The sequence below is a fragment of the Pelomonas sp. V22 genome (assembly GCF_030014915.1).
Classification (GTDB): domain Bacteria; phylum Pseudomonadota; class Gammaproteobacteria; order Burkholderiales; family Burkholderiaceae_C; genus JAUASW01.
Genome location: NZ_JAGIXS010000001.1, coordinates 841,983 through 896,818, shown reverse-complemented (window position 1 = coordinate 896,818; position 54,836 = coordinate 841,983). Strand labels below are relative to the sequence as shown.

The following is a 54,836-nucleotide window of genomic DNA, read 5'->3' as shown; positions in this document are numbered from 1 at the left end:
CCCAAGTCGCGCAAGCTGACCGAGGCCGGCGGTGACCCGGCGCGTGAGCCGCAGTGCGACAAGGCCGGCCGCCAGGTCGCCTTCGTCAAGGGCGGCGATCTGTACGTGCAATCGCTGAGCGAAGGCGGCGCCAAGCGTCTGACGACGACCGGCAGCAAGACCGTCAGCACCGGTCTCGCCGAGTTCATCGCCGAGGAAGAGCTGGACCGCCACAAGGGCTTCTGGTGGTCGCCGGATGGCAAGGCCGTGCTGGCGATTGAAGTCGACGAGAGCCCCGTGCCGATCAAGGTGCGGGCACAGATCTTTGCCGACCGCACGGCCATGACCGAGCAGCGCTACCCCGGCGCCGGCCAGCCCAACGCCAAGCTGCGCGCGCTGAACATCGACGTGGCCAGCGGCGCCAGCACGGTGCTGCCGCTGCCGACCGAGGCCGAGTACATCGCCCGTGCCGGCTGGTTTGCCGATGGCAAGCCCTGGCTGCAATGGCTGACCCGCGACCAGACCCGCCTGGACCTGGTCGAGTACAGCGGCGCCACGGCACGCACTGTGCTGAGCGAGCGTGACCCGGCCTGGGTCGAGTTGCACAACGACCTGCGCGAACTGCCAGCCCTGAAGCTCTCCGGCCAGCCGGCCCTGCTGTGGTCCAGCGAGCGCAGCGGCCGCCGCCAGCTGTGGCTGCTGGACCGGGTGAACGGTGACGTCAAGCAACTGACCCACCAGAGCGAAATGGTGGCCGGCGTGGTCTGCGCCGCCGACCAGCGCATCGTCTTCAGCGGCGTGACCGAGCGCGGCCGTGGCAAGGAGCTGTTCGAGACCGATCTGAACGGCAAGACCCGCATGATCGACCCCGGCCAGCCGCGCCGTACGCGCGGTGCCTCGGGCGATGCGAGCTGCACGCGCCTGCTGATGAGCGAATCGAGCTGGGGCAAGCCGCCCGAGACCCGCGTGATCGCGCTGGACGGCAAGGCTGTGCCCATCGAGGTCAAGGGCAGCCCGGCCGACCCGCTGCTGGCGCGCATCGTGCCGGAGCAGCAGGTGCTGGAGATCCTCTCGGCCGATGGCAAGACCCAGCTCAACGCCACCTATTCGCCGCCGCTCAAGGCCTCGGCCTCGGGCAAGAACCCGGTGATCGTGCAGGCCTATGGCGGCCCGCACGGCTCGTCGGTGGGTTGGCGCTACAGCGGCGGCATGGCACTCGAAGCCTATTGGCAGCGCCTCGGCTTTGGCGTGATGACGGTGGACACGCGCGGCATGGCCAACCGTGACCGCGACTTCACGCATGCCCATTACCGCGCCATCGGCAAGATCGAGGTGGCCGACCTGTTCGCCGCCGTGCGCCAACTGCCCAAGCTGGTGCCGAGCGTGGACCCGGCCCGCATCGGCTTCACCGGCTGGTCTTACGGCGGCTTCCTGGCTGCGCGTTCGATGCTGGATGCCGACACGCCGTTCGCCGCCGCCTTCGCCGGCGCGCCGCCGACCGACTGGACGCTTTACGACACGGCCTACACCGAGCGCTACCTGGGCATCGCTCCGGATGGCGGCAAGGCCCCGGCCTACGCCGAAGCCAACCTGATCCCGCGCGCCAAGCTGCTGGAGAAGCCGCTGATGCTGGTGCACGGCACGGCCGACGACAACGTGCTGTTCGAGAACTCGCTCAAGCTGATCGAGGCCCTGCAGAACGAAGGCAAGGTCTTCGAGACCACGATCTACCCGGGCAAGGCCCACGGCATTGCTGGCCGCAAGTCGCGCCTGCATCTGGCGAAGACGCAGACGGATTTCTTCGTGCGACATCTGAAGCCGTAAAGGGTTGCGGATGGTTTTGGAAACGGCGCCTTGGGGCGCCGTTTCTCTTTGCGGAGGCTGTGCCGGCTCAGCCGTGGCTGGGGCCTCTGCCGGGCCCGGAGGCGGCGGTCGGCCCTGTGGGCCGACTCCCCTGCGATGCTCGAAGCCTGGGACGGGCGCGAAACTCCCGCCGCTCCCTTCGGTTCGCTTTGGTCAGACAGTCGCGCCCAAGCTAGAAGTTGAAGCGCGCAAGCGCGCGTCCCAGGCTCCTGTGCTTCTCGGCACCGCCAAAGGGCCCGGCAGAGGCCCCAGCCACGGCCGAGCGAACCGCAGTGCACGGTCGCGATTCCTTCGCCTGCCACGATGGTGCTGAAGGCCCGGCGCCGCTCGATCTGGGGCGCATCATACGTACAGCCGAGAGCGCAGCAGCCAGGGTCGGCGCGCGAATGCGCGCTTCAACATCTGACTCGGCGCGTCTGTTTGAACGGAGCGCACCGAAGGGAGCGTAGAGAGTTACGCGCCGCGACCCGGGCTGCGAGCACCGAGGGCAGTTGGCCCACCGGGCCAACCTGTACGCCTGCGCCTCAGAGCGGGCGGGGCCGGGCCTGATCTGAGCTGCCTAGGCACACAAAAGAAAACGGCGCCCGCAGGCGCCGTCACCACTACATCGAGAAGTGCTATCGCAACTTACTTCGAGAAGTTATCCCTCAACCCCGTGATCTTGTTGAACACCGGCTTGTCCGCCTTGTGATCCACACGGTCGGCCACGAAGTAGCCATGTCGCTCGAACTGGAACTTGGTATCCGCCAACACAGCAGCCAGCGAGGGCTCCAGGTAGGCCGTCACGACCTTCTTGCTCCCCGGGTTCAGCACCTCGAGGAAATCGCGGCCACCGGCATCGGGCTGCTCTTCGGTGAACAAGCGGTCATACAGGCGCACCTCGGCGGCAATCGCCTCATGCGCGCCCACCCAGGTGATCACGCCCTTGACCTTCACCGCGTCGGCGCCCGGCGTGCCGCTCTTGGTGTCGGGCACGATCGTGGCGAGCACGGCGGTGATGTTGCCGGCTTCATCCTTCTCGCAGCCGGTGCATTCGATGATGTAGCCGTACTTCAAGCGCGCCTTGTTGCCGGGGAACAGGCGGTGGTAGCCCTTGGGCGCCACTTCCTGGAAATCCTCGCGCTCGATCCAAACCTCGGGGCCCAGCGTGAAATGGCGCGTGCCGAGCTCGGGCACATGCGGATGGGCCGGCGCGTGGCAGGCTTCCTTGTGCTCGAGGCTGCCGAACAGCTCGGCCCAGTTGGTGAGCTTGAGCTTGACCGGGTCCAGCACGGCGCTGGCGCGGGCGGCCTTGCCTTCCAGGTCGGCGCGCAGGTAGCCATCGAGCACCGAGTAGTCCAGCCAGGAGTTGGTCTTGGTCACGCCGGTGGACTCGACCATGTGGCGCACCGATTCCGGCGTGTAGCCTCGGCGGCGCATGCCGACGAGCGTGGGCATGCGCGGGTCATCCCAGCCGGTCACGTGCTGCTCGTCCACCAGTTGCTTCAGCTTGCGCTTGCTGGTGACGACGTAGGTCAGGTTCATACGGCCAAACTCGTACTGGTGCGGCAGCGGGCGGGCCAAGAGGCCGCCGTCGGCCAGCGCGTTCAAGAGCCAGTCGTAGAACGGACGCTGGTCTTCGAACTCCAGCGTGCAGATCGAGTGCGTGATGCGCTCCAGCGCGTCCTCAATCGGGTGGGCGAAGGTGTACATCGGGTAGATGCACCACTGGTCGCCGGTGTTGTGGTGGGTGGCGCGGCGGATGCGGTACAGGGCCGGGTCGCGCATATTGATGTTGGGCGAGGCCATGTCGATCTTGGCGCGCAGCACCATCGCGCCATCGGCATGCTGGCCATCGCGCATCTCGCGGAAGCGGGCCAGGTTCTCTTCGGGCGTGCGGCTGCGGAAGGGACTGTCCTTGCCCGGCGTGGTGAAGTCGCCGCGGTTGGCGCGCATCTCGTCCGGCGTCTGCTCGTCCACATAGGCCAGGCCCTGCGAAATCAGGTGCTCGGCCGCGCGGTACATGAAGTCGAAGTAGTTGCTGGCGTAGAACAGGTGCGAGGTACCGCCCACGTCCCAGTCCCAGCCCAGCCAGGCCACCATCTCCTTGATGGCGTCGACGTATTCCTGCTCTTCCTTCTCCGGGTTGGTGTCGTCGAAGCGCAGGTGGCAAATGCCGCCGTAGTCGCGCGCCAGGCCGAAGTTCAGGCAGATGCTCTTGGCATGGCCGATGTGCAGGTAGCCGTTCGGCTCGGGCGGGAAGCGGGTGCGGATCTTGGCCGGGTCCGGTTGGCCGGCCTCGTGATGGGCCGCGTCGCCGGGCGTGCCGGCGAACTTGCGGCCGTCCGTCAGATGGGCGTCGAGGTCGCGCTCGATGATGGCGCGCAAGAAGTTGTTGCTGACAGGCTTGGCGTCGTCGCTGGTATGGGACATAGAAGCGCCCCGGCGCCGGTCCGGGGCTGTGCAATTTGCTTGGGCGCGAATTATCGCTGCTGGCGGCGGCGCAGGGTTTCGAGCTCCTTGTCCATCATGTGCTGGCGCAGGTCGCCGCCCTGCAGCGAGAAGAAAGTGACCACGCCGTGGATGGCGAGGCCAATGCCCCAGGGAATCATCGGGATGAAATGCCAGCGGTGGTGCTCGAACATGCCGTTGTTCCAGTCGCCCATGTTGTTCAGCAGGAAGAGCCCCAGGTTGACCAGCACATAGACCAGGGCATGGGTGTAGAAGCCCATCTTCTGCTCGACGCGGCGCTTGGCGGCCTTGTGCAGGGCTTGCTCGGTGCTCAGCGGGGTGGTGCTGTGGTTGCCGTAGTCGTTGCTGTCGTTCATGGCGCTCTCCGTGGGTGTCGGTTGGGATGGAGCGGATTCTGTGGAGCGGGCCGCACCCGGTCCAAGCCCATGTGACGAATGGCCAGGGCAGGGCGCCGGTGGCGACTGGAGGGCGCCAATCGCTGCGCGGGTGCTCGGCCTGCCGGGGCGATCAAGGCCGGCAAGACCCGGCTTATCCGGCGCTGGCCCCGCTGGCCGGGGTTTACCCTCGTCGGCCTGGCAATGAATCAACGAAGACCATGGACCTGCAAAGCATCCTCAGCACGAGCAGCCGCAGCGACAGCCTGCTGTCGCAGACCAGCACCAGCAAGAGCTCGCAGGGCCAGCAGACGGCCGACAGCCTGGTCAATATCTCGCCGGCCCTGGCCAAGGCGCGCGAGCGTGTGGTGGCGCAGGAACAATCGACCGCGACCTCGCTGTCGATGCTGGGCAAGCACAAGGCGGCGCTGGCCTCGCTGGGCAGCACCGCCGGCGCCCTGGGCAAGCTGAACGCGAACAGCACGCCGGCCAGCGTGCAGGCCAGCCTCGAAGCCTTCGTGGCCGACTACAACGCGGCCGTCACCACGGCGCGTCAGTCGTTCACGCAAGGCGGATCAAACCTCGGCACCAGCACCCTGCTGGGCGACCTGCGGCGGGTGCTGGCGCAGCGCACGGCCTCGCCGAGCCTGAACTCGCTCGGCCTCACGGCACAGGCGGATGGCACGCTGAAGCTCGACGCTACCGCGCTCAAGACCGCGCTGGCCAAGACCGGCAACAACGTCGCAGGCGCGCTCTCGCAATTGGGCACGGCCACAGGCAAGCTGGCCGAGGCCGGGCTTGGCAGCTCCAGCCGGCTCAGCTCGACGCTGACCAGCCTCGCCAGCCGCCTGACGGCGCTGAAGAAGCAGGAAGACGCACTGCTGAGCGCCGCCACCAAGCTGGCCAACGGCAAGCAGACGAACAACACCAGCACCGACCCGATCTCCAAGGCCCAGCAGCAACTGCAGCAGGCCTACCTGGGGCAGTCCTCGGGCTCTACAGGGCTTTGAACAGATGGGCGTACATCCGGCTCACGCCCAGCCGCTCCTTGCTGCCATGCAGATGCAGACTGAGCTTGCCGGCTTCGTCGCGCACGGCGCGCTGGATGGCGTCGCTGCGCACCACGATGCTGCGGTGAATCTGCCAGAAGCGTGACTGATCCAGCTGCGGCAGCAGCTCGCGCAGCGAGATGCGGACCAGGTGCTCCTTGCCGTTTTCGACGATGACGCGCACGTACTTGTCGGCCGCCTCGAAAAAGACCACCTCGTCCACCGGCACCATCAGGATGCTGGCGCCCACACTGACCTGCAGCAGGCGCAGCGGCTGTGCTGCGGCGGCCACGGGCGTGGCACCGAGCAGGCCGCGCAGCTGCTGCACGGCGGCCTGCAGCGCATCGTCACCCTGCTGAGGCGCCAGCGAGGCCTTCAGCCGTGCCACGGTCTGCGCGAGGCGCTCAGGCTGGACCGGCTTCAGCACATAGTCCACCGCCGCATGTTCGAAGGCCTGCAGCGCGTACTGGTCATAGGCGGTGACGAAGACCAGCTTGGGGAAGGGTGCGCCCTCGGGCCAGTCCTCGGCCATCGCGGCTGCGGCTTCCAGGCCGGTCATGCCGGGCATGCGGATGTCGAGAAAGCAGATCGTCGGCTTGTGGGCCAGCGCGGCCTCGACGGCGGCCAGGCCATGAGCAGCCTGGGCCACGATTTGCAGCTCGGGCCAGAGCTTGGCCAGCTCCTGGCGCAGGTTCTCGGCCAGCAGGGCTTCGTCTTCGGCAATCAGGGCGGTGGGGAGGGATGCGGTCATGGCAGCGGGATGCGGATCGAACAAAGGGTGCCGCCTCCGGCGGCCGGGGCAATGTCCAGGCGGGCGCCTGGGCCGTAGCGGGTAGCCAGGCGCTCGCGCACCTGCTGCAGGCCGAAGCCAGTGCCGGCGGTGTCGGGCGTGTCAGACAGGCCGGCGCCGCTGTCGCGCACCTGCAGGAGCAAGACCTGACCCTTGCCCTCGGCCTCGCGCGCAGCGCTGACGACCAGCTCACCACCTTCCACATGCGGCTCCAGCCCATGCTTGATCGCGTTCTCGACCAAGGGCTGCAGCAGCAGCGGCGGGATCTCGACGCCGGTCAGCTCGGCCGGCAGCTCGAAACGTGGCTGCAGCCTGGCGCCCATGCGCACCTGCATCAGGGCAAGGTAGTCGGTCAGCCGGGCGAACTCGGCCGACAGCGGATGGCTGATGCTGCGCGAGGCCTGCAAGGTGGCGCGCAGGAAGGCGATCAGCTGGTCCAGCATGGCCTGGGCGCGGGCCGGGTCCATGCCTATCAGCACACGCAGATTGGCCAGCGTGTTGAACAGCATGTGCGGCTCGAGCTGCGATTCGAGCAGGCGCAGCTGGGTCTCGGCGGCGATGCGGGCGGCCTGCTGGGCCTGGGTCTCGGCCTTCTGGAGGCGGCTCATGCCGACGAAGAACACGGTGATGGCGATGCCGGGCACCAGGGCGATGAAGAGCATGGTCAACGCGCGCCGCGGGCTCACGTCGAAGATGCCGGCGCTGGCAATGCCGGTCAGCAGGGAGCCGAGCTGGTTGCCCAGGTGGTAGCCCAGCGCCGTGCCAAAGACCAGGCTGACAGGCTCGCGCAACCAGGCCGGCGTGGGGCGGCGCAGCAGGCGCGGCAGCAAAAGGTCGGCACCGGTGCGCAGCGCCTGCACCAGGATCGAGCAGCCGGCGGCAATGCAGAGGCAGAACACCAGGGTCGTGCTGAAGGGCTGGCGTAGCAGCAGCACGAGGCCGATGGTGACTGCGAGGCCGGCCGCCGCGACCGTGCCGACCTGCCAGGCGGCCCAATGCAGCCAGTCCCGCCGGCTGCGTTCACTCCAGGGGATGGTGTGGCTCATGCAAAGGCCGGGCTGGTTGCGTGGCGGCCGGCGCTGAGGATGTTCAGCGAGCGGCCCAGGAAGGCGCCGCTGAGCAGGCCGAACAGGGCGCTGAAGCCGAGGGCCACGCCGGTCTGATGGGCCAGGGCCGGGTTCATGGCCAGGCCCATGCCAAGGGCGAACTTGGCGCAGAAGATGGTCAGCATCAGGCCCATGGGGATCCAGCTGCCGGGCACGACGTAGAGGCCGGCCTCCTTGCGGACCAGGCTGGCCCAGCCGCTGCTGCGGACCAGCTTGACGCTGACTGCCAGCCCGGCAGCCCAGGCCAGCAGCGGTGCGGCGTTGAGGCCGAAGGTGGCTTCAACGCCCCAGGCGCCATACGCCAGCCAGATCGCCGGTACCAGCAGCAGGCGGCTGCGCGACATGCGCTGCTCGCGGCTCAGGCGCAGGCCCATGGCGATGATGAAGGCCAGCAAGGCCCAGACCCAGACGGGGACGTTGGCAAGAATCATGGTGAGCGTTTGCATGGCGGATCCTGTGTTCGGTGAAGTTGATGGGCCGGATGCTGAACCTCGGGCCACCGCCCCGCCATGCGGCTGCGACCAGGGGTTTCAGGCCGGCGCGAAATGCGGCCGGCCGGCGCCAGCGGTGGGTGCTGGTCGGCGTCAGCGGCGGCGGCTGTTGCTGCCGCCGAGGATGCTGCCCAGCACCCCCCGGATGATTTCTCGCCCCACCGAGGAGCCGATCGAGCGCATCGCCGACTTGGCTGCTGCTTCGGCCAGACCTTCATGGCGGCCGCCGCGCGGGCCGGTGGTGCCGAAGAGCACGTCCTTGAGGCCACCGAGCAGGCCGCCGCCGTCATCGGCGGGAGCTGGCGGCTGGGCCGTCGTGGGCGTGGGCATCGATGCGGAACCGCCGGTGCTTTGGGCCGGTGGCGTGGTGGCCGCCGGCTTGCCCTTCAGCTTCTCGTAGGCCGATTCACGGTCCACCGCCTTTTCGTAGACGCCGGCTACCAGCGAGTTCTGGATCAGTGCCTGGCGCTGCTCGGCCGAGATCGGGCCGATCTGGCTGCCGGGCGGCAGCACGAAGACCCGCTCGGTGATGCTGGGCCGGCCCTTCTCGTCCAGCAGGCTGACGAGGGCCTCGCCCACGGCCAGCTCGGTGATCGCGGTCTCGATGTCGAGGCCGGGCTTGGCGCGCATGGTCTCGGCCGCGGCCTTGACCGCTTTCTGGTCGCGTGGTGTGAACGCGCGCAGCGCATGCTGGACGCGGTTGCCGAGCTGGCCGAGCACGGTGTCGGGAATGTCCAGCGGGTTCTGCGTCACGAAGTAGACGCCCACGCCCTTGGAGCGCACCAGGCGCACCACGAGCTCGATGCGCTCCACCAGGGCCGGCGCGGCGTCCTTGAAGAGCAGGTGGGCCTCGTCGAAGAAGAAGACGAGCTTGGGCCTTTCCAGGTCGCCGACCTCGGGCAGGGTCTCGAACAGCTCGCTCAGCATCCACAAGAGGAAGCTGGCATAGAGGCGGGGCGCGGCCAGCAGCTTGTCGGCGGCCAGGATGTTGATGACCCCATTGCCTGACTCGGTTTGCATCAGGTCGGCGATGTTGAGCATGGGCTCGCCGAAGAACTTGTCGCCACCCTGGGCTTCGATCTGCAGGAGGCCGCGCTGGATGGCGCCGATGGAGGCGGCCGAGACATTGCCGTACTCGGTGGTGAATTGCGCGCTGTTGTCGCCCACGTACTGCAGCATGGCGCGCAGGTCTTTCAGGTCCAGCAACAAGAGGCCGTTGTCGTCGGCGATCTTGAAGACGAGCTGCAGCACGCCGCCCTGGGTCTCGTTCAGCGCCAGCATGCGCGAGAGCAAGAGCGGGCCCATGTCGGAGACGGTGGCGCGCACCGGATGGCCTTGCTCGCCGAACACGTCCCACAGCGTGGTGGGGCAGGCGGCGCTGGCTGGCGGCTCGATGCCGCGCTCTTTCAGGATGGCCAGCAGCTTCTCCGAGGGTTTGCCCTGCTGCGAGATGCCGGTGAGGTCACCCTTCACGTCGGCCATGAAGACCGGCACGCCGAGGCTGCTGAAGGACTCGGCCAGCTTCTGCAGGCTGATGGTCTTGCCGGTGCCGGTGGCGCCGGTGATCAGGCCGTGCCGGTTGGCGAGCTGGGGCAGCAGTTGGCACTCGGTGGCGGCGTTGCGCGCCAGCAGGATTGGGTCGGCCATCGGGCGGGCTCCGGGTCGGAACTAAAATCGCAGTCTATCCAACCAATATGCAGGCCAGGAGCAAGCCAAGATGGCAGGTCATTCGAAGTGGGCCAATATCCAGCACCGCAAGGGGCGCCAAGACGAAAAGCGCGGCAAAGTCTGGACCCGCATCATCCGTGAAATCACCGTCGCGGCCCGCCAGGGCGGCGCCGATCTCAGCGCCAATCCGCGCCTGCGTCTGGCCATCGACAAGGCCAAGGCCGCCAACATGCCGGCCGACCGCATCAAGTACAACGTCGACAAGGCCTCCGGCAACCTCGAGGGCGTCAGCTACGAGGAAATCCGCTACGAGGGCTACGGCATCGGCGGCGCGGCCATCATCATCGACACGATGACCGACAACCGCGTCCGCACCGTGGCCGAGGTGCGCCACATGTTCAGCAAGTACGGCGGCAACATGGGCACGGAAGGCGCGGTGGCCTTCCAGTTCAAGCATTGCGGCCAGCTGATCTACGCGCCGGGTGCCTCGGAAGACAAGATCATGGAGGTGGCGCTGGAAGCTGGCGCCGACGACGTGATCACCGACGACGACGGCGCCATCGAGGTGCTGACCCCGCCCACCGCCTTCGAAGCCGTCAAGAACGCCCTGGAAGCCGCTGGCTTCACGGCCGACGTGGCCGAGGTGACGATGCGCCCCGAGAACACCATTGAGCTGGCCGGCGAAGACGCCGAACGCATGCAGAAGCTGCTGGACATGCTCGAAGACCTGGACGACACCCAGGCCCTGTATCACAACGCGAGTCTTCCCGCATGAAAGTATTGGTGATCGGTAATGGCGGGCGCGAGCACGCCTTGGCCTGGAAACTCTCGCAAAGCGAGCGGGTTTCGCAAATCTTCGTGGCGCCGGGCAATGGCGGCACGGCGCACGACCAGCGCTTCAAGAACGTGGCGCTGACGGACGTGAAGGCGCTGGCCGACTTCGCCGTCGAGCAGAAGATCGCGGTGACCGTGGTCGGCCCCGAGGCCTATCTGGCGGCCGGCGTGGTGGACGAGTTCCGTGCCCGTGGTCTGCGCATCTTCGGCCCTACCAAGGCGGCGGCCCAGCTCGAATCGAGCAAGGCCTTCGCCAAGGACTTCATGAAGCGCCATGGCATTCCCACGGCAGCCTACGAGACCTTCTCCGACCCGGTCGCTGCCCACGCCTACGTGGAAAAGAACGGCGCGCCCATCGTCATCAAGGCCGACGGCTTGGCGGCGGGCAAGGGCGTGGTCGTGGCCATGACGCTGGCCGAGGCCCATGAGGCCATCGACTGGATCCTCGCGGACAACAAGCTCGGCGTGGTTCACAACGAGGGCGGCGCCCGCGTGGTGATCGAGCAGTTCCTCGAGGGCGAGGAAGCCAGCTTCATCGTGCTGTGCGATGGCAAGAACGTCATCTCCCTGGCCACCAGCCAGGACCACAAGCGCCTGCTCGATGGCGATGCCGGCCCGAACACCGGTGGCATGGGCGCCTACTCGCCCGCGCCGGTGGTGACGCCCAATGTGCATGCCAAGGTGATGCACGAGATCATCATGCCGACCATCCAGGGCATGGCCCGTGACGGCATTCCCTTCACCGGCTTCCTCTACGCCGGCCTGATGATCGACAGCCACGGCCAGCCGCGCACGGTCGAGTTCAACACCCGCATGGGCGACCCCGAGACCCAGCCCATCATGATGCGGCTGAAGAGCGATCTGCTCGAGGTCATGCTGCATGCGACCGACGGCACGCTGGACCAGGTCGAGCTGCAGTGGGACCGCCGCGTCGCGCTAGGCGTGGTGCTGGCGGCCGAGGGCTATCCGCTGAACCCGCGCAAGGGCGATGCGATCACCGGCCTGCCGGCGGAGAGCGAGAACGCGATGGTCTTCCACGCCGGCACGGCCGACAAGGACGGCACGCTCGTCACCAGTGGTGGCCGCGTGCTCTGCGTCACCGCGCTGGGCGAGTCGGTCAAGACCGCGCAGCAGCATGCCTATGAGGCGCTTTCGAGCATCCAGTTCGCCGGCAAGCAATACCGGCAGGACATCGGCCACCGGGCGGTCAAGCGTTGAGCGCGAGCCCCAACGAATTGCCGCGCCTGATACCGGGCCGGGCCGAGTTCAAGGCGCCAGGCAGCGCGCTGGCGCGCGGCGTCCTGCGCCTGGCCGGCTGGACCCTGCGCTATGACGGCCTCCCAGCCGGGCAGGGCGTGATCATGGTCTACCCCCACACGTCCAACTGGGACTTCGTTCTCGGCGTGCTGGTCAAGTGGTCGTTCGGCATCCAGGCGCGCTGGTGGGGCAAGGACAGCCTGTTCCGGATTCCGCTGCTGGGCCCCTTTGCCCGCCGCATCGGCGGCATCCCGGTGGACCGGGCCAACGCGAGCGGCCTGGTCGGCAATACTGCCGACCAGATGAAAGCGGCGCGTGCGGCCGGCGAGCTGTTCTGGCTGGCCGTCGCACCGGAGGGCACGCGCTCGCTGGTCTCGGGCTGGCGCTCGGGCTCCTACCATGTGGCCGTCCAGGCGCAAGCGCCGGTGGGCCTGGCCTATTTCGACTTCGCGACCAAGACCGTGGGCCTGACCGATTTCGTCGAGTTGAGCGGTGACGCCGAGCGCGATTTCGCGCTGTTTGCCAAGGTGCTGGCGCCCTACCGAGGCAAGCGGCCCGAACTGGCCGCGCCGGTCAAGCTGAGAACCTGAGGATCATGAGCATGGACACGCAAGCGGTACGCAGCTATCTGCTCGACCTGCAAGAGCGCATCGTGGCAGGCCTGCAGGCGGCCGATGGCGGTGAATTCATCAGCGACGGCTGGCAGCGCGAACCGGGCGGGCGCCTGGAAGGCGATGGCCTGTCGCGCCTGATAGAGGGCGGCGCCGTGTTCGAGCGGGGCGGCTGCAATTTCTCGCATGTGCAGGGCCGGGTCCTGCCGCCTTCGGCCACCCAGCACCGGCCCGAACTGGCGGGTGCGCCGTTCGAGGCCATGGGCGTCTCGCTGGTGATCCACCCGCAGAACCCCTTCGTGCCGACGGTGCACATGAACGTGCGCATGTTCGCCGCCATGCCGGCGGACCGCGAGCCGGTGGTCTGGTTCGGTGGCGGCATGGACCTGACGCCGTACTACGGTTTCGAGCGCGATGCCCAGCATTTCCATCGGGTGTGCAGGGACGCGCTGGCGCCGCATGGCGCCGACCTCCATCCGCGCTTCAAGACCTGGTGCGACGAGTACTTCTTCCTGAAGCACCGCAACGAACCGCGTGGCGTGGGCGGCATCTTCTTTGACGACTATGCGGAAGGTGGCTTCGACGCGGCCTTCGCCACGCTGCGTTCGGTCGGCGATGCCTTCCTGCCGGCCTATCTGCCCATCGTCGAGCGCCGCCAGGGCTATGCCTATGGCGAGCGCGAGCGCGACTTCCAGGCCTACCGGCGCGGCCGCTATGTCGAGTTCAACCTGGTGTTCGACCGCGGCACGCTGTTCGGCCTGCAATCGGGCGGCCGCACCGAAGCCATCCTGATGTCGATGCCGCCCCTCGTGAAGTGGCGCTACGACTGGCAACCCGAAGAGGGCACGCCCGAAGCGAAGCTCTACAGCGACTTCCTGCGCCCGCGTGACTGGGCCGACGAGCCGGCCACGCATCTATGGCTTTGATGCAAGGCCCGCGCGTGGGCCTGTTCGGCGGCAGCTTCGATCCGCCGCACCTGGCTCACCGGGCGCTGGCAGATTGCGCGCTGGCCGAGCTGAAGCTCGACAAGCTGCTCTGGATACCCGCCGGGCAGCCCTGGCAGAAAGCTGGGCGACAATTGGCCCCGGCCGAGCAGCGGTGCGCCATGGTCCAGCTGATGATGGACGGCGAGCCGCGCTTCGAACTGGATGACTGCGAGTTGCGTCGCAGTGGCGCCAGCTACACGGTGGAGACGCTGCGCGAGAGAGCGGTGAACCATCCTGGCGAGCAGCTGTTCCTGATCATCGGCCAGGACCAGTACGCAAGGTTGAACACCTGGCGTGACTGGCCCGAGATCCTGCAGCGCGCCACCCTTGCCGTGGCGGCGCGCGCTGGCGAGGCCATGAAGGCTGCGCCAGAGCTGCAGGCCACCCCCCATCGAATGCTGCCACTGGCCCTGCCGGCCATGGCGCATTCGGCCACCGCCGTGCGTCAACAAGTGATGCGCGGCGAGGACATCCGCCCCATGGTGGGCAACGCGGTCGCGGGTTATATTGCCCAGCACCGCCTCTACGAGAAGAGTGAGTACTGAATGGACATTCGTAAGCTGCAGCGCGCCATCGTCGATGGTCTGGAAGACGTGAAGGCCCAGAACATCCAGGTCTTCAACACCGAGCATCTGTCGCCGCTGTTCGAGCGCGTGATCATCGCCTCGGGCACCAGCAACCGGCAGACCAAGGCGCTGGCCTCCAGCGTGCGAGAAACGGTCAAGGGGCGCGGCCTGCAGGTCATGCGCACCGAGGGCGAAGACAACGGCGAATGGATCATCGTCGACTGCGGTGCCGCCGTCGTCCACGTGATGCAGCCGGCCATCCGCGACTACTACCACCTCGAGGAAATCTGGGGCGGCAAGCCGGTCAAGCTGAAGCTGGGTGATGGCGAGGTCCGCCTGGTCAAGGCTTCGGAGCCGGAAGAAGAAGCCCCGGCCAAGAAGAAGCCCGCCAAGGCCGCTGCCAAGAAGACGGCGCCTTCGGCACCGCCCACCAAGGTCACCGGAGGCAAGACGCCTGCGGCCAAGAAGGCCGCACCCGCTGCCAAGAAGGCAGCCCCGGCCGCCAAGAAGTCTGCCGCAGCAGCCAAGCCGCCGCTGCGCAAGCCGGCCACTCGCGTGGGTGGTGTCAAGAAGGCGGCCGAAGCGCCGGTGAAGACCATCAAGGTCGGTGCAGCCAAGCCGGCAGCGAAGAAGGCTGCGCCGGCGAGGAAGGTCGCCACCAAGACGGTCGGACGCAAGACCGCCGTGGCAGCCAAGCCCGCCGCCAAACCCGTCGCCCGCAAAGCCGCGCCCGCCAAGAAGACGGCGCGCTGATCGGCGATGCGCCTGTGGTTGGTTGCCGTCGGCCAGCGCCAGCCGGCCTGGGCTGACACGGCCTACGAAGACTTCGCCAAGCGATTCCCGCCCGAGCTGAAGCTGGAGCTCAAGGCCGTCAAGGCCGAACCACGCGGCGCCGGCAAATCGGTCGAGCAGATGATGGCGGCCGAGGCGCAGCGCATCGAAGCGGCTTTGCCAAAAGGTGTGCGCCGCATCATCCTCGACGAGCGCGGCCACCAGCGCACGACCATGCAACTGGCCGAGCGGCTCAAGCTCTGGATGGGCGAGGGCCGCGACGTCGCGCTGATCATCGGCGGGCCCGACGGCCTGCATCCAGAACTCAAGGCCACGGCCGACGAGACGCTGCGCCTCTCCGACCTGACCCTGCCCCATGCCTTCGCCCGCGTGCTGCTGGCCGAAGGCCTCTACCGGGCCTGGACGGTAATGGTCAACCATCCCTACCACCGAGAGTGAGCGCCATTTTGCCGTTCGATTTCATCTACCTGGCCTCGCAGAGCCCGCGCCGCCGCCAGCTGCTGGACCAGATCGGCGTGAAGACCGAGCTCCTGCTCGCCGATGCGGACGAGGATGCCGAGGCGTTGGAAGTGGTGCTGCCGGGCGAGAAGCCCGAGGCCTATGTAGAGCGCGTGACCCAGCTGAAGCTCGATGCGGCGCTGCGGCGCCTGCAAGCTCGTGGCCTTCCGCCGGCGCCGGTGCTGTGTTCCGACACGACCGTGGCCATCGACGACGACATCCTCGGCAAGCCGCTCGATGCCGCCGACGCGCTGGCCACGCTGACCCGCCTGGCCGGCCGCCGGCACCGCGTCATTACCGGCGTGGCCGTGGGCCTCGGCGATCGCCGCGATGCACGGCTCAGCGTTTCCGAAGTCGAGTTCGCGCCGGTGTCGCAAGCGCTGCTGCAGCGCTATGTGGACGGCGGCCAGCCTTTCGGCAAGGCCGGGTCCTATGCGATCCAGAGCGAGGCGGCGGTCTGGATCTCGCACATCGCCGGCAGCTACTCAGGCATCATGGGCCTGCCGCTCTACGAGACGGCGCAACTGCTCGAACCCTGGGGCTTGTGAAGGCTATGGAAGACATTCTGATCAACTGGTCGCCGCAGGAGACGCGGGTGGCCGTCGTCGAGAACGGCGCGGTGCAGGAGTTGCACATCGAGCGCACGCTGGAGCGCGGCCTGGTTGGCAACATCTATTCGGGCAAGGTCGCCCGCGTGCTGCCGGGCATGCAATCGGCCTTCATCGACATCGGACTGGAGCGCGCGGCCTTCCTGCACGTGGCCGACCTGCATGTGAACGGCACGAGCCATGGCCGCGCCCATCACAACGAGGCCGGCGTGGCCACGCCGATCGAGCGCCTGGTGTTCGAGGGCCAGGCCCTCACGGTGCAGGTGATCAAGGACCCCATCGGCACCAAGGGCGCGCGGCTGTCCAGCCAGATCAGCATCGCGGGCCGCATGCTGGTCTTCCTGCCGCAGGACGACCACATCGGCATCTCGCAGAAGATCGGTTCGCCCGAGACCCGCGAGCAGCTGCGCACGCGCATGCAGGCCTTGGTCGGCAAGCCGGAGGAGGGCGGTGGTGGCGGCTTCATCCTGCGCACCAATGCCGAGGACGCGAGCGACGAGGAACTGGCGGCCGACATCGCCTACCTGCGCAAGACCTGGGCGACCATCCGCGAGCGCTCGTTCCGCTCGCCGCCCGGCACGCTCTTGCACCAGGACCTGAGCCTCGTCGAGCGCGTGCTGCGCGACCTGACGACCGAGCGCACCGGCTCCATCCGCATCGACTCACGCATGCAGTTCGAGGTGCTGCAGGCCTTTGGCGAGCACTTCATGCCGGCGGCCACGGCCAAGCTGGAGCATTACCGGGGCGAGCGGCCGATCTTCGACCTGAACAACATCGACGCCGAGCTGGACAAGGCGCTGGCGCGGCGCGTGGACCTGAAGTCGGGTGGCTACCTGATCGTCGATCAGACCGAGGCGATGACGACCATCGACGTCAACACCGGCGGCTTCGTCGGCGCCCGCAACTTCGACGACACCATCTTCAAGACCAACCTCGAGGCGGCCGGCGCCATCGCGCGCCAGCTGCGCCTGCGCAACCTGGGCGGCATCATCATCGTCGACTTCATCGACATGACGCGCGAGGAGCACAAGAGCGCGGTGCTGAGCGAGTTCAAGAAGCAGCTGAGCCGCGATCGCACCAAGGTGACAGTGGGGGGCTTCACGCAGCTGGGCCTTGTCGAGATGACGCGCAAGCGCACCCGCGAATCGCTGGCTCGCATGCTCTGCGAGCCTTGCCCCACGTGCGAGGGCCGCGGCCAGGTCAAGACGGCGCGCTCGGTCTGCTACGACATCATGCGCGAGATCCTGCGCGAGGCCCGCCAGTTCTCGCCCAAGGAGTTCCGCGTCGTGGCCGCCGCCAACGTGGTGGAGATGCTGCTCGACGAGGAAAGCCAGCACCTGGCCGGCCTGTCGGATTTCATCGGAAAGCCGATCTCGCTGTCGGCCGAGCCGACCAACCAGACCGAGCATTACGACATCGTGCTGCTCTGAGATCCTCGCCTGGGGCTATTACCTATAGCCCGGCGGCGGCTGCTCGACAGAATCCGCGCTCCAACGAGGAGGTCGGGATGGAAGACTGGGCGATCGAGGCACAAGGCCTGCACAAGCGTTTCCGCGACGTGCATGCGGTGCGTGGGTTGGATCTTCAGGTGCGCCGTGGTGAGGTATTCGGGCTGTTAGGGCCCAATGGTGCCGGCAAGACCACCAGCATGGAGATGCTGGAAGGTCTGACTCGGCCCGACAGTGGCGAGATTCGCGTGCTGGGCCTCGACTACAAGACGCAGGAGCGCGCCATCCGCGAGCGCATCGGCGTGCAGTTCCAGAGCACCCAGCTGGACGACAAGATCAAGGTTGGCGAGGCGCTGGCGCTGTTCGCCAACTACTACGCCAAGCCGCGCCCGGTGGCGGAGCTGCTGGCCCTGCTGCAGCTGCAGGACAAGGCCGGCGCCTACCAGAGCAAGCTCAGCGGCGGCCAGCGCCAGCGCCTGGCGCTCGGGCTGGCCCTCGTGGGCGACCCCGAGCTGGTGTTCCTCGACGAGCCGACCACCGGCCTGGATCCGCAGGCTCGCCAGGGTTTGTGGGACATCGTGCGGCGGCTGAAGGCCGAGGGCCGCACGGTGCTGCTCACCACGCACTACATGGACGAGGCCGAGGTGCTGTGCGACCGCGTCGGCATCATGGACCAGGGCCAGATCCTGCAGCTTGGTACGCCGCGCGAGCTGATCGCTGGCCTCGGCCAGCCCACCATTGCCGAGATCGAGTTCGAAGGGGCGCCGCCGGCCGCCGACGAGTTCGCACGGCAGCTGGGCCGGCCGGTGGAGGTGCAGGCCGAGCACTGGGCCGTGCGCCTCGAAGACCCCAAGCGCGAGCTGCAGCAACTGCTGGCTTGCGTCGAGACCCTGGCCCTGCCGATGCGGCAATTGCATGTGCGCCGTGCCAGCCTGGAAGACGTGTTTCTGCAGCGCACCGGCCGCAGCCTGAGGGATTGAGCGAGCACCATGAACTTCCGCATCTTCTTCAAGCAATTCACGTTCGGCCTGCGCGTCTACCTGCGCCTGCCGGCCGCCGTGTTCTGGACCCTGGCCTTTCCCATCGTCATGCTGCTCGGCCTCGGCACGGTGTTCGGCGGTGGCAAGCCGCCGACGGCTCACCTGGTCTGGGCGCAGTCGCAGCAAGGCTCGCCGGACGATGCCTTGATGCGCACGGCGCTGGCCGAGCGGGGCCTCGAGGTCGAGACCGTCACGGTCGAGGCGGCCGATGAGCGCTGGCGCGCCGGCAAGCTGCCAGCCTTGCTGGAGGGTGAGGGCGGCCAGTACCGGCTGCGCCTCAACAGCTATCTGGCGGCTCAAGGCGCCCAGGCTGAGGCTCTGGTGCAGCAGGCTTTCCTGGTGGCCCAGGCGCGGCGCCAGGGGGCCGAGCCGCCGGCTCGCCTGCCCGTGGAGATGAGCAGCCCGGGCGGCCGCCATGCCCACAACTACGCTGCCTATCTGCTGCCGGGCTTGCTCGGCCTGAACCTGGTGATGCTCGGCGTGTTCTCGACCGGCATGGTGGACGTGACCATGCGCGAGAAGGGCGGCTACAAGCGCCTGGCGGCCACGCCGCTGTCCAAGCCAGCCTACCTGGCGGCCCAGCTGGGCGTGCGCCTCGTGATCATGACGGCCGGGGCGGTCACGCTGCTCTTGACCGGCTGGCTGGTCTTCGGCATCCGCAGCGAGGGCAGTCTCGGTGCGCTGTTCGCCCTCTTGTTGCTGGGCGCCGCCTGCTTCATCGCCATGGGCTATGTGCTGGCCAGCCTGACTCGCACCGTGGAGGCCTACGGCGGCATCGCCAACCTGGTGTTCCTGCCGCTGATGCTGCTGTCGGGCGTCTACTTCTCGCTCGATGCGGCACCGCACTGGTTGCAGCTGGCTGCGGCTTCGCTGCCGCTGGCACCGCTGCTGAGCGCGCTGCGGGCCGTGTTCAACGACGGCGCCTCCCTGGCCAGCCAGGGCCAGGCGATGGCCATCGTGGGCGCCTGGGCCGTGGTGCTGTTCGGGCTGGCGGTGCGGCGCTTCCGCTGGGTCTGAATCAGGGCAGGGCGCGGGGAGGCGGGGCTGCCCGCCACCATCCCTTACAGGCTTGTGCGGAGATTGCGCGGGAGGCAGGGCGCGGCTGAGGCAGAATTGCGGCCTCGAAGTCATCGGAACCCTGCTTCGCTGCCATCCCCTTTCATGCGCATGCCTGATCAGCCCCAAGCCGCCTCGACCCCCCGCCTGTCCCGCCGCCAACTGCTGGCCGCCACCGCCGCTTCCGGCCTGGCACTGCCGGCCTGGGCCCAGTTCCGTGTCGAGATCGCCGGCGTCGGCACGGCGCAGATGCCGATCTCGATCCCCAGCTTCCTCAACGAATCGGTGGCCGGCCAGGCCGTCGCCGCCATCGTGAAGGCGGACCTGGAGCGCAGCGGCCAGTTTCGGGTGATCGATGCCGCCGCTCCCTTGAGCGAAACCAGCCAGCCTGCCTTCGCCGACTGGCGTGCCCGCAATGTGGACGCGCTGGCGGGCGGCTCGGCCACGCGCCTTGCTGATGGCCGCATCGACCTGCGCTTCAAGCTCTGGGACGTGGTCAAGGGCGCGGACCTGGGCGGCGAGAGTCATGCCGTCCATCCCGATGACGTTCGGCTCGCGGCCCACCGGATCGCCGACACCATCTACCAAAAGCTGACCGGCGAGCGCGGCGTGTTTGCCACCCGCATGGCCTATGTCACCAAGACCGGTGGCCGCTACCGCCTCCTGATCACCGATGCCGATGGCGAGGGCGGCCAGGAGTCGCTGACCAGCGTCGAGCCCATCATCTCGCCGGCCTGGGCCCCAGACGGCAAGGAAATCGCCTACGTGTCATTCGAGGCGCGCAAGGCGGTGATCTGGTCGCAAAACCTCTCGACCGGCGCGCGCCGGCAGCTGGCAGCCTTCCGGGGCAGCAACAGCGCACCCGCCTATTCGCCCGATGGCTCGCAGATTGCGATGACGCTGTCGCGCGAGGGCGGCTCGCAGCTTTTCATCATCAACCGCAATGGTGGCGAGCCGCGCCGGCTGACGCAGAGCTCGGCCATCGACACCGAGCCGGTGTTTTCGCCCGATGGCCGCTCGATCTACTTCGTGTCGGACCGGGGCGGCGCGCCGCAGATCTACCGCATGTCGTCCAGCGGCGGCGGCGTCGAGCGCGTCACCTTCACCGGCAGCTACAACATCAGCCCGGCCATCAGCCCCGATGGCCGCACGCTGGCCTACATCACGCGCACCAGCGGCAACTTCAAGCTTTGCGTGATGGACCTGGCCAGCGGCACGGTCAATCAGATCACCGACACGCTGGATGACGAGAGCCCCAGCTTCTCGCCCAATGGCCGCCTGCTGGTCTATGCCACGCGCTCGGGCGGCCGAGAATCGCTGATGACCACCACGCTGGACGGCAAGATCAAGGCCAAGCTGATCGCGAGCAGCGCCGACATGCGCGAACCAACCTGGGGCCCGTTCGGTCGTTGAACGATCGGCCCTGTTCTCTACAAGTTCAACGATGACCCTTTCCAAGGAGTGAATGAAATGAAGAAGATGATCAAGCACAGCCAGGTTCTGCTGGCCCTGGTGGCCGCCGCCGCACTGGCAGCCTGCAGCACGCCGGTGAAGCTGGACGAGCCGGCCAAGATCGAGACCCGCACGCCGACACCGCCGGTCGAGACCAAGGCTCAGCCCACCGTGGCACCCGTCTCCGACACCAAGGTGGTGAAGGTCGACATCGACGCCGAGCAGACCGCCGCCGTCTCTGACAAGCGCGTCATCTATTTCGACTTCGACAGCTATGTGGTCAAGGACGACTACCGTGGCGTGGTCGAAGCCCACGCCAAGCGCCTGGGTGTGTCGAAGAACGTTCGCCTGAACCTCGAAGGCCATGCCGACGAGCGCGGTGGCCGCGAGTACAACCTGGCCCTGGGCCAGAAGCGTGCCGAAGCCGTGGCCAAGTCGCTGAGCCTGCTGGGCGTGGCCGCTGACCGCGTTGAGCCCGTCAGCTTCGGCAAGGAGCGTCCGGCCGCCATGGGCAGCACCGAAGAAGCCTGGGCCAAGAACCGTCGCGTTGAACTGATGGACAAGAAGTGATGATCCGGCGCGCATCCGCACTGGTGGCCTTCGTGGCCACACTGGCCTGGCTGCCTGCGCAGGCCGCCCTGTTTGCCGACGACGAGGCACGCAAGGCCGTGCTGGACCTGCGCGCCCAAGTCAAGCAGAACGACGAGGCGCAAAAGGCCAAGATCGATGCGCTGTCTGCCCAGATGAACGAGATGCTGCTGCCCCTGCGGCGCAGCATCCTCGACCTGAACGGGCAGATCGAGGCCTTGCGCGCCGAGGTGGCCAAGCTGCGCGGCCAGAACGAGCAGCTCGCCCGCGAGCTGTCCGAGACCCAGCGCAAGCTCGGCGAGCAGGTGCAGGCGCTGGAATCGCGCCTGCGTCCGCTGGAGCCGCAGAAGGTCACGCTCGACGGCAAGGACTTCCAGGTCGACCCGGAAGAACGCCGCCAGTACGAAGCCGCCACCGGCCTCGTGAAGCGCGGTGACTTCGCTGAGGCCGAGGCCGCACTGCAGGCCTTCCTGCGCCGCTACTCGGCCAGCGGCTATGCCGACTCGGTGCGCTTCTCGCTGGGCATTGCCCAGTACGGCAACCGCGACTGCAAGGACGCGATCGTCAGCTTCAAGGCCTTCATTGCCGCCGCCAAGGACCATCCGCGCGCACCCGATGCCGCGCTGACCCTGGCCAACTGCCAGGCCGACCTGAAGGACGTCAAGTCCGCCAGGAAGAGCCTGGAAGAGCTGATCAAGACCTATCCCGGCACCGAAGCGGCCAAGGCCGCCAAGGAGCGCCTGGGTTCCTTGAAGTAAAAAGCCAAGCGCCGAACGCTTCGCCCGTTCTCTGCCAGAAGCCCCGCCGGCCCGTGCCTGCGGGGTTTCTTTTTGCCCCTCCTACAATTCGCGCCCATGCAAGAGATCGACATCAACGCCCTCAACACCCAGGTGCTGTGGGTCGCCTTCGCGCTGTCCGTGCTGTTCGGCGCCATCGCGCAGCGCAGCCATTTCTGCACCATGGGCGCGGTGTCTGACGTGGTCAACATGGGCGACTGGAGCCGCATGCGCATGTGGGCGCTGGCGGCCGGCGTGGTGATGCTGGGCTTCAACGGCATGGTGGCGCTCGGCTGGGTCGACGCGGGCAAGACGGTCTATGCAGCGCCGCGCCTCCTGTGGCTCTCATCCATCGTCGGCGGCCTGATGTTCGGCTTCGGCATGGTGCTGGCCTCGGGCTGCGGCAGCAAGACGCTGGTGCGCATAGGCGCGGGCAATCTGAAGTCGCTGTTCGTCTTCTTCGTGATGGGCTTGGCGGCCTTTGCCACGCTCAAGGGCATCACTGCCGTACTGCGGGTCGAGACGCTGGAGAAGGTGGCCATGACGCTGCCTGCCGGTCAGGACTTGCCCAGTCTGCTGGCTTCGCCGCTGGGCCTCGCCAAGCCACAGGCGGCGGCCTGGATGGGCGGCTTGCTCGGTGGTGGCCTGCTGGCGTGGGCCTTGTGGAAGCCGGAAGGGCGCAGCCTGGATGCGCTGCTCGGCGGTGTCGGTTGTGGCCTCGCGGTAGCCGGCATCTGGTGGGTCAGCGGCAAGCTCGGCTATGTGGCCGAGGATCCGAACACGCTGCAGGAAGCCTTCATCGGCGGCACCAGCCGCGACCGCATGGAAGGCATGAGCTTCGTCTCGCCGATGGCCTACAGCCTCGATTGGCTGATGTTCTTCAGCGACAAGAGCAAGGTCTTGACCATCGCCATCGTCAACACGCTGGGCGTGGTCGTCGGTGCGGGCATCTGGGCCTTGGTCAGCCGCAGCTTCCGCTGGGAAGGCTTTCGCGGCGTGGAGGACACGGCCAATCACCTGATCGGCGCGCTCCTGATGGGCGTTGGTGGCGTGGTGGCCTTGGGCTGCACGGTGGGGCAGGGGCTTTCGGGACTGTCGACCTTGAGCATTGGCAGCTTCATCGCCTTGGCCTCCATCATGGGGGGCGCGGTACTGGCGCTGCGCTACCAAATCTGGCGCGTTGAGCGCAGCATTTGACGATGAATGATCTCGAGGACTACGACGCCGAGCGGCGTTTCGGCGGCCTGCGCCGGCTCTATGGCGAAGTGCGCTACCGGCGCTTGCGCTCGGCGCATTTCGCGGTGGTCGGATTGGGCGGCGTGGGCTCCTGGGCGGTCGAGGCGCTGGCGCGCTCGGGCGTGGCGGCGCTGACGCTGATCGATCTCGATCAGGTGGCCGAATCCAACATCAACCGTCAGGTGCAGGCGCTGGGCGCGACTGTCGGCATGGCCAAGGTCGAGGCGCTGCGCCAGCGCATCCTCGACATCAATCCCGCTTGCCGTATCACCCTGATCGAAGAATTCGTGGACGAGGACAACTGGCCCTCGCTGCTCAATGGCGATCGGCCCGATGGCCTCATAGATGCCTGCGACCAGATCAGGGCCAAGGCCTGCCTGGCCGACTGGGCCCGGCGCGAGCAGGTCGGCTTCGTCACCGTGGGCGCGGCCGGCGGCAAGCGCGCGCCGCACCTGATTGAGTTGGAAGACCTGTCGCTGACAACACATGACCCCTTGCTGGCTTCATTGCGCCAGCGGCTGCGCAAGCACAACGGCGCGCCGCGTCAGGGCAAGATGGGCGTGCGCTGTGTTTTCTCGCGCGAAGCGGTGCACCGTCCGGTGGGCGAGGAGGGCGAGGCTTGCGAGGTGGATGGCAGCCTCAACTGCGCGGGATATGGTTCCAGCGTCACCGTCACTGCGAGTTTCGGCATGGTTGCAGCGGCCGAGTTGATCGAAGCATTTCTGCGCAGAGCAGCAAGCTAAAAACATCTTGCGGGGCCCTGAAAAACTCGCCTATAATGTGAGGCTCTGCTGAAGGAGGGATGTTAGCTCAGTCGGTAGAGCAGCGGACTTTTAATCCGTTGGTCGCAGGTTCGAATCCTGCACATCCCACCAGTCATTAGTGGTTTCGTGGGTCCTTAGCTCAGTTGGTAGAGCAGCGGACTCTTAATCCGTTGGTCGAAGGTTCGAATCCTTCAGGGCCCACCACGAAACTCCTAAGCGGACCAGAATTCGGGTCCTTAGCTCAGTTGGTAGAGCAGCGGACTCTTAATCCGTTGGTCGAAGGTTCGAATCCTTCAGGGCCCACCAAATCTCCCGAATCGTCAAAGGGACCTGCTGCAAAGCAGGTCCCTTTTGCGTTGGGCGCTCACTCTTCGAAGCAAGCCAGTTGCTTTGTCAAAGCAAGCAAGTTGCTGAGCGTTCTGCGCAGGCTGATGACGCTCGACGGGGCGCCGGCTATGGTGGCGCGGCCCTCATCCTGCTGCCCTCGCCATGCATGCCCTCATCCGCCTCCTGTGCCTCGGCGCCGCCTTGCTGCTGAGCCAGTCGGCTGCAGCCCAGGCGCCGCGCCCGCTGTACCGCGATCCGCTGTTCGATGGCGCGGCCGACGTGAGCCTGGTGTTCAACCAAGGCCTGCGGCGCTGGGAGATGTTCTATACCAACCGCCGCGCCGCGCTGCGGCTCGAAGATCCCAAAGATGTGAGCTGGGTGCATGGCACGCGCGTCTCCATCGCCAGCACCGAGGATGGCAACACCTGGCAGCGCGAGGGCGATGCCGAGTTCCCGTCCGAATGCACGGGCGGGCCGGTGGATCGCAGCACGCATTGGGCGCCGGAGATCCTCGAGCACGAGGGCGTCTACCACCTCTGGCTGACCGTCGTTCCGGGCATCCATTCGCGCTGGACCGGCACGCGCTTCCTGCAGCACCTGACCAGCACCGACCTGCGTCGCTGGCACTGCGCCGATCAGCTCGACCTCGGTTCGCAGCGCATCATCGACGCCTCGGTCGTGCGGCTGGCCGATGGCCGCTGGCGGCTGTGGTTCAAGGACGAGGCGCAAGGCAGCAAGCTCTTCGCCGCTGACAGCGCCGATCTGCAGCAATGGCAGCTCCTGGGCCCGGTGACCGCCGGTGCGGCCGAAGGGCCCAAGGTGTTCCGCTTCAAGGAGCAATGGTGGCTGGTGGCCGACCTCTGGCGCGGCCTGCTGGTGATGCGCTCTGGCGACGCCGTGCAGTGGCAGGAGCAGCCCGCCCGCCTGCTTGCCGAGCCCGGCCGCCATGACACGGATCGGGCCAAGGGCCAGCATCCCGACGTGGTCGTGGTGGGCGGCCGCGCCTTCATCTTCTACTTCGTCCACCAGGGCAACGAGGCCGCTGCGGCGATCGACGACCGCTACCACCAGCGCAGCGTGATCCAGGTCGCCGAGCTGAAGCTGGGGGACGACGGCTGGCTCAGCGTGGATCGCGACGCGCCACCGCCGGACCTGCGCCAGCTCTTCGGCAGTCGGCGATGAGCTTGCGCGCCCTGGCAGCGCTGCTGCTCGCACTGGGGCTGTGGCTGCCGGCCCGGGCCCAGCTGCAGGTGTCGACCACTGCTGGCCCTGATCGAGTGGCCCTGCAGGGCGCGGACGTCTGGCATGCCGTCGATGCCGATCCGCTCGAGATGTTCGTCGCGCAAGACCTGGCCCTGGACTTGCGCCGCTTGGGCCTGCGAGCCGGCGCAGGGCCGCTCGGTCTTGCGGCCGGAACCGGCCTGCAGATCTGGGTCGGCACGGCCGGGCGTCATCCCGCCATTGACGCATTGGCAGCCTCGGGAAAACTGGATCTGAAACCGCTGGCCGGCTGCTGGGAATGCTTCACCCTGGCCGTGGTTCGCCAGCCCGCGCCCGGCGTGGCGGCGGCCCTGGTGATCGCCGGCGCAGACCGGCGGGGCACGGCCTACGGCGTCTACACCTTGTCGCAGGCCCTCGGCGTTTCACCCTGGCATTGGTGGGCCGACGTCGCGCCGCTGAAGCGCGGCCTCCTGTACCTGTCGCTGCCCAAGCCCTGGACCGAAGGCCCGGCGGTGCGTTACCGCGGCCTCTTCATCAACGACGAGGACTGGGGCCTGTTCCCCTGGGCTTCGCAGACCTTCGAGCCCGAGGCCGGCGCCATAGGCCCGCGCAGCTACGAGCAGGTGTTCAAGCTGCTCTTGCGTCTCAAGGCCAACACCCTGTGGCCGGCGATGCACCAGGTGTCGGGCGCCTTCAACGCGCGGCCCGAGAACGCCGCACTGGCCTCGCGCTACGGCATCGTGATGGGCTCCTCGCATGCCGAGCCGCTGCTGCGCAACAACGTGGCGGAATGGCGTGACAAGCCCGAGCGCTACGACTACGCGGCCAATCCCGAGGGCGTGCGCGCCTATTGGCGCGAGCGGCTGCAAGCGAACGGGCGCTACGAGAACCTCTACACCCTCGGCATGCGCGGCATCCACGACTCGGCCATGCAGGGCGCGAGCAGCGTGGCCGCCAAGCAGGCCCTGCTGTCTCGCCTGATCGCCGACCAGCGCGAGCTGCTGGCGCGGGAGGTTGGCAATCCGGCCCGGCTGCCGCAGATCTTCGTGCCCTACAAGGAGGTGCTGGCCCTGATGCGTGAGCCGCCCGGCCTGTCGATTCCCGAGGACGTGACCCTGGTCTGGCCGGACGACAACTTCGGCTACATCCGCCAACTGCCCGATGCCGAGCAGCAGCGGCGCAGCGGCGGCTCGGGCGTCTACTACCACTTGTCCTATCTCGGCGCGCCGCTGTCGTACCTCTGGCTCAGCACCACGCCGCCAGCCCTTGTCGCGGCGGAGATGCTGCGGGCCTTCGATGCGGGCGCCGAGCGCGTGTGGATCGTCAATGCCGGCGACATCAAGCCCGCCGAGATCAACCTGAGCCACTGGTTCGACCTGGCCTGGAACCCGCGTGGCGTCGCGGCCCTGAGCCAGCAGGACTATCTGCGTGGCCTCGCGGCGCGCCTGTTCGGCCCGGCAGCGAGCGAACCCGTGGCGCAGCTCTGGGACGGCTACTACCGGCTCAACTTCGGGCGCCGCCCCGAGCACCTGCAATACCACCTGGCCGGTGAGCGGCAGCGCCGCAGCGGGCTTTCGGCCGCCGCCATCGACGAGCGCCTGCAGCGCTTCCGGCAGTTGCTGATTTCGCTCGATCATCTGCGCCCGAAGATGGCGCCGCAGCAGGCGGCCGCCTTCTTCCAACTTGTGGAATACCCCTTGCGCGCCTCGGCCCTGGCCAACGAGCGCTTCTTCGCCCTGGAGCGCTACGCGACGACGCTGGAGCGTGACCCCGCCGCCGCGCGCCTGCTCGCTGCGCAGGCGGTGCGCGCCGACCGCCGGCTCAAGGCCCTGACCGCGCGCTACAACCAGGGTCGATGGGCCGGCATCCTGGCCGAGGAGCCGGCCGATGGCCTCTGGACCAGCTTCCGCCTGCAGGCGCCGCTGCTGCCTGCACCTGGCCTGGGTGGCCGTTCCGACGATGCCTTGAAAGACCTCCGGCGCGCGGCTGCCGATCTGGCGCCGGTGACATCCGAGCGAACAGCACCGGCCGGCCTGTTCTCCAGTTTGCGCGTGAGCGATGAGCGAGGCTGGCAGCGCCTGGCCGGCCTGGGGCGAGGCGAGGGCGTGCTGATGGCGCGCGAAGCCGGGGCCACGCTGCGGCTGGCGGCCGATCCGGGCTTCGCCGGGGCGGCCTGCCTGCGCGTGCACCTGCTGCCCAGCTACCCGTCCGACCGGGCCACGGCCTGGCAGGCCGAACTGCTGCGCGATGATGAGGAGGCAGTCCTTGCCTTGCGCTGGCCGCGTGGCGAGCAGGATGCCGCCTGGGCCCAGGGCGTGCTCTCCAATCGCCTGACGATCATGCTGACACTGAAAGTACGCGCCTCTGAGAAGCTCCGGCTGCGCACGGCGCAAGCCGGCCTGATGTTCGACGGCGCCGAGCTACAGGCCGGCACCTGCAGCCCCTAGACCCCACGGGAAATGACCATGAAGCCGCTGACCCGACGCTCGCTGCCCTGGCTCCTGCCGGCCCTGCTACTGGGCCTGCTGCCCTGGCGGGCCAGCCTCGCGCAGAACCCCTTGAACCTGGGCGCGATGCTGCGCACGGCCGACCCGTCCGCCCATGTCTGGGCCGACGGTCGCCTCTACCTCTACACCTCGCATGACGAGGAATGCCAGCAGGACTTCCACATGAAGGACTGGCATGCCTTCTCGTCCACCGACCTCGTGAACTGGACCGCCCATGGCCCAGTGCTGGCGATCAAGGACCTCAAGTGGGCGGACGACTATGCCTGGGCGCCCGATGCCGCCTACAAGAACGGCAAGTACTACCTGGTGTTCCCGGCCGGCACCGGCATCAAGGACCGCGAAGACCCGAAGCGCAGCACCAAGTGGATGGGCATAGGCATTGCCGAGAGCGATTCGCCCACCGGCCCCTTCAAGGACATGATTGGCGGCCCGCTGTGGCGCAAGCCCTATGCCAATGACCCCGCGCTGTTCATCGACGACGACGGCAAGGCCTACCTCTATTTCCACGGCTCCGGCGCCGACTACCACGTGGTCGAGCTGGCCGACGACCTGCGTGGCCTCAAGGGCGGGCTCCAGAAGATGGACATGGGCGGCTACGAGCCCAAGATGGAAGGCCCCTGGGTGTTCAAGCGCCAGGGCCTCTACTACTTCACCATGCCGGAGAACAACCGCGCGCTGAGCCACTACACGGCCCGCTCGCCCAAGGGCCCCTGGACCTATCGCGGCGTGTTCATGGAGCCGGAGAACGGCAACAACCACCATTCCATCGTGCAGTACCAGGGCCAGTGGCTGCTGTTCTATCACCGCTGGCTGGACACACCCGGCGCCGCCTGCGCCAAGAAGCAGCGCCATGTGGCGGCCGAGTACCTGCAGTTCAACGAGGACGGCAGCATCCGCAAACTGGAGCGCACGCGCGAGGGCGTGGCCGATTTCGCCAGGCGCGTGGCGCGCTGAACGAACCGCTGGCGCTCAAGGCGCCAGCCGCGCCTCGATCCAGCGCTCGGCCAGCAGCGGCCACTGCGCCTGCGTGCCTTCGAGCTCGCGCAGGGCAAAGCCGTGCGGCGCGTCGGCGAACACATGGGCGTCGACCTGGCCGCCGGTCTGCTGCAGGGCCTTGATGAAGTTCAGCGCATGGTCGATGGGCACGATGGCGTCGTGCAGCGCATAGGCGAGGAACACCGGCATGCGTGGCAAGCCATGGGGCTCGGCCGCAATGCCTATGGGCCAGGCGTCGTAGAAGGCCTGTTTCTCGGGCGGCGGGAAGTCTGGTTTGCCGGCCGGTGCCTTGTAGCGACGGTGATTGGCATTGAGCGGCGCGTAGGCGATCACGGCGCCGCAGGCCTGCAGCGCATGGGGCTGGCAGGCCATCACGCCGGCCAGATGGCCGCCGGAGGACAGGCCCACATGGAGCAGCGGCAGTGGCGGCAGCGTGGCCAGGTGATCCAGGCAGCGCAGGCCGTCCTGCAAGGCCTGGTCGAAGGGCCAGACGCCACCCCGGCCGTCGTCCTGACCCGGCAGGCGGTGCATCACCACATAGGCATCCAGCCCGAGCGCGTTGAGCCAGCGGGCCACTTCCACGCCTTCCTTATCGTGCACCAGCTGCAGATAGCCGCCGCCGGCGTAGACCAGGGCGCGGCCTCGCGCTGGGCCGGCGCACCGGTAGGCATGCAGTTCCAGCCGCGTGAGCTGCCGGCAATGACGGTCGGGCCAGTGGCCTTCGAGCTGGTTGGGGAGGCCGTCGCTCAGGGCGATCAGTTCGGTGGGGGCGGGGGCTGCTTGATCCATGCCGGCACTCTAGGCAGGCGAGGGGGAATCTGTCGCTCAAGTGGCTGAGCGATTGGCCGGCTTGGCATAGCATTGCCGCCCATGCGCCTGTATTTCCTCTTTCTGTTGATGGCCAGTGCCACCGTGCTGAGCCCCGGCCCGGGCGTCTTGATGACGCTCAGCAATGCGCTGCGCAGCGGCTGGCGAGCCAGCCTGCCCGGCATCCTCGGCATCGCCAGCGGCGCCACCATCGTGGCGGCCATATCGGCCACCAGCCTTGGCCTGCTGCTGGCCAGCTCGGCCCTGGCTTTCACCCTGATCAAGATCGTCGGTGCCGGCTACTTGGTCTGGCTGGGTGTCAAGCTGTGGCGTTCGCCGGGCCTCGCGCTGCAAGACCTGAAGGAGGGCGAGCCGCCACGCAAGCCGATGGCGCTGTTCCTGGAATCGCTGTCGCTGCAGTTCACCAATCCGAAGGCGATCTTCTTCTTCCTCTCGGTGCTGCCGCAGTTCATCGCCCACGACGCCCCTCATGTGCCGCAGTTCGTGTTGCTGGTGCTGAGCTATGCGGCCCTGGTCATCCTGATCCACAGCGGCTACGCGCTGTGCGCACAGCGCGCGCGGCACTGGCTGAAGAGCGAGCGGGGCGGCCGCACGCTCAATCGGGTGGGCGGCGCCACCTTCATGGCCTTCGGCGGCATGTTGGCTCTGTCCAAGAACTAAAGCGCTATCGCTTCAGAGAAGACTCATATCCCGGAGGTCTGCAGTCGGAACTAAAGCGCTTGCGCTTCAGAGAAGACTCATATCCCGGAGGGATGTGCAGTCGGAACTAAACTCCGGCGCCTATGAGCGCCATCACCGAAGCCAGCCTGCTGCAAGCCCTGCAATCCGTCGTTGATCCCAACACCGGCCAGGATTTCATCTCCACCCGCCAGCTGAAAAACCTGCGCATCGCGGGTGACCAGGTTGCCTTCGAGGTGGAACTGGGCTATCCGGCCGCTAGCCAGATCGACAGCCTGCGCAGTGCCCTCGTGACGGCCGCGCGCACCGTGCCCGGCGTCGGCAATGTCAGCGTCGAGCTGCGCAGCAAGGTGATCGCCCATGCGGTGCAGCGCGGCGTGCAGTTGCTGCCCGGCGTCAAGAACATCATCGCCGTGGCCTCGGGCAAGGGCGGCGTGGGCAAGAGCACCACGGCGGCCAACCTGGCCCTGGCCCTGGCTGCCGAGGGCGCCCGCGTGGGCATCCTGGACGCCGACATCTACGGCCCCAGCCAGCCGATGCTGATGGGCGTCAGCGGCCGCCCGGAAAGCCAGGACGGCAAGATGATGGAGCCGCACATCAGCCATGGCGTGCAGCTGATGTCCATCGGCTTCCTGGTCGAGGAAGACCAGGCCATGATCTGGCGCGGCCCCATGGCCACGCAGGCACTCGATCAGCTCCTGCGCCAGACCCGCTGGCAAGACCTGGACTACCTGATCATCGACATGCCGCCCGGCACCGGCGACATCCAGCTGACCCTGTCCCAGCGTGTGCCGGTGACCGGCGCCGTGATCGTGACCACGCCGCAGGACATCGCCCTGATCGATGCCAAGAAGGGCCTCAAGATGTTCGAGAAGGTGGGTGTGCCCATCCTGGGCATCGTCGAGAACATGGCGGTCCACATCTGCACGAACTGCGGCCATGCCGAGCACATCTTCGGCGCCGATGGCGGCAAGCGCATGGCCCAGCAATATGGCGTCGATTACCTCGGCGGCCTGCCGCTGGCGCTGTCCATCCGCGAGCATGCCGATGCCGGCAAGCCCAGCGTGGCGGCCGAGCCGGATGGCGAGGTGGCTTCGCTCTACAAGGCCCTGGCCCGCAAGGTGGCGATCAAGATCGCGGCCCAGGCCAAGGACTTCTCGGCCAAGTTCCCGACCATCACCGTCTCCAAGAACAGCTGATAGACCTAGGGTTTACGCCGGGGCTGGGCGCGATGCGGCCCGGCGCCCGTCCTGGGATGCCCCGCAGTGGACAGCGGCGCCCGGATGTGAGGGAATCACTGCTACGTGTCGCGTGACGGCCGCACTACAAGCGGGTGAGCCCGCAGCAGGAGACGACCCGATGGATATGAACCGGAGGCAGTTCTTCCGGGTGAGTGGAGCGGGATTGGCCGCATCCAGTCTTGTCGCGCTGGGCTTCTCGCCCACGGCCGCCCTGGCCGAAGCGCGCAACTTCAAGCTCGCCCGTACCACCGAAACCCGCAACACCTGCCCCTACTGCTCGGTGGGCTGCGGCGTCATCATGTATTCGCTCGGCGACAAGGCCAAGAACGTCACCAGCGAGATCATGCACATCGAGGGCGACCCGGACCACCCGGTCAATCGCGGCACGCTGTGCCCCAAGGGTGCCGGCCTGCTCGACTTCGTACACAGCCCCAACCGGCTGAAGTGGCCCGAGATCCGCGAGCCTGGCAGCAAGGAATGGAAGCGTGTCAGCTGGGATGAAGCGATGGGCCGCCTCGTCAAGCTGATGAAGGCGGATCGCGACGCGAACTTCATTGAGCAGAACGCCGACGGCAAGACGGTCAATCGCTGGCTGAGTACCGGCATGCTGTGTGCCTCCGCCTCCTCCAACGAATCGGGCTACATCACCCAGAAGACGATGCGCTCGATGGGGATGCAGGTCTTCGACAACCAGGCGCGCGTTTGACACGCCCCGACGGTGGCCAGTCTGGCCCCGACGTTTGGGCGCGGTGCGATGACCAACCACTGGGTGGACATCAAGAACGCTGACCTCGTGTTGATCATGGGCGGCAATGCCGCCGAGGCTCATCCTTGCGGCTTCAAGTGGGTGATCGAGGCCAAGCACAAGAACAAGGCCAAGCTGCTGGTGGTGGACCCGCGCTTCACACGCTCGGCCGCCATGAGCGACTACTACGCGCCGATTCGCGCGGGCTCGGACATCGCCTTCCTGGGCGGCGTCATCCACTACCTGCTGGCCAACGACAAGATCCAGCACGAGTACGTCAAGCACTACACGAACGCGAGCTTCATCGTCGGCGAGGCCTACAGCTTCAACGATGGCCTGTTCTCGGGCTACGACGAGGCCAAGCGCAAGTACGACCCGTCCAGCTGGGGCTACGAGATGGACGACAAGGGCTTCGCCAAGGTCGACCCGAGCTGGCAGCACCCACGCTGCGTCATCAACGTGATGAAGCAGCACTACTCGCGCTACACGCCCGAGATGGTCAGCAAGATCACCGGTACGCCCAAGGACAAGTTCCTGAAGTGCTGCGAGATGATTGCCGAGACGTCCAAGCCGAACAAGGTGATGACCATCATGTATGCCCTGGGCTGGACCCAGCACAGCCAGGGCTCGCAGATGATTCGCACTGGCGCCATCGTGCAGCTGCTGCTCGGCAACATCGGCTTGGCAGGCGGCGGCATGAATGCGTTGCGTGGGCATTCCAACATCCAGGGTCTGACGGACCTGGGTCTGTTGTCGCATCTGCTGCCTGGCTATATGAGCATGCCCAAGGATGCAGAGCAGGATCTCGAGATCTATTTGAAGGCCCGCACGATCAAGCCGTTGCGGCCCAACCAGATGAGTTACTGGCAGAACTTCCCGAAGTTCTTCGTCAGCCTGCAAAAGGCCTGGTGGGGCGCGGCCGCAACCAAGGAGAACAACTGGGCCTACGACTATCTGCCCAAGCTCGACAAGACCTACGACGTCCTCCAAGCCTTCGAGATGATGAACCTGGGCAAGCTCAACGGCTACATCTGCCAGGGCTTCAACCCGGTCGGTTCCTTCCCCAACAAGAAGAAGATCATCGCCGGCCTTTCCAAGCTCAAGTTCCTGGCCATCATCGACCCGCTCAACACCGAGACCGCCGAGTTCTGGAAGAACTACGGCGAGCACAACGACGTGAAGAGCGAGGAGATTCAGACCACGGTGTTCCGCTTCCCCAGTACCTGCTTCGCCGAGGAAGAGGGCTCGCTGACCAACTCCGGCCGCTGGCTGCAGTGGCACTGGAAAGGCGCCGAGCCTCCGGGCGAGGCCAAGGGCGACATCGAGATCATCGCGGAGCTCTTCACCCGCATGCGAGCGGCCTACGCCAAGGAGGGCGGCGCCTTCCCCGATCCCATCGTCAAGCTCACCTGGCCTTACCTGATTCCCAACAGCCCTTCCGCGGAAGAGCTGGCCAAGGAATACAACGGCAAGGCCTTGGCTGACGTGACGGATCCGAAAGATGCGACCAAGGTGCTGGCCAAGGCGGGCGAGCAGTTGGCCAGCTTCGCGCTGCTGCGCGACGACGGCACGACGGCCTGTGGTTGCTGGATCTACTCCGGCGCCTGGACGCAAGCCGGCAACCAGATGGCGCGGCGGGACAATAGCGACCCCTACGGCATCGGGCAGACGCTGAACTGGGCCTGGGCCTGGCCGGTGAACCGCCGGGTCCTCTACAACGCTGCATCGGTCGATGCCAACGGCAAACCCTGGAATCCCCGTCGCAAGCTGGTGGGTTGGAACGGGACGCGCTACGTCGGGTCGGATGTGCCTGACATCCGCCCGGATGCCGACCCGACCGAGTCGGACCGGGTCAACCCGTTCATCATGACGGCCGAAGGTGTGGCGCGCCTGTTCGCGCCTACCGGCATGGCCGAGGGCCCATTGCCCGAGCACTACGAGCCCTTCGAGACCCCGCTGGCTGCGAACCCCTTGCACCCGGGTAATGCCAAGGCCAAGAGCAATCCGGCGGCCCGTGTGTTCAAGGGCGACATGGAGGCCTTCGGCACGTCCAAGGACTTCCCGTACGTGGCCACCAGCTACCGGCTGACGGAGCACTTCCACTATTGGACGAAGAACGTGCGCAGCAGTGCGGTGGTGCAGCCTCAGCAGTTCGTCGAGATCGGCGAGGAGCTTGCCAAGGAGAAGGGTGTCGCCAACGGAGACTGGGTCAAGGTCAGCAGCAATCGCGGCTTCATCAAGGCCGTGGCGGTGGTCAGCAAGCGCATTGCTTCGCTTGATGTGGACGGCAAGCGGGTGCACACCGTGGGTCTGCCCAACCATTGGGGCTTTGTCGGTGTTGCCAAGCCGGGCTATCTTGTGAACACGCTGACCCCCTTCGTGGGCGACGCCAACACGCAGACGCCCGAGTACAAGAGCTTCATCGTCAACCTCGAGAAAGCCTGAGGGAGCACGCCATGTCATCACTTCAATCTCTCGACATCGCGCTGCGCTCCGCCACCACCACGCCGAGCCCCCAGGCCCGGCATGGCATCGAGGTGGCCAAGCTGATCGACGTCTCCTCCTGCATAGGCTGCAAGGCCTGCCAGGTGGCCTGCATGCAGTGGAACGACTTGCGCGACGACGTGGGCGACACCGTGGGCACCTACGACAATCCGCGCGACCTCACGCCGCAGTCCTGGACCGTGATGCGCTTCTCCGAGGTCGAGGTCGAGCAGGACAAGCTGGAATGGCTGATCCGCAAGGACGGCTGCATGCACTGCGAAGACCCCGGCTGCCTGAAAAGCTGCCCGGCCCCCGGCGCCATCGTGAAATACACGAACGGCATCGTGGACTTCATCTCCGAGCACTGCATAGGCTGCGGCAACTGCGTCACCGGCTGCCCCTTTGACGTGCCGCGCATCAGCAAGGTCGACAGCAAGGCCTACAAGTGCAGCCTCTGCTCCGACCGCGTCGGCGTGGGCCTGGAGCCGGCCTGCGTCAAGGCCTGCCCCACCGGCGCTATCCGCTTCGGCGCCAAGGAAGACATGCTGGACTTCGGCGCCGAGCGCATCGTCGACCTGAAGGAGCGCGGCTATGCGCAGGCTGCCGTCTACGACCCGCCGGGCGTGGGTGGCACGCATGTGATGTACGTGCTTCAACACGGCGACAAGCCCGAGCTCTACCACGGCCTGCCGGCCGATCCGAAGATCAGCCCGCTGGTCTCGCTCTGGAAGGGCGTGGCCAAGCCCTTGGCGGTGGCAGCCATGATCGGCGCGGTCTTTGCCGGGTTCTTCCACTACATGAAGGTGGGGCCGGTGGAGACCAAGGACGATGTCGATCAGGATGCCGATCAAAAGGCCGACGCCTGAAGGAGCCGATCATGAGCAACAAGCAAAGACTCCTGCAGCGCTACACCGACGGCGACCGTATGAACCACTGGGTCATCGCCCTTTTGTTCGTGCTGGCTGCCGCCTCCGGCCTCGCCTTCTTTCATCCCAGCCTCTACTTCCTCAGCAGCCTGCTGGGTGGGGGCGTGTGGGCGCGCATCCTCCACCCCTTCATCGGCCTTGCCATGGTGCTGGCCTTCGCGCTGCTGTTCGCCAAGCTCTGGCGCGACAACCTGCTGAACGAGGCCGACAAGGAATGGCGCAAGCACAGCGGCGACATGCTGCGCGGCGACAAGAGCAAGATGCCACCCGTGGGCAAGTACAACGCCGGGCAGAAGGGCGTGTTCTGGCTGATGAGCGCCTGCCTGCTGATCCTGCTGGTCACCGGCGTGATGTTCTGGCAGCCCTGGTTCGCCAGCAGCTTTCCCATCCTGCTGCGGCGCTTCGCCGTCGTGCTGCATGCCGCATCCGCCGTCGGCTTGATACTCGGCGTGATCATGCATGTCTATGCGGCGATCTGGGTCAAGGGCACGGTGCGTGCGATGACGCGCGGCACCGTCACCGAGGCCTGGGCCAAGCAGAACCATGCGCTGTGGCATAGAGACATGACCGGGGGCAAATGAACGATCGCCAGGTCCACAATCGGTGCTCGATGTCGCTGTTACTGATGCTGTTGCTGATGATCGGAGCACCATGTCCTTGACCGCAGGCACACCGCTGCTCTCGCCAGAGGAAATCGCCGTTCGCGCCGGCGAGCAGCTGAGCTTTCTGCGCCTGCCCGAGCCTGGCGTGTTCGCCGAGCGGGCGCTGCGCCTGCGCCAGCTGGCCGCGGGCCATGCGATGCGCGACTACCTGCTCTTCCTGGCCGAGCTGGCAGAGGTGCAGCACGCCTTGCTCAAGCATGCGGTGGCATTGGAGCTGCCCACGGCCGAGCAGATCGAAGCTGCCGCCAATGCCGGCCTGCCGCTGCTGACGCCGGCCCTCGGCCTGCAGGACGGCCGCTGGCGCGAAGGCCTGCGCTCGCTGATGGAACTGCTGGCCGCACGCCTCGCCGTGGGCCCGGCGCGCGACACCGCCCACCAACTGGTGCAAGCCAGCGACGAGCACCTGAACCGCCAGGCCGAGCGCCTGCTCGAAGGCCTGATGCTGGGCCTGGACCTCGGCGCCGCGCCGCTGGTGGCGGCCGCCTTGCAGGTGCATTGGGTGCGCCTCGCGCAGCAGTTGCAGGCCCGGCATGAGCGCGAGGCCCGGCCCGGTGCGCTCGCACCCTTCGGCCGCACCGACGACCCCACCACCTGCCCCTGCTGCGGTTCGCGCCCCAGCGCCAGCATCAGCCGCATCGGTGCCGAGGGCTCGGGCATCCGCTATTTGGCCTGCAGCCTCTGTGCCAGCCAGTGGCATTACGTTCGCATCAAGTGCAGCCATTGCCAGGGCACCAAGGGCATCAGCTACCAGTCGCTGGCTGCGTTGTCGGGTGAAAGCGCCGGCGAGCAGGCGGTGGTGCAGGCCGAGTGCTGTGACAGCTGCGGCCACTACCTCAAGATCGTCCACATGGAGCGTGATCAGAACGTCGAGCCGCAGGCCGACGACCTGGCCTCGTTGACGCTGGACCTGCTGCTGGCCGAGAGCGGCCTGCAGCGCCATGGCCACAACCTGATGCTGCTGTTCGGCGACCCCGAGACAGAAGCCGGGCCACCCGATCCATCACCCGGGAGTCCCTGATGGCTGCGCCCCGAGAGTCCGTGGTTCACGGCTCGAAGGCAGCCCCGAAGGACCTGCCCTCGATAGACAAGCTGCTGCGCCGCCCCGCCGTGGCCGCCCTGGTGGACGAGCAGGGCCACACGCTGGTGGCCGGCGAGGCGCGGGCCCTGCTCGACGGCCTGCGGCTGCGCGCGCTGGCGCAAGCGCTGAGCCTCGACGAGCTGACGCCGGATGCGCTCGACGCGCAGCTGGAGCAGCGCGTGTCGTACCGCCTTCAAGGCCGCATGCGCGCCGTGCTCAACCTCACCGGCACGGTGATCCACACCAACCTCGGCCGCGCGCTGCTGGCCGATGCGGCGCTGCAGCAGTTGCTGGCCCTGATGAGCGGCCCCAACAACCTCGAGTACGACCTCGAGTCCGGCGGGCGCGGCGACCGCGACAGCCTTGTCGAAGGCCTGCTGTGCGATCTCACCGGCGCCGAGGCGGCCACGGTGGTCAACAACAACGCGGCCGCCGTGCTGCTGGCCATTGCCGCGCTGGGCGGCGGGCGCGAGGTGATCGTCTCGCGCGGCGAGCTGGTCGAGATCGGCGGTGCCTTCCGCATGCCCGATGTGATGGCCAGCGCCGGCGCCACGCTGGTCGAGGTGGGCACGACCAACCGCACCCATGCGCGCGACTATGCCGGCGCCATCACGCCGCAGACGGCGATGCTGATGAAGGTCCACACCAGCAACTACCAGGTGCAGGGCTTCACAGCGGCGGTGAGCGAGGCGGAGCTGGCGCCCATCGCCCATGCGGCCGGGCTACCGCTGGTCACAGACCTCGGCAGTGGCGCCCTCGTCGACCTTTCGCAGTGGGGCCTGCCGCGCGAGCCCATGCCGCAGGAGATGCTGGCAGCCGGCTGCGATGTGGTGACCTTCAGCGGCGACAAGCTGCTCGGCGGCCCGCAGGCCGGCCTGATCGTCGGCAAGCGCGAGTACATAGCCCGCATCCGCAAGTTCCCGATGAAGCGCGCGCTGCGCATGAGCAAGCTGCCGCTGGCCGCGCTGGAGGCCACGCTGCGCCTGTACCTGCGGCCCGAACGCCTGACGCAGGACCTGCCCACGCTGCGCCTGCTGACACGCCCGCTGGCCGAGATCGAGGCGCAGGCCGAGGCACTGGCACCACTGCTCGCGGCAGCGCTGGCGCCGCACTACACGGTGCGGGTGAGCGCCATGCTGGGCCAGATCGGCTCGGGCTCGCTGCCCATCGAGCGCCTGCCGTCGGCGGGCCTGGCCATCGCGCCAGTCGCGGCCAAGGGCCAGGGCAGGGCGCTGGAACGTCTCTCGGCGGCTTTGCGCGCGCTGCCGCTGCCGGTGATTGGCCGCATCGCCGAAGACCAGCTCTGGCTGGACCTGCGCTGCCTGGACGATGCAGCGCAGTTCAGCCTGCAGCTGCCGCTCCTGCAGGAGGCCCTGGCATGAAGCCGCTGAACGAGCGCCGCCGCCAGATCCTGCTCGCGGGTGCAGCCTGCCTGGCGGCTGCGGAGGGTCGGGCCGAGGCCGCCGAACGTCCCTGGCCCAAGGGCCAGGCCACGCCGGCCTTGCAGCTGAACAGCTTTCCCGAGGGCCAGCCCTGGTCGCTCGCCCAGCAGCGCGGCAAGGCCGTGCTCTTGAATTTCTGGGCCAGCTGGTGCGAGCCCTGCCGCGCCGAGCTGCCTTCGCTGGAGTTGCTGGACACCACGCTGGGGCCGCAAGGCCTGATCGTCGTGACCATCAACTTCCGCGAGACCGATGCCGCGCTGAAGCGCTTCATGGATCAGATGCCGCTCTCGCTGCCGGTGCTGCGCGATGCCGACGGCCTGGTGTCGCGCGCCTTCGGCGTGCGCGCGTTCCCGACCACGGTGCTGATCGACAAGGCCGGCCTGGCCCGCGCCAGCGTGGTCGGCGAGCGCGACTGGAATGGCTCTGACATGCGCCAATGGGTGGCGCGCTATCTCAAGGCTTGAGTAGAGAAAGGAATGACGACATGAGCATGCATCGCAGAACCCTGATCACCGGCGCTGCCGCCCTGGCTGCATCCGGCACCTGGCTCCCGGCCTGGGCCCAGGAGCGCCGCTTCGCGCCGCAGCCCAGCCCCGGGTGGCGCACGTTCGATCTGACGCTCACGGTCACCGTGGCCGACCCGCAGGGGACGACCAAGCTCTGGCTGCCGCTGCCTGACCTCGAGACCGACTACCAGCGCACGCTGGGCCACAGCTGGACCGGCAATGCCGCACAGGCGCAAGTGGTGGCCGATGCGGCGCGTGACACGCGCATGCTGTATGCCGAGTTCGGCGATGCGGTGAAGGAACCCAGCCTCTCGGTCACCACGCGCGTGCAGACGCGCAACCGCGTGCTCGACTGGGGCACTAAGGGCGCGCCTGTGGCAGAAGACCCCGAGGTGCTGCGCGCCGCTCTGGCGCCCACCGAGTTGCTGCCGCTCGATGGCATCGTGCGCAAAACGGCCCTCGAAGTGACGCGCGGCGCCAGGACCGATGCCGACAAGGCCCGCGCGATCTACGACTGGGTGGTGGCCAATGCCCACCGCGAACCCAAGGTGCGCGGCTGCGGCATCGGCGACATCAAGGCCATGCTGGAGACCGGCAACCTCGGTGGCAAATGCGCGGACCTGAATGCGATCTTCGTGGGCCTGAACCGCGCGGTGGGCGTGCCGGCCCGCGACATCTACGGCCTGCGTGTGGCGCCTTCAGCCTTTGGTTACAAGGAGCTCGGTGCGAACTCGGCGGCGCTGAAGGGCGCCCAGCATTGCCGGGCCGAGGTCTACCTGAAGCAGCGCGGCTGGGTGGCGATGGACCCGGCCGACGTGCTCAAGGTCGCGCGGCAGGAAACGGCCGACTGGATCAAGGACCGCAAGCATCCGGTGGTCGCACCGGTCGACAAGGCCTTGTTCGGCAGCTGGGAGGGCAACTGGGTCGGCTACAACCGGGCGCACGACCTGATGCTGCCCGGCAGTGCCGGCAAGGCCTCGCTGGCCTTTCTGATGTATCCGCAGGGCGAGAACCGCAGCGGCCGTTTCGACGAGCTGGCGCCGGACAACTTCCGCTACGTGATCAGCGCGAAAGAGATCGTCTGAGGTCACCGTGATCGTAGGCACATGATCGTAGGGACGGCGGGTCATATCGACCACGGCAAGACCACGCTGGTGAGAGCGCTCACCGGCGTGGACACCGACCGCCTGCCCGAGGAAAAAAAGCGCGGCATCAGCATCGAGCTGGGCTACGCCTTCCTGCCCACGCCCACTGGCGAGCGCATCGCCTTCATCGACGTGCCGGGCCACGAGCGCCTTGTCCACACCATGTTGGCCGGCGCCACCGGCATCGACTTCGCGCTCCTGCTGGTGGCGGCCGACGACGGCGTGATGCCGCAGACCCGCGAGCACCTGGCCGTGCTGAGCCTGTTGGGTATCTCAAGTGGCGCCGTGTTGATCACCAAGTGCGACCGTGCTTCGCCCGAGCGCATCGCCTTGCTGCGCAGTGAAATCGCGGAGCTGCTGGCTGGTAGCTCGCTGGCTTTGGCGCCGGTGCTCGAGGTTGCAGCCACCACCGGCCAGGGTCTGGATGCGCTGCGCCAGCTGTTGTTCGACGTCGCAGCCCGTCTGCCGCAGCGTGGTGCGGCGGGGGCTGCTTTCAGGCTCGCCATCGACCGGGCCTTCAGCCTCGATGGCGTTGGCACGGTGGTCACCGGCACCGTGCACGCAGGGCGGGTCCGCATCGGTGATGAATTGACGCTGACGCCGGATGTGCGCGGCTCGATGCTGCGCGTTCGCAGCCTGCATGCGCAGAACGCGGCGGTTGGGGAGGCGCTGGCCGGCCAACGCTGTGCCGTGGGCCTGGTGGGCATCGCCAAAGATGAGGTGGCACGCGGGCAGTGGCTGGTCGATCCGGCGGTGCGCCTGCAGACCGAGCGGCTCGATGCGCGCCTGCAGCTCTGGCCGGCCGAGGCCAAAGCCCTGCGTTCGGGCGCAGTGGTCCATGTGCACATCGGCTCCAAGTCCGTGATGGGCACGGTCGCCGTGCTCAGTCGCGAGCAGCTGGAGCCCGGCGGCGAAGCGCTGGTGCAGCTGCTGCTGCGCGAGCCGGTGGCGGCCTGGCGTGGCGACCGCATCGTGCTGCGCGATGCCAATGCCAGCCGCACGATGGCCGGCGGGCGTGTGCTTGACCCTTTTGCTCCCACGCGCTACCGCCGCACGCCGGAGCGTCTGGCCGAGCTGGCGGCCCTGCAGCTGCCCGAGCCCGAGGCGCGCCTGCAGGCCTTGCTGGAGGCTGCGCCGCTGGGTGTGGACCTCGCACGCTTTGCCGCGGCCGAAGGCCTGCGCGAGCCACCAGCGTTGGCTGCGGCGCTGCAAGTGCGCGAGGGTGGCTCGGCCTGGGCGCTGGCTGACGCGGCCGCCGAGCATTGGGCCGGCCTGTTGCTGCAGCGCCTGGCGGACTATCACCAGCGCCAGCCCGAGGAACTGGGCCCCGATGCTGGCCGCCTGCGCCGCGTGTGTGCGCCGCGTCTGCCCGAGCCGCTGTGGCTCGCCTTGCTGGCGCGGCTGCGCGCGCAAGGCCGCTTGGCGCAGCGCGGCAGCTTCGTGCATCTGCCGGCCCATGGCGTGCAGCTCTCGGCGGCCGAGCAGCGCATCGCGCAGAAGGTGGCACCCCGGCTCGCCGAGGCCGGCTTCGAAGGCGCCTGGGCCCGCGACCTGGCCCGAGACAGCGGCGAGAGCGAGGCCCTGATGCGCAGCACCCTGGCCCGCCTGGCCCAGCAGGGCGAGCTGCACCAGGTGGTGAAAAACCTCTACTACGGCGCGCCCCAGATCCATAAGCTGGCCGACATTGCCCGCGGCCTGGCGGCGGGGCCTGAAGGCCAGGTGCTGGCGGCGGGCTTCAGGGATGCCACGGGCCTGGGGCGCAAACGGGCGATCCAGGTCCTGGAGTATTTCGACCGCGTGGGGCTGCTGCGCCGCGTCGGCGACCTGCACAAGCTGCGGGCCGATTCGCGGCTGTTTCTGGCCGAGGAGCGGGCCGCGTGAGGTGCGGAATGATTTCAACGGAGGAGAGACGACACCGGTGTGTCGGCCGGGCTTCAAACCCGGTGGGTGGCGCCATGCGTCGCCGGGCAGGTTCGACTCCTGTTCTCTTCCGCCATTGGCTTCGGTACCGGCGATGCTGATCGCCGGTACCGAGCTGCCCGAGGACCTGCTCTACCTGGTGGACGAGCAGACCTGGGCCCGCCTGCTGCCCGATGGCTCGGCCCGCCTCGGCATCACGGCGCTGGGGCTCAAGGCCTCGGGCGAGATCTACATGTGCCGGCCCAAGCCGGTGGGCGAGCAAATCGCTCAAGGGCGCTCGATGGCGGTGGTCGAGCTGGCCAAGTCCATCGTCTCGGTCAAGTCGCCGCTCTCCGGCGAGGTGCTGGAGATCAATGCGCAGCTGGCCGAGCGGCCGGAGCTGATCCTGGCCGATTGCTATGGCGAAGGCTGGCTGCTGCGGCTTGGACCGCACAGCCTGGACACCGAGCGCCACCAACTGCTGCAAGGTGAGGCCGCGCGCGCGGCGATGGAGCACTACGCATGGCTGAACCAGCTGCAATGACGGTCAAGGGCGTAGCCCTGCTGCTCTGGGCAGCCGACCCGTCCAAGCCGGCACGCCTGGCCACGCCGTTCTTCCATGCGGCGGCGGCGGCGGCGATGGAGCTCGAGGTCGAGATCTATTGCTCGGCCCGCTCGGTGCTGTTGCTGCAACCGGGCGTGGCCGCCGCGCTGCGTGCCTCGGAGCGCCACGAAAAGACCGTGCTTCAGGCGATGCAGGAGGCCGTCGGCCACGGCGCCCGGCTCTATGCCTGCACCGATGCGCTGGCGGCGCAGGGCCTGAAGCGCGATGCGCTGATCGCCGAATGCTCGGGCCATGGCGGGGCCGTACAGTTCATGGCCCGATTGGCCGACCCGGCCTGGCGCTGCCTGGTGTTCTGAAGCATGAATGACGCAACGACCTCCGCCCTGCAGGCTCTAGAAGCCTTGATGAGCCGCTACTCCGTCGGCCCCAAGCACCTGGTGGAGCCCGGCCCCGACGACGAGCAACTGGCCCTGATGGTGCAGGCCGCGCTGCGCGCGCCCGACCATGGCGAGCTGCTGCCCTATCGCTTCAAGGCGGTGCGCGGCGAGGCGCGCCAGCAGATGGCCGAGCTCTTCGCGGCGGCCGCCCGTGCCGCCGGCAAGGACGAGGCCGGCGCCGAGCTCGATGCCGAGCGCGCGCTGCGGCCTCCGGTCAGTGTGGCCGTGGTGGCACGGCTGGACATGGGCCATCCGCAGGTGCCGGTGCATGAGCAATGGGCGGCCATTGGCGGTGCGCTGGCCAACTTCCTCAATGCCGCCCACTTGATGGGTTATGGCGGCAAGATGCTCAGCGGCGCCAAGGTGCGCGACCCCGGTCTCGCGGCTGCTTTCTGTGAGCCCGGCGAGATCCTGGTCGGCTGGATTGCGCTTGGCACGCCGCTGCGCCGCCCGGCCGGGCCTTCGCGCAAGGGCGGCGTGGAGCAGGCCCTGCAGTTCTGGCGCAGCTGAAGCCGCGCCCTCTTTCAGCGGCGTATCCAGGCCTGGCAGGCGGCGTCGGTGGCCGCGCCGGGGCGCACCGTGAGGCTGGGCAGGCGGTCGCTCTTGCCGTCAAGTGGCAGGTAGCGCAGCTCCTTGTCGCCGTCCTCGGTCTGGACCTTCAGCACGACCTCCTTGCTGACGTCGCCGCCGAAGATCGACCAGGCCTTCAGCACCATGCCCTCGCGCAGGCCTGCGCGGTGGGCCGGGCCGTCGGTCAGCACGTCGGTGGCGCTGTGCTTGCTGAGCGAAGCGGGATTGAAGCCCAGCACCCACCGGGGCACCTCGGCCCAACCCATCGCGAAGCAGGGGCCGGCCAGGCCTTCGTCCAGTTCGAAGCTGCGGCCCTCGGCCACATGGGCCTGCACCTGTTCGCGGGGCTGGCTGCCCAGTGCTGTGGTCAAGGCCTTCAGCACGCGTTCGTGGGCCTGCTCGGCCTTACTGGCCTGCTCGGCGGGCAGCATCAAGCCGCGCAGCAGGGCGTCGAGCCCGGCCGGGTTCTTGCGGCGCAGCTCGCGGTCCCAGCCCATGGCCAGCAACTCGCCGCGCACATACATCTGGCGGCCGGCGTCGCGGTCGCTGAAGAAGCGCGGCGCGATGCTCTCGGCCGTGGCATTGCGGGCCGGCGAGCGCCAGTAGGCTCGCAGCGCGCGGGTCAGCTGCTCGGCATAGCGGTCCAGCGTCCAGAGGCCACCGGCCAGCAGCAGGCGGTGCGTGTAGTAGTCGGTGAAGCCTTCCGACATCCAGTAGTGCCGCGCCGCCTGATCCGCGTCGTCGGCGCCGCGGCCGCCCAGGCGATTGGGCAGCCATTGGTGCAGGTTCTCGTGGCCGATCAGGAACTCGAAGCTGTCATTGCTGGGGCCGAAGTCGGGGCTGACGTGCAGCACGGCGGCCTGATGCACCAGCGTGCCGCCGTTGTTGCCCTTGGCGTGGTTGGGTGTGCGCAGCACGGACTGTCTTGGCGTGCTCTGGTCGCCCCAGAAGCGGCGATGGGCCTCCAGCAGCCGTGCGACCTGGTCGGCGAAGGCCGCATCGTCCAGCCCTTGCGTGCCACGGCTGGCGGTGACCACCGGGCCGCCAAGCAAGGGCCGCTCCGCGACGCGCCAACCCGGGCCACCGGCGAAGACGGCATGGCGCAGCAGGGCCTGCGAACCCTGCAGGGCCACCTCGGCCCTCGGCTGCACGCGGCCATCGAAATAGCTGCCGAGCAACGGCCCGACGCTGGCCGCCGGCTGGGCGAGGCTCATGCACATGCGACCGTTGCGCTCATCGCCCCAGGCTTCGACGCTGGGCAGCACGCCATAGCCGAAGAACTGGAACCAGTCGACGCCGATCTGCGTGCGGTAGAGATGCTCCTGTTTCTGCGGTTTGCCGTCGTCCGGGTCGGCCAGCGTGGCGCGGATCTGGTAGCGCACCGAGACCCGGCCCTCGGGCTCGTGCTCGACCTTCCAGCGATTGATGTTGTCGCTGGCCAGCAGGCGCACGCCGATCGGCTGCTCGGTGGCTGGGGTGAGCGAGGCGCCATAGTCGTTGACGCCGGCCCAGCCCGCCTGCAGGCGCAGCCAGCTCTCGCGCCGTCCTTCAGCAGCAAACGTCAGCTCTACCTCGAGCTGGCGCGGCTGGCTGTCGTAGCGCGGTGTGACGCGGTAGTGCAGGTCGCAGTTGGTGTTGGACTGGGCCTCTGCGGCCAGGGGCAGGGCGATGGCCAGTGTGGTGAGGGTGCGCAGGATGCTTGTCATGGGCCCGCATGCTAGACGGGCCCGCCGGGTGTCCGGGAAGTTTTTCCTAGGCTTTGCCAAGCTCCATCACCACCTCGCCTGAGACCGGGTCGGTCAGGCCGAGGCCGTTGCCCAGGTCCTCCAGCTCGGCGCGGAAGCTGTCCAGCATTGCGATCATTTGCGGCCGTGCAGCGGCGATGCTGGCGAAGCTGTCCCATTCGCCGACCAGGCAGAAATCGCGCTCGCCGGTCTGCACCATGCTGCCGCGCCGGAATCCGATGAAGCCGGGATCGGCGCGACGGTGGGCGTCGAGGAAGGCCTGCTGGCGCCCGGGCTTGACGCGAAAGCGGACGATGTTGAACGCGATGGCTGAGCTCATGGGGAATCTCCTTGGAGGCGTGCTGCCGCCGGCCCGGAGATTCTTGCGCTGCGCCGCCGCCGCTTCAAGCCTTGCCCTGGTCCTTGTCCTGGTTGGCACGCCAGGCCGCGATCCGGGGCTTGAGCAACTCGAAGCGTGTCAGGCTCGCGGCCGGCCAGTGCTCTTCGCGCCGGTAATACTCGGCCATCACCGGCTTGCCGTCGCCGAGTTGCAGCCAGGGCTGCTTTGTCGTCGTGAAGATGTGGATGTCGGGCGGGCAGCGGTCGGGCTCGTCCAGCGTGCCGACGCGGAGGAAGGCCATCAAGGGGCCGGCACCCGCGTAGTGGCTGTACAGCGCCACGCGGCATTGCGGGCAGCGCGCGATCTGCTGGCCTGCGCCGCTGGCCGAGGGCGTGTCCACCAGCTCGGGCGCCTCGCCCAGCAGTTGCAGCCGGTCGGTTTCTATCATCGCGTTCAGCGCAAAGGCCGAGCCGCTCTCGCGCTGGCACCAGCGGCAATGGCAGCAGTTGACGAACAGCGGCCGCTCGACGAGGCGGTAGCGGATGCGGCGGCAGTCGCAGCCGCCTTCGAAGGTTTCGCTCATGCTCGTGCTCCTTCCAGGTGATCGGTTCAGCGCAGCGCCTTGCGCCGCACCAGTTTGAGCCCGGACCAGGTGGCGTCCACCGCGCAGACCTTGATGTCCACCAGGCCGAGTGGCAGGGCGATCTCGCGTATCACGTCCTCGGTGATGTCGGTGGGCAGGCGCGAGGCCTTCTTGGGCCAGCTGACCCAGATCGCGGCGTCGGGGCGCAACTGCGTTGGCAGCTGATCCAGCGCCGCCGCCAGCACGCTGCGCTCGGTGACGAAGAGCAGGACCAGGTCGGTGCTGGTGTCGGCCGTCTTCTGGAACACCACCTGTGGCGGCAGCGGCGCCAGCAAGTCCTTCAGCGCGGCCAGGCCGGCGGGCGGATGCAGGGCCAGGACCTGGCTTCCCTCCTTGAGGCCCAGCTTCTTGGCCAGCGGTGTGCCGGAGTAGCCAGCGGCGGTGGTGGTGGTCGCCATGCTTCAGGGCTTGATGGTGGAGAACGCGCCTTCGCGCGTCAGCGTGGCCACGGCCTGGCGTATCGAAGTCATCAGCGCCTCGCTGAGCTGTGGATGGCAGGCGATGAACGTCTCGATCAGGCCGAAGCTCAGCACGGTCTTGGGCGGCGGGGGCAGGGCGTTGCGCATCTCCTCCTTGGCCACGAAGGCGTTGGCGGCCCACAGGTCGATGCGTTTGGCCTGCAGCTTGCGCAGGTTGGTGGCGTCGTCGGCCACTTCCTCGATCTGCAGGTTCTGGGTGCGCAGTTGCTGCGCGGCGACCGAGTTGCGAATGACGCCAATGCTCAGGTTGCGTGCGTCGCTCAGGCTTGTGAAGTTGCGGGTGTCATCGGCGCGGGCCAGCAGCACCAGCTCCGCCCGCGAGATCGGGCCGGCCCACTGGAACAGCGCCTCGCGTTCTGGCGAGCGGCCCATGCCCACGGCGCAGGTGCCGGGCCGAGTGCTGGCGTCAAGCAGGGCTCTGGCGGTGACGGTCTGCTCGAACTGCGGCTCCGCGAGGTTGGCCACCTTGGCCAGGCGGCGCAGCATGGCAATGCCCCGGCCGCTGAAGACGCCGGTGGCCGGATCGCGCACGAAGACGGCGGGCGTCTCGGGCAGCAGGAAGGTCACGCTGGGTGGCACTTCGGCAGCTTGTGCCGCGTGCGCTGGCAGTGCCAACAGTGCTGACACTGCCGAGAGTGCAGTAGCGAGTGCACCCAGCCGTGCCGCGAGCCGACGCTGGGTGCCGCTCATTCAGAGCCCCAGCGCCTTGGCCAGCTCGTCCGGCGCATAGGGCCGTCCGCGCTGCGGATAGGCCTTCACCAGCTCGCACATGCGGGCACTCAGCGGCGCGCTGCGGCCCTGGCTGGCGGCCAGGCGCACGACCTCGCCGCAGAGCGCGTCAATCTCGGTCGCGCGGCCGAGGGCCAGGTCGTCCGCCATGCTGGAGCGGGCCTTGGCATCGATCTGCAGCATGCGCTTGGCCAGCCGTTCGAAGACGAAGGTCGGCAGGCGCAGCAGCAGGGGCAGGGGCAGGCGCTGCGGAGGCAGGGCCGCCAGCTGGGCCGGCGCAATGCCGGCAGCGGCCAGCACACCCAGCGCCTCGCTTTGCAAGGCGGCGAAGCAGCGCCGGTAGCCGCGCTGCAGCAACTGCTCGCGCAAGGGCCGGCCGGACAGTGCGTTCACCGGGTTGTTCAGGTTGATCAGCAGCTTGCCCCACTGGACCGCACGCAGGTCGGGCAACAGCTTGAAGCCCAGGCCCTGCGCTGAGAAGGCGGCTTGCAGCGGCTGCAGCAGCGCATCGCTTTGTGCCATCAGCGCGCCGGCCGTGCCGCGATGGAAATGCCCCGGCGCCAGCTCGGCGATGTTGAACGGCACCATGCCTGGCAGGCAGCGCAGCGCAGGAGCAGCAGCCTGGGCGCGCTCGGCATTGCCAATGCCGTTCTGCATGGACACGACCAGGCTGCCCGGTGGCAACGCCGCCTGCAGCTCGGCCGCCGCTTCGGCGGTGGCGCCGCTCTTCACGCACAACAGGATGACGCTGGGCGCGAGGCCCGGCGGCAGCTGCTCGTGCAGATGCAGTTGCTCGGGCGCGAGCTGCTGCTCGCGGCCGTTCAGATCGCTGAGCTTGAGGCCCCGCTCGCGCAGTGCCGCGATCACGCGGTGGCGGCCGACGAAATGAACTTCGAGGCCAGCAGCCGCGAGGCAGCCACCGAGGTAGCAGCCCACCGAGCCGGCGCCCATGATGAGGATGCTGCTCATGGCTTGGCGCTTTGAGGATAGGGATCGAAGGCCTGCCACAGCGGCGCCAGGCGGACCTCGCGCTGCTCGGCGCGGGCCCGCGCCTGCAGGTCGGCCAGGGTGCTGCCGAAGTCGTCGATCAGGTAGGCGATGGGCTGGGGCAGCGAGCCGTCGGCCGGCAGCGGCAGCCAGAAATCGTCCCAGTGGATGGGCACGACGCGGCGCGCGCCGCTCGCCTGCACCACCTCGCGCCAGTAGCCGTCGCGGTAGGCGGCGTTCTTCTTGCCCAGCGTGCCGACGCCGAGGAAGACGGTGTCGACGCGGCGGCCCTGCAGCGCGCCGGGCACGAAGCCGGCGCTGCCCTGCACGAGGATGCTGCGGCCCTCATGCTCGACCAGCAACGACCAGACCTGGCCCTCGCGCCAGGCGCTGGCCAGGGCCGGCGGCTTCAGTGGCGCTTCGATGTCTTCATGGCCATTGCCATCGCTCCACCAGGTCGGCGAGTGGCGCGAGGCAATGAAGCTGAGCTTGAAACGGCCGAGCTGCAGGCTCTCGCCATCGCGCACCTCGCGCAGTTGCGCGGCCGGCAGGCCTGCGCCACGGCCGAGGTTCAGCGTGGAGGGCGAGCCCACCAAGAGGGCGCCGGTGCGCTGGGCGACCAGGGGCGAATCCATCGCATGGTCGTAATGCGAGTGCAGCGGCACGACGGCTGCGAGCTTGCTGATGCCCAGCTTCTGCAAGCCGGCTTCGACGCTCTGCAGGTCCGGCGAGATCGGGCCCATCAGCGCCGACACCGGCGGCCGGCTGAAGAAGGCGTCGGCCAGCCAGGCGGTTTCGCCGTCGTCAAAGAGCAGGGTGCTGACGCCGGCAAAGCGCACCCGCAGCTGGCCGGCTTGCGGCGCTGCGGCCGGCAGCAGCAGGGTGTCCAGCCCCGTCAGCGGCGGGCGCCGCTGCATCTGCACGTAGACGTAAAGCCCGGCCGCGATCAGCAGCAGGGCCAGCAGCAGTGCGGCGCGGCGCAGCCGCCGAAAGCCGCGGCTCACGTGGCCGGATGGGCCAGGTCGCGGATGTGCGTGGGGCCGACGCGGCGCTCGATCTCGCCGAGCATGCTGCGGCCCCAGCCCAGGGCGAACAGCCATTCACCGACGACGAACATCGGGCCGACCAGGAGGCCCACCAGGTCGTCCACGAAGGCCGGCTTGCGGCCCTCGTAGTAGTGGCCGACGAACTGGATCACCCAGCCGACCACGAAGCTGCCCACACCCCAGACCAGCCAGGAGAGCATCGAGCCCTCGGCCAGTGGCGAGGCCAGGGCCATCAGCACGCCATTGACGACGACGGTGGCCAGGCCCAGCAGCAGCTCGCCGCGCGTGAGGTACCAGAGCGCACTGAGGGCCCACAGCACCCAGGCGCCGTTGAGCGCGAAACCGTCGACGCTGAAGCTGGCGCGGGCCAGCAGCACGCCAATGGCGAACACGATCAGCGGGATGCCGACGAAATGCGTGGCGATGTTGCGGCGGTCGCGGTGATAAGCCGCGTACTGGGCCATCAGGTCGATGGCGGGGCGGAAGGGGCTGGCCATGACGGTCTCCTTGGTTCTGCTGGCGGGCTGGGCCCGATGTGTCGATGCTAGTTCAGCATCTTGGCAGCCTGCTGTCAAAAAGCCGACAGATGGCGTCCCTGCAAACCCTGGTGCGAGCTACATCAGGGCGTCAAAAGGCAGCACATCGACGGCCTCGCCCGCCGCCACGCTGCCCTGGTCGTGCGCCAGCAGGATCAGGCCATTGGCCCGGCTCATGCTGGAGAGGATGCCCGAGCCCTGGTCGCCGGTGGTCTCGACCTGCCAGCCGCCGTCGGGTGCGCGGCTGACGATGCCGCGCTGGTATTCGGTGCGGCCGGGCTTCTTGCGCAGCCCTTGCAGGCTGGTGGCACGCAGCATGGCCAGCGGCGCGGGCGTGGCGCCGGCCAGGCGCAGCAGGGCCTCGCGCACCAGGGCATAGAAGCTCACCATCACGGCCACCGGATTGCCGGGCAGGCCGAACAGCAGCGCGGCCGTCCCATCGGCGCGCGGCAGGCGCCCGAGCGCCAGCGGGCGGCCGGGGCGCATCAGCAGTTGCCAGAAGAGCAGCTCGCCCGTCTCCGCCATGTCGGCCATCACGCGCTTGGTGTGGTCGGCATCGCCGGCGCTGACGCCACCGGAGCTGATCAAGACATCGGCCCGCGCCACGCCCTCGGCAAAGGCTTCGCGCAGCGCGGCCGGCTCGTCCTTCACGAGGCCGAGGTCGATCACCTCGATGCAGCCCAGGCGCTGCAGCAGGGCGGTGAGGGTGTAGCGATTGCTGTCGTAGATCTGGCCTGGCTGCAGGGCCTGGCCCGGCGCGCAGAGCTCGCTGCCGGTGGACAGCAGGGCCACGCGCAGGCGCGGGGACACGGCGGCTTCGGTCTGGCCCAGCGAGGCGAGCAGGCCGATGTCGGGGGCCTTCAGCACGCGGCCGGCGGCCAGGGCCTGCTCGCCGCGTGCCAGGTCTTCGCCGGCCAGGCGGCGGTTGGCACCGGGCTTCAAGGCATCAGCGGGGATCAGGATGTGCTCGCCATCGGGGCGCTGGACCAGCTCCTGCGGCACCACCGTGTCCAGCCCTGGCGGCAAGGCCGCGCCGGTCATGATGCGCCGGCACTGGCCGGCCGCGAGTGGGCCGGTCGGCTCGTCACCGGCCAGGCTGGTGCCGGCGATGCGCAAGACCGTGGGCTGGCCGGGGCGCAGCTCGGCGCCGCTGAAGGCATAGCCGTCCATGGCCGAGTTGTCGTGCGCCGGCACGTTGATGGGAGAGATCAGGTCCTCGGCCAGCACGCGGCCCAGCAGGGCCTGCAGCGGCAGCCTCTCGCGGGCCGGGCTTGGCGGCGGCAGGGCCCGGGCGATGAACGCGCAGGCGCGCTCCAGGCACAGCGACTCGGGCTCGTAGCCGGGCAGCGAGGCGGCGATCTCTTGCAGTGTCATGGGGTGGCGCCCGGCACGCGCAGGGGGCGGCACATCAGGTCCTTGTCCACATAGCGGCCATCGGGCAGCTTGAGGGCGTTCTCCAGGCGGCCATAGCGGCGAAAGCCGCAGCGCGCGTACAGCGCCACGGCTGCCGCATGGCCGGCGCTGACGGAGAGCGTCACCTGCTCCAGCACGGGCTCGCCTTCCAGCATCTCCAGCGCCTGCGCCAGCAGGGCGCGCCCGAGGCCCAGGCCCTGCAGCTCGGGCAGGACCATCATGCCGACGATATGGGCCACATGGCGGACCTTGGCCCGCGGATCGAACTCGGCGCTGATGGCGCCGACCATGCGTTCGCCCAGCCAGGCGGTCAGCGTGAACAGGTTGTGGCCGCCGGCCGCCATGCCGAGGCGGTTGCGGTAGCTATCGGCCGTGCGGCTGCGCTCGGTCTCGGCGTCGGAGGTGAAGGCCTCCTCGAAGCCGGCCAGCATCGCGTCGCGCAGCTGCTTGTATTGGGTCAGGTCGTCCTCGCGCATCACTCGGATGCGGCAGGCGAGGCGGTCGGCGCTGGAATTCAAGGCTTCATCCACCGATGTAGTGCATCTCGACCTTGCGGACCTCGCTCGGGACAGAGGCGCCGCTGGCGCGCAGCTGCGAATAGCGGTCCTTGCGGCCCGACCAGATGGCGGCCAGGGTGCCGGCGATGTCTTCGTCTTGCGCCCCGCCACGCAGCAGGCCGCGCAGGTCGTGGCCGGCATGGGCGAACAGGCAGAGGTAGAGCTTGCCTTCGGTCGAGAGCCTGGCGCGGTTGCAGTCGCCGCAGAAGGCCTGGGTCACGCTGGAGATCAGGCCGATCTCGCCGCCGCCGTCGGCATGCTGCCAGCGCTCGGCGGTTTCGCCGAGCGTGCTGGCGCCCAGCGGCTTCAGCGTGAACTCCGTCTGCAGGCGTGCCAGCAGCTCGCGCGAGGGCAAGACCTCGTCCATGCGCCAGCCATTGGTGGCGCCCACGTCCATGTATTCGATGAAGCGCAGGGTCACGCCCGTGCCATGGAAATGCCGCGCCATGGCCATCACCTCGTGGTCGTTGACGCCACGCTTGACCACCATGTTGACCTTGATGGGTGCGAGACCCACGGCCTGTGCGGCGGCGATGCCGTCCAGCACCTCGGCGACCGGGAAGTCCACGTCGTTCATGCGGCGGAAGATGGCGTCGTCCATCGCGTCCAGGCTCACCGTGATGCGCTGCAGGCCGGCGTCCTTCAGCGCTCTGGCCTTGCGGGCCAGCAGCGAGCCATTGGTGGTCAGCGTCAGATCGAGCGGTGCGCCCTCAGGCGTGCGCAGCGCGGCCAGCATTTCCACAAGGCGCTCGATGTGCTTGCGCAGCAGGGGCTCGCCGCCGGTCAGGCGGATCTTCTGCACGCCCTGGGCCACGAAAACCCGGGCCAGGCGCGTGATCTCCTCGAAGCTCAGCAGCTCGGCATGCGGCAGGAAGCTGTGGTGCTTGTCGAACACTTCCTTGGGCATGCAATAGCTGCAGCGGAAATTGCAGCGGTCGGTGACCGAGATGCGCAGGTCGCGCAGCGGCCGGCCGAGGGCGTCGGCCAGCAGGCCGCCTTGGGCCGCCAACGGCGGCGGCAGGGGCAGCGAGTGCCTGTGGTCGACCAGGGGAATGACGCGCTCCGACATGGCCCGCATTGTGCCCGCGTGGCCAGGCCCGGCCCGCCCTGGGGCTTACAGTGCGGGGCGATCCAGCCTCAACCATTGACCATGCGCAAGCCCTTGCCCCGTTGCGTCAGCTTCGGCGAAGCCCTGACGGACCTGATACGCACGGGCCCGGACACCTGGCAGTCGGCCTGCGGCGGCGCGCCCTGGAACGTGGCGCGGGCGCTGGCCGGCCTCGGCGTGGCCAGCGCCTTCGGCGGCGGCATCAGCCGCGACCTGTTCGGCCAGGCCCTGTGGCGAGAGAGCGAGGCGGCCGGGCTGGACCTGCGCTTCCTGCAGCAGTTGGACAAGCCACCGCTGCTGGCCGTGGTGCACGAGACGGCGCCGCCGCAGTACTTCTTCATCGGCGAGGACAGCGCCGATCTGCATTTCGATCCGGCGGCCCTGCCCGATGGCTGGGAAGCAGCGTTGGACTGGGCGCATTTCGGCTGCCTCGGCCTGTGGCGCGAGCCGCTGGCCGCTCGCCTGCTGGCCCTGGCCGCCCAGCTCAAGGCTGCTGGCAAGCGCATCAGCTACGACCCGAATTTCCGAGCCGTGATGGACGAGCACTACGACCCCACACTGGAGCGCATGTGCGGCCTGGTCGACGCGATCAAGGTTTCAGACGAGGACCTGCGTCGCCTGTTCCGCAGCAGCGATGCCGCGCCGGGCCAGGCTCAGCTGCGCGCCTGGGCCCCCACTGCCTGGATCCTGCTGACCCGGGGCGCCGGTATCGCCACGCTGTATCGCGGCGACCA

At 68.1% G+C, this 54,836-nt stretch carries 53 protein-coding genes and 4 tRNA genes (2 of these 57 cut by a window edge); 39 read left to right on the top strand and 18 right to left on the bottom strand.

Annotation, left to right across the window (positions count from 1 at the left end):
• On the top strand, window positions 1-1,803 hold the 3' portion of the coding sequence (locus tag J7U46_RS04080; RefSeq protein WP_282823554.1) for an alpha/beta fold hydrolase. 450 nt of this gene lie to the left of the window's left edge; the window shows 1,803 of its 2,253 coding nt (coding positions 451-2,253); its start codon lies off the left edge, out of view; the stop codon is at window positions 1,801-1,803.
• A gap of 666 nt (window positions 1,804-2,469) precedes the next feature.
• On the opposite strand, the gene J7U46_RS04075 is transcribed toward J7U46_RS04080, so the two are convergent.
• Together J7U46_RS04075 and J7U46_RS04070 are read right to left on the bottom strand one after the other, a co-directional pair.
• Window positions 2,470-4,254: a glutamine--tRNA ligase/YqeY domain fusion protein gene (locus J7U46_RS04075; RefSeq protein ID WP_282823553.1), complete on the bottom strand. Its 1,785-nt coding sequence runs from the start codon at window positions 4,252-4,254 to the stop codon at window positions 2,470-2,472.
• A 50-nt stretch (window positions 4,255-4,304) separates the two neighbouring features.
• Window positions 4,305-4,649, bottom strand: a complete 345-nt coding sequence (locus J7U46_RS04070) for a 2TM domain-containing protein (protein WP_282823552.1) — start codon at window positions 4,647-4,649, stop codon at window positions 4,305-4,307.
• Window positions 4,650-4,888: 239 nt separating this feature from the next.
• Between J7U46_RS04070 and fliD the strand changes: the two genes are divergently transcribed.
• Window positions 4,889-5,677 (top strand): flagellar filament capping protein FliD, encoded by a 789-nt coding sequence (fliD, locus tag J7U46_RS04065; protein ID WP_282823551.1) that lies wholly within the window; start codon window positions 4,889-4,891, stop codon window positions 5,675-5,677.
• Here the strand turns inward: fliD and J7U46_RS04060 are convergent.
• The 4 genes from J7U46_RS04060 to J7U46_RS04045 all read right to left on the bottom strand — a co-directional run bounded on the left by J7U46_RS04060 (window position 5,664) and on the right by J7U46_RS04045 (window position 9,750).
• Window positions 5,664-6,467: a LytTR family DNA-binding domain-containing protein gene (locus J7U46_RS04060; protein WP_282823550.1), complete on the bottom strand. Its 804-nt coding sequence runs from the start codon at window positions 6,465-6,467 to the stop codon at window positions 5,664-5,666. The two genes, fliD and J7U46_RS04060, sit on opposite strands and share 14 nt — an antisense overlap.
• Entirely contained in the window at window positions 6,464-7,552 is a 1,089-nt protein-coding gene (locus tag J7U46_RS04055; RefSeq protein WP_282823549.1) for a histidine kinase, read from the bottom strand. Before J7U46_RS04055 ends, J7U46_RS04060 begins: the two co-directional genes overlap by 4 nt.
• Entirely contained in the window at window positions 7,549-8,058 is a 510-nt protein-coding gene (locus J7U46_RS04050; protein ID WP_282823548.1) for a DUF6622 family protein, read from the bottom strand. Before J7U46_RS04050 ends, J7U46_RS04055 begins: the two co-directional genes overlap by 4 nt.
• A gap of 138 nt (window positions 8,059-8,196) precedes the next feature.
• Complete coding sequence (locus J7U46_RS04045) at window positions 8,197-9,750, bottom strand: helicase HerA-like domain-containing protein (RefSeq protein ID WP_282823547.1); 1,554 nt, start codon at window positions 9,748-9,750, stop codon at window positions 8,197-8,199.
• Between the two features lie 70 nt (window positions 9,751-9,820).
• Between J7U46_RS04045 and J7U46_RS04040 the strand changes: the two genes are divergently transcribed.
• The 22 genes from J7U46_RS04040 to J7U46_RS03935 all read left to right on the top strand — a co-directional run bounded on the left by J7U46_RS04040 (window position 9,821) and on the right by J7U46_RS03935 (window position 29,292).
• Complete coding sequence (locus J7U46_RS04040) at window positions 9,821-10,546, top strand: YebC/PmpR family DNA-binding transcriptional regulator (protein ID WP_282823546.1); 726 nt, start codon at window positions 9,821-9,823, stop codon at window positions 10,544-10,546.
• A complete protein-coding gene (gene purD / locus J7U46_RS04035; protein ID WP_282823545.1) occupies window positions 10,543-11,823 on the top strand; it encodes a phosphoribosylamine--glycine ligase in 1,281 nt (426 codons plus the stop codon). Before J7U46_RS04040 ends, purD begins: the two co-directional genes overlap by 4 nt.
• Complete coding sequence (locus J7U46_RS04030) at window positions 11,820-12,452, top strand: 1-acyl-sn-glycerol-3-phosphate acyltransferase (RefSeq protein ID WP_282823544.1); 633 nt, start codon at window positions 11,820-11,822, stop codon at window positions 12,450-12,452. The genes purD and J7U46_RS04030 overlap by 4 nt, the downstream gene beginning before the upstream one ends.
• Window positions 12,453-12,463: 11 nt before the next feature.
• Complete coding sequence (hemF, locus tag J7U46_RS04025; protein WP_282823543.1) at window positions 12,464-13,399, top strand: oxygen-dependent coproporphyrinogen oxidase; 936 nt, start codon at window positions 12,464-12,466, stop codon at window positions 13,397-13,399.
• Window positions 13,390-14,004 (top strand): nicotinate-nucleotide adenylyltransferase, encoded by a 615-nt coding sequence (gene nadD / locus J7U46_RS04020; RefSeq protein ID WP_282823542.1) that lies wholly within the window; start codon window positions 13,390-13,392, stop codon window positions 14,002-14,004. The genes hemF and nadD overlap by 10 nt, the downstream gene beginning before the upstream one ends.
• Window positions 14,005-14,778 (top strand): ribosome silencing factor, encoded by a 774-nt coding sequence (gene rsfS, locus J7U46_RS04015; protein ID WP_282823541.1) that lies wholly within the window; start codon window positions 14,005-14,007, stop codon window positions 14,776-14,778. It abuts the gene before it with no gap.
• A 6-nt stretch (window positions 14,779-14,784) separates the two neighbouring features.
• Window positions 14,785-15,255 (top strand): 23S rRNA (pseudouridine(1915)-N(3))-methyltransferase RlmH, encoded by a 471-nt coding sequence (gene rlmH / locus J7U46_RS04010; protein ID WP_282823540.1) that lies wholly within the window; start codon window positions 14,785-14,787, stop codon window positions 15,253-15,255.
• Window positions 15,256-15,263: 8 nt separating this feature from the next.
• On the top strand, window positions 15,264-15,863 hold the full coding sequence (locus J7U46_RS04005) for a Maf family protein (protein WP_282824960.1): 600 nt from the start codon (window positions 15,264-15,266) through the stop codon (window positions 15,861-15,863).
• Between the two features lie 5 nt (window positions 15,864-15,868).
• Window positions 15,869-17,353, top strand: a complete 1,485-nt coding sequence (gene rng / locus J7U46_RS04000; RefSeq protein WP_282823539.1) for a ribonuclease G — start codon at window positions 15,869-15,871, stop codon at window positions 17,351-17,353.
• 77 nt (window positions 17,354-17,430) lie between these two features.
• Window positions 17,431-18,351, top strand: a complete 921-nt coding sequence (locus J7U46_RS03995) for an ABC transporter ATP-binding protein (RefSeq protein WP_282823538.1) — start codon at window positions 17,431-17,433, stop codon at window positions 18,349-18,351.
• A 9-nt stretch (window positions 18,352-18,360) separates the two neighbouring features.
• A complete protein-coding gene (locus J7U46_RS03990) occupies window positions 18,361-19,428 on the top strand; it encodes an ABC transporter permease (RefSeq protein WP_282823537.1) in 1,068 nt (355 codons plus the stop codon).
• Between the two features lie 150 nt (window positions 19,429-19,578).
• On the top strand, window positions 19,579-20,880 hold the full coding sequence (gene tolB / locus J7U46_RS03985) for a Tol-Pal system beta propeller repeat protein TolB (protein ID WP_282823536.1): 1,302 nt from the start codon (window positions 19,579-19,581) through the stop codon (window positions 20,878-20,880).
• A 57-nt stretch (window positions 20,881-20,937) separates the two neighbouring features.
• Entirely contained in the window at window positions 20,938-21,489 is a 552-nt protein-coding gene (gene pal, locus J7U46_RS03980) for a peptidoglycan-associated lipoprotein Pal (RefSeq protein WP_282823535.1), read from the top strand.
• Window positions 21,489-22,265, top strand: coding sequence for a tol-pal system protein YbgF (ybgF, locus tag J7U46_RS03975; RefSeq protein WP_282823533.1), 777 nt, complete (start codon window positions 21,489-21,491; stop codon window positions 22,263-22,265). Before pal ends, ybgF begins: the two co-directional genes overlap by 1 nt.
• A gap of 96 nt (window positions 22,266-22,361) precedes the next feature.
• Entirely contained in the window at window positions 22,362-23,480 is a 1,119-nt protein-coding gene (locus J7U46_RS03970) for a YeeE/YedE family protein (protein WP_282823531.1), read from the top strand.
• A 2-nt stretch (window positions 23,481-23,482) separates the two neighbouring features.
• Complete coding sequence (locus J7U46_RS03965; RefSeq protein ID WP_282823530.1) at window positions 23,483-24,262, top strand: tRNA threonylcarbamoyladenosine dehydratase; 780 nt, start codon at window positions 23,483-23,485, stop codon at window positions 24,260-24,262.
• Between the two features lie 56 nt (window positions 24,263-24,318).
• Window positions 24,319-24,394 (top strand) — tRNA-Lys (locus tag J7U46_RS03960).
• A gap of 17 nt (window positions 24,395-24,411) precedes the next feature.
• Window positions 24,412-24,487: transfer RNA gene (locus J7U46_RS03955), tRNA-Lys, on the top strand.
• A gap of 26 nt (window positions 24,488-24,513) precedes the next feature.
• Window positions 24,514-24,589, top strand: a tRNA-Lys gene (locus J7U46_RS03950).
• A 183-nt stretch (window positions 24,590-24,772) separates the two neighbouring features.
• Window positions 24,773-25,792: a hypothetical protein gene (locus J7U46_RS03945; RefSeq protein ID WP_282823529.1), complete on the top strand. Its 1,020-nt coding sequence runs from the start codon at window positions 24,773-24,775 to the stop codon at window positions 25,790-25,792.
• On the top strand, window positions 25,789-28,278 hold the full coding sequence (locus J7U46_RS03940) for a glycosyl hydrolase 115 family protein (protein ID WP_282823528.1): 2,490 nt from the start codon (window positions 25,789-25,791) through the stop codon (window positions 28,276-28,278). Before J7U46_RS03945 ends, J7U46_RS03940 begins: the two co-directional genes overlap by 4 nt.
• A gap of 18 nt (window positions 28,279-28,296) precedes the next feature.
• The gene (locus tag J7U46_RS03935; protein WP_282823527.1) at window positions 28,297-29,292 is read left to right on the top strand and encodes a family 43 glycosylhydrolase; all 996 of its coding nucleotides are present in this window, start codon (window positions 28,297-28,299) and stop codon (window positions 29,290-29,292) included.
• A gap of 15 nt (window positions 29,293-29,307) precedes the next feature.
• Here J7U46_RS03935 and J7U46_RS03930 read toward each other — a convergent pair whose 3' ends face one another.
• Window positions 29,308-30,123 carry an alpha/beta hydrolase gene (locus J7U46_RS03930; RefSeq protein ID WP_282823526.1) on the bottom strand — a complete coding sequence of 272 codons (816 nt, stop codon included), beginning with the start codon at window positions 30,121-30,123 and terminating at the stop codon, window positions 29,308-29,310.
• Window positions 30,124-30,204: 81 nt separating this feature from the next.
• Between J7U46_RS03930 and J7U46_RS03925 the strand changes: the two genes are divergently transcribed.
• The 14 genes from J7U46_RS03925 (at window position 30,205) to J7U46_RS03860 (ending at window position 44,480) form a co-directional block, all read left to right on the top strand.
• A complete protein-coding gene (locus tag J7U46_RS03925; RefSeq protein WP_282823525.1) occupies window positions 30,205-30,822 on the top strand; it encodes a LysE family translocator in 618 nt (205 codons plus the stop codon).
• Between the two features lie 122 nt (window positions 30,823-30,944).
• Window positions 30,945-32,039, top strand: coding sequence for an iron-sulfur cluster carrier protein ApbC (apbC, locus tag J7U46_RS03920; RefSeq protein ID WP_282823524.1), 1,095 nt, complete (start codon window positions 30,945-30,947; stop codon window positions 32,037-32,039).
• A 160-nt stretch (window positions 32,040-32,199) separates the two neighbouring features.
• Complete coding sequence (gene fdnG / locus J7U46_RS03915) at window positions 32,200-35,271, top strand: formate dehydrogenase-N subunit alpha (protein ID WP_282823523.1); 3,072 nt, start codon at window positions 32,200-32,202, stop codon at window positions 35,269-35,271.
• An 11-nt stretch (window positions 35,272-35,282) separates the two neighbouring features.
• Window positions 35,283-36,176: a formate dehydrogenase subunit beta gene (gene fdxH, locus J7U46_RS03910; RefSeq protein ID WP_282823522.1), complete on the top strand. Its 894-nt coding sequence runs from the start codon at window positions 35,283-35,285 to the stop codon at window positions 36,174-36,176.
• Between the two features lie 11 nt (window positions 36,177-36,187).
• Window positions 36,188-36,817, top strand: coding sequence for a formate dehydrogenase subunit gamma (locus J7U46_RS03905; RefSeq protein ID WP_282823521.1), 630 nt, complete (start codon window positions 36,188-36,190; stop codon window positions 36,815-36,817).
• Between the two features lie 70 nt (window positions 36,818-36,887).
• Window positions 36,888-37,916, top strand: coding sequence for a formate dehydrogenase accessory protein FdhE (gene fdhE / locus J7U46_RS03900; protein ID WP_282823520.1), 1,029 nt, complete (start codon window positions 36,888-36,890; stop codon window positions 37,914-37,916).
• The gene (gene selA, locus J7U46_RS03895) at window positions 37,916-39,358 is read left to right on the top strand and encodes an L-seryl-tRNA(Sec) selenium transferase (RefSeq protein ID WP_282823519.1); all 1,443 of its coding nucleotides are present in this window, start codon (window positions 37,916-37,918) and stop codon (window positions 39,356-39,358) included. The genes fdhE and selA overlap by 1 nt, the downstream gene beginning before the upstream one ends.
• Window positions 39,355-39,882, top strand: coding sequence for a TlpA disulfide reductase family protein (locus J7U46_RS03890; RefSeq protein ID WP_282823518.1), 528 nt, complete (start codon window positions 39,355-39,357; stop codon window positions 39,880-39,882). The genes selA and J7U46_RS03890 overlap by 4 nt, the downstream gene beginning before the upstream one ends.
• Before the next feature lie 20 nt (window positions 39,883-39,902).
• The gene (locus J7U46_RS03885; RefSeq protein ID WP_282823517.1) at window positions 39,903-41,009 is read left to right on the top strand and encodes a transglutaminase domain-containing protein; all 1,107 of its coding nucleotides are present in this window, start codon (window positions 39,903-39,905) and stop codon (window positions 41,007-41,009) included.
• Between the two features lie 21 nt (window positions 41,010-41,030).
• Complete coding sequence (selB, locus tag J7U46_RS03880; protein ID WP_282823516.1) at window positions 41,031-42,950, top strand: selenocysteine-specific translation elongation factor; 1,920 nt, start codon at window positions 41,031-41,033, stop codon at window positions 42,948-42,950.
• A 19-nt stretch (window positions 42,951-42,969) separates the two neighbouring features.
• Window positions 42,970-43,065: transfer RNA gene (locus J7U46_RS03875), tRNA-Sec, on the top strand.
• A gap of 18 nt (window positions 43,066-43,083) precedes the next feature.
• Entirely contained in the window at window positions 43,084-43,512 is a 429-nt protein-coding gene (locus J7U46_RS03870) for a glycine cleavage system protein H (protein WP_282823515.1), read from the top strand.
• The gene (locus J7U46_RS03865) at window positions 43,491-43,889 is read left to right on the top strand and encodes a DsrE family protein (protein ID WP_282823514.1); all 399 of its coding nucleotides are present in this window, start codon (window positions 43,491-43,493) and stop codon (window positions 43,887-43,889) included. Before J7U46_RS03870 ends, J7U46_RS03865 begins: the two co-directional genes overlap by 22 nt.
• Window positions 43,890-43,937: 48 nt before the next feature.
• Entirely contained in the window at window positions 43,938-44,480 is a 543-nt protein-coding gene (locus tag J7U46_RS03860) for a nitroreductase (protein WP_282823513.1), read from the top strand.
• Between the two features lie 14 nt (window positions 44,481-44,494).
• Here the strand turns inward: J7U46_RS03860 and J7U46_RS03855 are convergent, their stop codons facing one another.
• The 11 genes from J7U46_RS03855 to moaA form a co-directional block, all read right to left on the bottom strand.
• Window positions 44,495-46,246 (bottom strand): hypothetical protein, encoded by a 1,752-nt coding sequence (locus J7U46_RS03855; RefSeq protein WP_282823512.1) that lies wholly within the window; start codon window positions 46,244-46,246, stop codon window positions 44,495-44,497.
• A gap of 46 nt (window positions 46,247-46,292) precedes the next feature.
• A complete protein-coding gene (locus J7U46_RS03850) occupies window positions 46,293-46,604 on the bottom strand; it encodes an antibiotic biosynthesis monooxygenase (protein ID WP_282823511.1) in 312 nt (103 codons plus the stop codon).
• Between the two features lie 64 nt (window positions 46,605-46,668).
• Window positions 46,669-47,187: a GFA family protein gene (locus J7U46_RS03845; RefSeq protein WP_282823510.1), complete on the bottom strand. Its 519-nt coding sequence runs from the start codon at window positions 47,185-47,187 to the stop codon at window positions 46,669-46,671.
• A gap of 26 nt (window positions 47,188-47,213) precedes the next feature.
• Complete coding sequence (locus tag J7U46_RS03840) at window positions 47,214-47,645, bottom strand: DUF3052 family protein (RefSeq protein ID WP_282823509.1); 432 nt, start codon at window positions 47,643-47,645, stop codon at window positions 47,214-47,216.
• Between the two features lie 3 nt (window positions 47,646-47,648).
• Window positions 47,649-48,416, bottom strand: coding sequence for a transporter substrate-binding domain-containing protein (locus tag J7U46_RS03835; protein ID WP_282823508.1), 768 nt, complete (start codon window positions 48,414-48,416; stop codon window positions 47,649-47,651).
• Window positions 48,417-49,424, bottom strand: coding sequence for a 2-dehydropantoate 2-reductase (locus J7U46_RS03830; protein WP_282823507.1), 1,008 nt, complete (start codon window positions 49,422-49,424; stop codon window positions 48,417-48,419). It abuts the gene before it with no gap.
• Window positions 49,421-50,446, bottom strand: a complete 1,026-nt coding sequence (locus J7U46_RS03825) for an MBL fold metallo-hydrolase (RefSeq protein ID WP_282823506.1) — start codon at window positions 50,444-50,446, stop codon at window positions 49,421-49,423. The genes J7U46_RS03830 and J7U46_RS03825 overlap by 4 nt, the downstream gene beginning before the upstream one ends.
• Window positions 50,443-50,985: an Mpo1-like protein gene (locus J7U46_RS03820; RefSeq protein ID WP_282823505.1), complete on the bottom strand. Its 543-nt coding sequence runs from the start codon at window positions 50,983-50,985 to the stop codon at window positions 50,443-50,445. Before J7U46_RS03820 ends, J7U46_RS03825 begins: the two co-directional genes overlap by 4 nt.
• Window positions 50,986-51,102: 117 nt before the next feature.
• A complete protein-coding gene (gene glp, locus J7U46_RS03815; protein WP_282823504.1) occupies window positions 51,103-52,398 on the bottom strand; it encodes a gephyrin-like molybdotransferase Glp in 1,296 nt (431 codons plus the stop codon).
• Window positions 52,395-52,955, bottom strand: a complete 561-nt coding sequence (locus J7U46_RS03810) for a GNAT family N-acetyltransferase (RefSeq protein WP_282823503.1) — start codon at window positions 52,953-52,955, stop codon at window positions 52,395-52,397. Before J7U46_RS03810 ends, glp begins: the two co-directional genes overlap by 4 nt.
• A 4-nt stretch (window positions 52,956-52,959) precedes the next feature.
• Window positions 52,960-54,063 (bottom strand): GTP 3',8-cyclase MoaA, encoded by a 1,104-nt coding sequence (gene moaA / locus J7U46_RS03805; RefSeq protein WP_282823502.1) that lies wholly within the window; start codon window positions 54,061-54,063, stop codon window positions 52,960-52,962.
• Window positions 54,064-54,144: 81 nt separating this feature from the next.
• Here moaA and J7U46_RS03800 point away from each other — a divergent pair, with 81 nt between their 5' ends.
• On the top strand, window positions 54,145-54,836 hold the 5' portion of the coding sequence (locus J7U46_RS03800; RefSeq protein WP_282823501.1) for a carbohydrate kinase. It continues 226 nt past the right edge of the window; only the first 692 of its 918 coding nucleotides appear in the window; its start codon is at window positions 54,145-54,147; the stop codon falls past the right edge of the window.

Excerpts from the sequence above, each read along its gene's own strand:
- J7U46_RS04075 (WP_282823553.1), bottom strand. The coding sequence starts at position 4,254 with ATGTCCCATACCAGCGACGACGCCAAGCCTGTCAGCAACAACTTCTTG.
- J7U46_RS04070 (WP_282823552.1), bottom strand. The coding sequence starts at position 4,649 with ATGAACGACAGCAACGACTACGGCAACCACAGCACCACCCCGCTGAGC.
- fliD (WP_282823551.1), top strand. The coding sequence starts at position 4,889 with ATGGACCTGCAAAGCATCCTCAGCACGAGCAGCCGCAGCGACAGCCTG.
- J7U46_RS04060 (WP_282823550.1), bottom strand. The coding sequence starts at position 6,467 with ATGACCGCATCCCTCCCCACCGCCCTGATTGCCGAAGACGAAGCCCTG.
- J7U46_RS04055 (WP_282823549.1), bottom strand. The coding sequence starts at position 7,552 with ATGAGCCACACCATCCCCTGGAGTGAACGCAGCCGGCGGGACTGGCTG.
- J7U46_RS04050 (WP_282823548.1), bottom strand. The coding sequence starts at position 8,058 with ATGCAAACGCTCACCATGATTCTTGCCAACGTCCCCGTCTGGGTCTGG.
- J7U46_RS04045 (WP_282823547.1), bottom strand. The coding sequence starts at position 9,750 with ATGGCCGACCCAATCCTGCTGGCGCGCAACGCCGCCACCGAGTGCCAA.
- J7U46_RS04040 (WP_282823546.1), top strand. The coding sequence starts at position 9,821 with ATGGCAGGTCATTCGAAGTGGGCCAATATCCAGCACCGCAAGGGGCGC.
- purD (WP_282823545.1), top strand. The coding sequence starts at position 10,543 with ATGAAAGTATTGGTGATCGGTAATGGCGGGCGCGAGCACGCCTTGGCC.
- hemF (WP_282823543.1), top strand. The coding sequence starts at position 12,464 with ATGGACACGCAAGCGGTACGCAGCTATCTGCTCGACCTGCAAGAGCGC.
- nadD (WP_282823542.1), top strand. The coding sequence starts at position 13,390 with ATGGCTTTGATGCAAGGCCCGCGCGTGGGCCTGTTCGGCGGCAGCTTC.
- rsfS (WP_282823541.1), top strand. The coding sequence starts at position 14,005 with ATGGACATTCGTAAGCTGCAGCGCGCCATCGTCGATGGTCTGGAAGAC.
- rlmH (WP_282823540.1), top strand. The coding sequence starts at position 14,785 with ATGCGCCTGTGGTTGGTTGCCGTCGGCCAGCGCCAGCCGGCCTGGGCT.
- rng (WP_282823539.1), top strand. The coding sequence starts at position 15,869 with ATGGAAGACATTCTGATCAACTGGTCGCCGCAGGAGACGCGGGTGGCC.
- J7U46_RS03995 (WP_282823538.1), top strand. The coding sequence starts at position 17,431 with ATGGAAGACTGGGCGATCGAGGCACAAGGCCTGCACAAGCGTTTCCGC.
- J7U46_RS03990 (WP_282823537.1), top strand. The coding sequence starts at position 18,361 with ATGAACTTCCGCATCTTCTTCAAGCAATTCACGTTCGGCCTGCGCGTC.
- tolB (WP_282823536.1), top strand. The coding sequence starts at position 19,579 with ATGCCTGATCAGCCCCAAGCCGCCTCGACCCCCCGCCTGTCCCGCCGC.
- pal (WP_282823535.1), top strand. The coding sequence starts at position 20,938 with ATGAAGAAGATGATCAAGCACAGCCAGGTTCTGCTGGCCCTGGTGGCC.
- ybgF (WP_282823533.1), top strand. The coding sequence starts at position 21,489 with ATGATCCGGCGCGCATCCGCACTGGTGGCCTTCGTGGCCACACTGGCC.
- J7U46_RS03970 (WP_282823531.1), top strand. The coding sequence starts at position 22,362 with ATGCAAGAGATCGACATCAACGCCCTCAACACCCAGGTGCTGTGGGTC.
- J7U46_RS03965 (WP_282823530.1), top strand. The coding sequence starts at position 23,483 with ATGAATGATCTCGAGGACTACGACGCCGAGCGGCGTTTCGGCGGCCTG.
- J7U46_RS03945 (WP_282823529.1), top strand. The coding sequence starts at position 24,773 with ATGCATGCCCTCATCCGCCTCCTGTGCCTCGGCGCCGCCTTGCTGCTG.
- J7U46_RS03940 (WP_282823528.1), top strand. The coding sequence starts at position 25,789 with ATGAGCTTGCGCGCCCTGGCAGCGCTGCTGCTCGCACTGGGGCTGTGG.
- J7U46_RS03935 (WP_282823527.1), top strand. The coding sequence starts at position 28,297 with ATGAAGCCGCTGACCCGACGCTCGCTGCCCTGGCTCCTGCCGGCCCTG.
- J7U46_RS03930 (WP_282823526.1), bottom strand. The coding sequence starts at position 30,123 with ATGGATCAAGCAGCCCCCGCCCCCACCGAACTGATCGCCCTGAGCGAC.
- J7U46_RS03925 (WP_282823525.1), top strand. The coding sequence starts at position 30,205 with ATGCGCCTGTATTTCCTCTTTCTGTTGATGGCCAGTGCCACCGTGCTG.
- apbC (WP_282823524.1), top strand. The coding sequence starts at position 30,945 with ATGAGCGCCATCACCGAAGCCAGCCTGCTGCAAGCCCTGCAATCCGTC.
- fdxH (WP_282823522.1), top strand. The coding sequence starts at position 35,283 with ATGTCATCACTTCAATCTCTCGACATCGCGCTGCGCTCCGCCACCACC.
- J7U46_RS03905 (WP_282823521.1), top strand. The coding sequence starts at position 36,188 with ATGAGCAACAAGCAAAGACTCCTGCAGCGCTACACCGACGGCGACCGT.
- fdhE (WP_282823520.1), top strand. The coding sequence starts at position 36,888 with ATGTCCTTGACCGCAGGCACACCGCTGCTCTCGCCAGAGGAAATCGCC.
- selA (WP_282823519.1), top strand. The coding sequence starts at position 37,916 with ATGGCTGCGCCCCGAGAGTCCGTGGTTCACGGCTCGAAGGCAGCCCCG.
- J7U46_RS03890 (WP_282823518.1), top strand. The coding sequence starts at position 39,355 with ATGAAGCCGCTGAACGAGCGCCGCCGCCAGATCCTGCTCGCGGGTGCA.
- J7U46_RS03885 (WP_282823517.1), top strand. The coding sequence starts at position 39,903 with ATGAGCATGCATCGCAGAACCCTGATCACCGGCGCTGCCGCCCTGGCT.
- selB (WP_282823516.1), top strand. The coding sequence starts at position 41,031 with ATGATCGTAGGGACGGCGGGTCATATCGACCACGGCAAGACCACGCTG.
- J7U46_RS03870 (WP_282823515.1), top strand. The coding sequence starts at position 43,084 with ATGCTGATCGCCGGTACCGAGCTGCCCGAGGACCTGCTCTACCTGGTG.
- J7U46_RS03865 (WP_282823514.1), top strand. The coding sequence starts at position 43,491 with ATGGCTGAACCAGCTGCAATGACGGTCAAGGGCGTAGCCCTGCTGCTC.
- J7U46_RS03860 (WP_282823513.1), top strand. The coding sequence starts at position 43,938 with ATGAGCCGCTACTCCGTCGGCCCCAAGCACCTGGTGGAGCCCGGCCCC.
- J7U46_RS03855 (WP_282823512.1), bottom strand. The coding sequence starts at position 46,246 with ATGACAAGCATCCTGCGCACCCTCACCACACTGGCCATCGCCCTGCCC.
- J7U46_RS03850 (WP_282823511.1), bottom strand. The coding sequence starts at position 46,604 with ATGAGCTCAGCCATCGCGTTCAACATCGTCCGCTTTCGCGTCAAGCCC.
- J7U46_RS03845 (WP_282823510.1), bottom strand. The coding sequence starts at position 47,187 with ATGAGCGAAACCTTCGAAGGCGGCTGCGACTGCCGCCGCATCCGCTAC.
- J7U46_RS03840 (WP_282823509.1), bottom strand. The coding sequence starts at position 47,645 with ATGGCGACCACCACCACCGCCGCTGGCTACTCCGGCACACCGCTGGCC.
- J7U46_RS03835 (WP_282823508.1), bottom strand. The coding sequence starts at position 48,416 with ATGAGCGGCACCCAGCGTCGGCTCGCGGCACGGCTGGGTGCACTCGCT.
- J7U46_RS03830 (WP_282823507.1), bottom strand. The coding sequence starts at position 49,424 with ATGAGCAGCATCCTCATCATGGGCGCCGGCTCGGTGGGCTGCTACCTC.
- J7U46_RS03820 (WP_282823505.1), bottom strand. The coding sequence starts at position 50,985 with ATGGCCAGCCCCTTCCGCCCCGCCATCGACCTGATGGCCCAGTACGCG.
- glp (WP_282823504.1), bottom strand. The coding sequence starts at position 52,398 with ATGACACTGCAAGAGATCGCCGCCTCGCTGCCCGGCTACGAGCCCGAG.
- moaA (WP_282823502.1), bottom strand. The coding sequence starts at position 54,063 with ATGTCGGAGCGCGTCATTCCCCTGGTCGACCACAGGCACTCGCTGCCC.